General features: G+C 49.8%; 42 protein-coding genes (2 of these 42 only partly in view). 7 read left to right on the forward strand and 35 right to left on the reverse strand.

The genetic code is table 11. The annotated features are described in order from the left end of the window. Together IC230_RS20025 and IC230_RS20030 are read left to right on the forward strand one after the other, a co-directional pair. Positions 1-1,042 carry the 3' portion of a hybrid sensor histidine kinase/response regulator transcription factor gene (locus IC230_RS20025; protein WP_191040814.1) on the forward strand. It extends 2,072 nt beyond the left edge of the window, so the window shows 1,042 of its 3,114 coding nt (coding positions 2,073-3,114); its start codon lies beyond the left edge, outside the window; it ends in the stop codon at positions 1,040-1,042. Between the two features lie 149 nt (positions 1,043-1,191). Further along, positions 1,192-1,860 carry an arginine-tRNA-protein transferase gene (locus tag IC230_RS20030; protein WP_191040878.1) on the forward strand — a complete coding sequence of 223 codons (669 nt, stop codon included), beginning with the start codon at positions 1,192-1,194 and terminating at the stop codon, positions 1,858-1,860. A 10-nt stretch (positions 1,861-1,870) separates the two neighbouring features. Here IC230_RS20030 and IC230_RS20035 read toward each other — a convergent pair whose 3' ends face one another. The 10 genes from IC230_RS20035 to IC230_RS20080 all read right to left on the reverse strand — a co-directional run bounded on the left by IC230_RS20035 (position 1,871) and on the right by IC230_RS20080 (position 21,233). Beyond that, positions 1,871-2,854 carry an NADPH:quinone oxidoreductase family protein gene (locus IC230_RS20035; RefSeq protein ID WP_191040815.1) on the reverse strand — a complete coding sequence of 328 codons (984 nt, stop codon included), beginning with the start codon at positions 2,852-2,854 and terminating at the stop codon, positions 1,871-1,873. A gap of 26 nt (positions 2,855-2,880) precedes the next feature. After that, complete coding sequence (locus IC230_RS20040; RefSeq protein ID WP_191040816.1) at positions 2,881-5,490, reverse strand: ABC transporter permease; 2,610 nt, start codon at positions 5,488-5,490, stop codon at positions 2,881-2,883. Between the two features lie 92 nt (positions 5,491-5,582). Continuing rightward, complete coding sequence (locus IC230_RS20045) at positions 5,583-8,246, reverse strand: ABC transporter permease (protein WP_191040817.1); 2,664 nt, start codon at positions 8,244-8,246, stop codon at positions 5,583-5,585. Then, positions 8,243-8,569 carry a PadR family transcriptional regulator gene (locus IC230_RS20050; RefSeq protein WP_191040818.1) on the reverse strand — a complete coding sequence of 109 codons (327 nt, stop codon included), beginning with the start codon at positions 8,567-8,569 and terminating at the stop codon, positions 8,243-8,245. Before IC230_RS20050 ends, IC230_RS20045 begins: the two co-directional genes overlap by 4 nt. Before the next feature lie 511 nt (positions 8,570-9,080). Next, positions 9,081-11,756, reverse strand: coding sequence for an ABC transporter permease (locus tag IC230_RS20055; protein WP_191040819.1), 2,676 nt, complete (start codon positions 11,754-11,756; stop codon positions 9,081-9,083). 90 nt (positions 11,757-11,846) lie between these two features. Further along, positions 11,847-14,516 carry an FtsX-like permease family protein gene (locus IC230_RS20060; protein WP_223860727.1) on the reverse strand — a complete coding sequence of 890 codons (2,670 nt, stop codon included), beginning with the start codon at positions 14,514-14,516 and terminating at the stop codon, positions 11,847-11,849. An 80-nt stretch (positions 14,517-14,596) separates the two neighbouring features. Beyond that, complete coding sequence (locus IC230_RS20065; protein WP_191040820.1) at positions 14,597-14,932, reverse strand: PadR family transcriptional regulator; 336 nt, start codon at positions 14,930-14,932, stop codon at positions 14,597-14,599. Between the two features lie 281 nt (positions 14,933-15,213). Beyond that, complete coding sequence (locus IC230_RS20070; protein WP_191040821.1) at positions 15,214-18,465, reverse strand: efflux RND transporter permease subunit; 3,252 nt, start codon at positions 18,463-18,465, stop codon at positions 15,214-15,216. Between the two features lie 115 nt (positions 18,466-18,580). Further along, positions 18,581-19,750 (reverse strand): efflux RND transporter periplasmic adaptor subunit, encoded by a 1,170-nt coding sequence (locus IC230_RS20075; RefSeq protein WP_191040822.1) that lies wholly within the window; start codon positions 19,748-19,750, stop codon positions 18,581-18,583. Positions 19,751-19,892: 142 nt separating this feature from the next. Next, positions 19,893-21,233 carry a TolC family protein gene (locus IC230_RS20080; RefSeq protein ID WP_191040823.1) on the reverse strand — a complete coding sequence of 447 codons (1,341 nt, stop codon included), beginning with the start codon at positions 21,231-21,233 and terminating at the stop codon, positions 19,893-19,895. 309 nt (positions 21,234-21,542) lie between these two features. Between IC230_RS20080 and IC230_RS20085 the strand changes: the two genes are divergently transcribed. The 3 genes from IC230_RS20085 to IC230_RS20090 are packed head-to-tail and all read left to right on the forward strand — an operon-like array spanning position 21,543 to position 23,843. Further along, positions 21,543-23,285: a glutamine--tRNA ligase/YqeY domain fusion protein gene (locus tag IC230_RS20085; RefSeq protein WP_223860728.1), complete on the forward strand. Its 1,743-nt coding sequence runs from the start codon at positions 21,543-21,545 to the stop codon at positions 23,283-23,285. After that, positions 23,285-23,623, forward strand: a complete 339-nt coding sequence (locus tag IC230_RS34805; protein WP_394355497.1) for a DUF6883 domain-containing protein — start codon at positions 23,285-23,287, stop codon at positions 23,621-23,623. Before IC230_RS20085 ends, IC230_RS34805 begins: the two co-directional genes overlap by 1 nt. Positions 23,624-23,627: 4 nt before the next feature. Next, positions 23,628-23,843, forward strand: a complete 216-nt coding sequence (locus tag IC230_RS20090) for a DUF4926 domain-containing protein (protein WP_191040824.1) — start codon at positions 23,628-23,630, stop codon at positions 23,841-23,843. Between the two features lie 579 nt (positions 23,844-24,422). On the opposite strand, the gene IC230_RS20095 is transcribed toward IC230_RS20090, so the two are convergent. From IC230_RS20095 to IC230_RS20105, 3 genes are all read right to left on the reverse strand, one after another. After that, on the reverse strand, positions 24,423-24,926 hold the full coding sequence (locus IC230_RS20095) for a YybH family protein (RefSeq protein WP_191040825.1): 504 nt from the start codon (positions 24,924-24,926) through the stop codon (positions 24,423-24,425). Positions 24,927-24,928: 2 nt separating this feature from the next. Further along, complete coding sequence (locus tag IC230_RS20100) at positions 24,929-26,644, reverse strand: M14 family zinc carboxypeptidase (protein WP_223860729.1); 1,716 nt, start codon at positions 26,642-26,644, stop codon at positions 24,929-24,931. A 212-nt stretch (positions 26,645-26,856) separates the two neighbouring features. Continuing rightward, positions 26,857-27,207, reverse strand: coding sequence for a nuclear transport factor 2 family protein (locus tag IC230_RS20105; RefSeq protein ID WP_191040827.1), 351 nt, complete (start codon positions 27,205-27,207; stop codon positions 26,857-26,859). Between the two features lie 543 nt (positions 27,208-27,750). Between IC230_RS20105 and IC230_RS20110 the strand changes: the two genes are divergently transcribed. Further along, the gene (locus IC230_RS20110; protein WP_191040828.1) at positions 27,751-29,343 is read left to right on the forward strand and encodes a serine hydrolase domain-containing protein; all 1,593 of its coding nucleotides are present in this window, start codon (positions 27,751-27,753) and stop codon (positions 29,341-29,343) included. 76 nt (positions 29,344-29,419) lie between these two features. On the opposite strand, the gene IC230_RS20115 is transcribed toward IC230_RS20110, so the two are convergent. The 10 genes from IC230_RS20115 to rhaM all read right to left on the reverse strand — a co-directional run bounded on the left by IC230_RS20115 (position 29,420) and on the right by rhaM (position 45,934). Continuing rightward, positions 29,420-31,660: a xanthine dehydrogenase family protein molybdopterin-binding subunit gene (locus tag IC230_RS20115; RefSeq protein ID WP_191040829.1), complete on the reverse strand. Its 2,241-nt coding sequence runs from the start codon at positions 31,658-31,660 to the stop codon at positions 29,420-29,422. Further along, positions 31,657-32,682, reverse strand: coding sequence for an FAD binding domain-containing protein (locus IC230_RS20120; protein WP_191040830.1), 1,026 nt, complete (start codon positions 32,680-32,682; stop codon positions 31,657-31,659). The genes IC230_RS20115 and IC230_RS20120 overlap by 4 nt, the downstream gene beginning before the upstream one ends. Next, entirely contained in the window at positions 32,679-33,206 is a 528-nt protein-coding gene (locus tag IC230_RS20125; protein WP_191040831.1) for a (2Fe-2S)-binding protein, read from the reverse strand. The genes IC230_RS20120 and IC230_RS20125 overlap by 4 nt, the downstream gene beginning before the upstream one ends. A gap of 99 nt (positions 33,207-33,305) precedes the next feature. After that, on the reverse strand, positions 33,306-33,521 hold the full coding sequence (locus tag IC230_RS20130; protein ID WP_191040832.1) for a hypothetical protein: 216 nt from the start codon (positions 33,519-33,521) through the stop codon (positions 33,306-33,308). A 24-nt stretch (positions 33,522-33,545) separates the two neighbouring features. Next, on the reverse strand, positions 33,546-34,793 hold the full coding sequence (locus IC230_RS20135; RefSeq protein ID WP_394355498.1) for an efflux RND transporter periplasmic adaptor subunit: 1,248 nt from the start codon (positions 34,791-34,793) through the stop codon (positions 33,546-33,548). 12 nt (positions 34,794-34,805) lie between these two features. Beyond that, on the reverse strand, positions 34,806-39,242 hold the full coding sequence (locus IC230_RS20140) for a CusA/CzcA family heavy metal efflux RND transporter (RefSeq protein ID WP_191040833.1): 4,437 nt from the start codon (positions 39,240-39,242) through the stop codon (positions 34,806-34,808). Between the two features lie 244 nt (positions 39,243-39,486). Next, positions 39,487-39,873 carry a hypothetical protein gene (locus IC230_RS20145; RefSeq protein WP_191040834.1) on the reverse strand — a complete coding sequence of 129 codons (387 nt, stop codon included), beginning with the start codon at positions 39,871-39,873 and terminating at the stop codon, positions 39,487-39,489. 263 nt (positions 39,874-40,136) lie between these two features. Continuing rightward, positions 40,137-41,648: a T9SS type A sorting domain-containing protein gene (locus tag IC230_RS20150; RefSeq protein WP_191040835.1), complete on the reverse strand. Its 1,512-nt coding sequence runs from the start codon at positions 41,646-41,648 to the stop codon at positions 40,137-40,139. Then, entirely contained in the window at positions 41,608-44,973 is a 3,366-nt protein-coding gene (locus IC230_RS20155; protein ID WP_191040836.1) for a putative Ig domain-containing protein, read from the reverse strand. The genes IC230_RS20150 and IC230_RS20155 overlap by 41 nt, the downstream gene beginning before the upstream one ends. A gap of 646 nt (positions 44,974-45,619) precedes the next feature. Beyond that, the gene (gene rhaM / locus IC230_RS20160) at positions 45,620-45,934 is read right to left on the reverse strand and encodes an L-rhamnose mutarotase (RefSeq protein WP_191040837.1); all 315 of its coding nucleotides are present in this window, start codon (positions 45,932-45,934) and stop codon (positions 45,620-45,622) included. A 219-nt stretch (positions 45,935-46,153) separates the two neighbouring features. Between rhaM and rhaT the strand changes: the two genes are divergently transcribed. Beyond that, on the forward strand, positions 46,154-47,191 hold the full coding sequence (rhaT, locus tag IC230_RS20165) for an L-rhamnose/proton symporter RhaT (RefSeq protein WP_191040838.1): 1,038 nt from the start codon (positions 46,154-46,156) through the stop codon (positions 47,189-47,191). Positions 47,192-47,271: 80 nt separating this feature from the next. On the opposite strand, the gene metF is transcribed toward rhaT, so the two are convergent. From metF to hisD, 12 genes are all read right to left on the reverse strand, one after another. Then, positions 47,272-48,231, reverse strand: a complete 960-nt coding sequence (metF, locus tag IC230_RS20170; RefSeq protein ID WP_191040839.1) for a methylenetetrahydrofolate reductase [NAD(P)H] — start codon at positions 48,229-48,231, stop codon at positions 47,272-47,274. A 51-nt stretch (positions 48,232-48,282) separates the two neighbouring features. Then, on the reverse strand, positions 48,283-49,137 hold the full coding sequence (locus IC230_RS20175; protein ID WP_191040840.1) for a phosphatase PAP2 family protein: 855 nt from the start codon (positions 49,135-49,137) through the stop codon (positions 48,283-48,285). A gap of 19 nt (positions 49,138-49,156) precedes the next feature. Further along, positions 49,157-52,486 (reverse strand): UvrD-helicase domain-containing protein, encoded by a 3,330-nt coding sequence (locus IC230_RS20180; RefSeq protein ID WP_191040841.1) that lies wholly within the window; start codon positions 52,484-52,486, stop codon positions 49,157-49,159. 97 nt (positions 52,487-52,583) lie between these two features. Next, positions 52,584-53,114: a hypothetical protein gene (locus IC230_RS20185; RefSeq protein ID WP_191040842.1), complete on the reverse strand. Its 531-nt coding sequence runs from the start codon at positions 53,112-53,114 to the stop codon at positions 52,584-52,586. A gap of 10 nt (positions 53,115-53,124) precedes the next feature. After that, positions 53,125-54,252, reverse strand: a complete 1,128-nt coding sequence (hisC, locus tag IC230_RS20190) for a histidinol-phosphate transaminase (RefSeq protein ID WP_191040843.1) — start codon at positions 54,250-54,252, stop codon at positions 53,125-53,127. 3 nt (positions 54,253-54,255) lie between these two features. After that, the gene (locus tag IC230_RS20195; RefSeq protein ID WP_191040844.1) at positions 54,256-54,711 is read right to left on the reverse strand and encodes an RES family NAD+ phosphorylase; all 456 of its coding nucleotides are present in this window, start codon (positions 54,709-54,711) and stop codon (positions 54,256-54,258) included. Then, a complete protein-coding gene (locus tag IC230_RS20200) occupies positions 54,711-55,139 on the reverse strand; it encodes an antitoxin Xre/MbcA/ParS toxin-binding domain-containing protein (RefSeq protein WP_191040845.1) in 429 nt (142 codons plus the stop codon). Before IC230_RS20200 ends, IC230_RS20195 begins: the two co-directional genes overlap by 1 nt. Positions 55,140-55,202: 63 nt before the next feature. Next, positions 55,203-55,700, reverse strand: a complete 498-nt coding sequence (locus tag IC230_RS20205) for a peptide deformylase (RefSeq protein WP_191040846.1) — start codon at positions 55,698-55,700, stop codon at positions 55,203-55,205. Continuing rightward, positions 55,697-56,881 (reverse strand): aminotransferase class V-fold PLP-dependent enzyme, encoded by a 1,185-nt coding sequence (locus IC230_RS20210; protein ID WP_191040847.1) that lies wholly within the window; start codon positions 56,879-56,881, stop codon positions 55,697-55,699. Before IC230_RS20210 ends, IC230_RS20205 begins: the two co-directional genes overlap by 4 nt. Positions 56,882-56,895: 14 nt before the next feature. Beyond that, positions 56,896-57,270 (reverse strand): type II toxin-antitoxin system VapC family toxin, encoded by a 375-nt coding sequence (locus IC230_RS20215; RefSeq protein WP_191040848.1) that lies wholly within the window; start codon positions 57,268-57,270, stop codon positions 56,896-56,898. Then, positions 57,267-57,509 carry a hypothetical protein gene (locus tag IC230_RS20220; RefSeq protein ID WP_191040849.1) on the reverse strand — a complete coding sequence of 81 codons (243 nt, stop codon included), beginning with the start codon at positions 57,507-57,509 and terminating at the stop codon, positions 57,267-57,269. Before IC230_RS20220 ends, IC230_RS20215 begins: the two co-directional genes overlap by 4 nt. A 31-nt stretch (positions 57,510-57,540) precedes the next feature. After that, on the reverse strand, positions 57,541-57,671 hold the final stretch of the coding sequence (gene hisD / locus IC230_RS20225; protein WP_191040850.1) for a histidinol dehydrogenase. 1,159 nt of this gene lie beyond the right edge of the window; 131 of the gene's 1,290 nt are visible here — the last part of the coding sequence; its start codon lies off the right edge, out of view; it ends in the stop codon at positions 57,541-57,543.

Genomic DNA, 57,671 nt, shown 5'->3' on the forward strand with positions numbered 1-57,671 from the left:
CCTGACGCGAGCTTACTCGGGTACGGGCATCGGGCTGGCCTTAGTGAAAGAGTTGACGGACTGGCTGGGCGGTACGGTCCATGTGGAAAGCACCGTAGGGGAGGGAAGCACCTTTACAGTTTCGGTGCCGTTGACGCCCCACACAACAGTCGCCCGGGTTGAGTCAATTCATCCACTGCCAGAACCGGTGCGACAAAGCACAGAACGGGTCGGCACCGCGCTCATCGTAAAATCGCTTATTCAAGCAAATGGCCGACCGATTTCGAAGCCATCCAGAGAAAAGAACCAACCCCTCTTGTTGTTGGTGGAAGACAATGAGGAACTCCGCTCTTATCTCAGCAGTCATCTCGCTACGTCCTACCGCGTCATGACAGCAGAGAACGGCCGACTGGGGCTTGAACAGGCGCTGGCCGACATACCCGACCTGATCATCAGCGACGTCATGATGCCCGAACTGGATGGCTATGAACTGGTTGAACGCCTGAAAGCCGACGATCGCACCAGCCACATCCCCATTGTACTGCTAACAGCCAAATCCTCTTACGAAAGTCGCATGAAAGGGCTGGGCGCCGGGGCTGACGATTACATGGGTAAGCCGTTCAGTGTAGAGGAATTGAACCTGCGGATCAGCAATGTCCTGCGTACCCGCCAGAACTGGCAGCGACGACTGACAACGGGTCAGGCACCGCACGATTCCAGGCCACCTTCCGATCTGCGTCTGGACAAGGAAGAGAGGTTTCTGGCGCGTTTACGGAGTCTTATCCTCGACCACCTAACCGACGAAGCCGTTGACGTCGATTGGCTGACTACGCAGGCCGGTATGAGTCGCACCCAGCTTCACCGCAAACTGATTGCTCTGACGAACCAGAGTGCGACTCACTTCATACACAGCGTCCGCCTGGAGAAAGCTGTTACGTTGCTTCAAACCGGCGAACTCAACGTAGCACAGGTTGCTCAGGCTGTTGGCTATAGTTCGCAGTCGTATTTCTCTAAGGTGTTTCAGGAGCAGTTTGGCTATCCACCCATGGCGATAAAAGTGTAACCAGCCGACAGCCGTACCGGAATGGGTGCTGTTCAACCGCTACGGCGATTATAATTTAATAACCTTTTTTGACTTTTAGTAACCCATTTTACGTTTACTTCACGTTTAGTTAATGCGCGCAAGTAGTCGCCCATTTAGATGACCAAATGATGAGAGGGAGCAAACTGGATTTATGTCTGAGCATGGGTTATTTTCGAATGCAGCAAGACATTTTTACGTGCCAATTTGTCCCTTTTGAGAATAGGCTTTGTCCTGTATACTGGTTACGTATTGCCCTCAACGACGTTGCATACGGCCCCAAGCAGCTCAGGTTGTTACGGAGCAATGAAAAATTCTCGGTATCGGTAACGCCGTTTGCCCTTTCGGATGAGCTGGAAACTCTTTACGCCCAGTATAAAGATTCTATCAACTTCGAAGCACCCGAATCGGTCGAAGCCTGCCTACTGGAGAGCAGTTCGACGTACAATGCCTTTGATACGTATGTTGTTGAAGTGCGGGATGCGAATCGCCTGATTGCTGCCGGCGTCTTTGACAATGGGCTACAAAGCATTGCAGGCATCATGAATTTTTACCATCCCGACTATCGGAAGTATAGCTTAGGAAAATACCTGATGCTACAGAAAATTAACTACGCCCGACGTCAGCGAAAAGTGTACTATTATCCGGGCTATATTGCCTACAATTACTCAAAGTTCGACTACAAAACATTCCCCTGTGAAGCCGCTACCGAATTGCTACACGTAACCAGCGGCCTATGGATTCCGTTTACGTGGGATACACTAAAGATCCTTTCGGTCAACAACATAAGTGAGTATTAAATGGCCTGAGTTATTCGTTTGACAAAACCACAACCGCTTTGCCAATAACCCGGCGCTCCATCATATTCGTAAGCGCCTGTGGGGCTTCAGCCAGTGAGTATTGCTTCGAAATATAAGGGGCTAGTTTACCCTGCAGGACCCAGTCAGCAAGCTGTTGCATGTTTTGGCGGCTCAGGGCAGCTTCTTTCTGGGTGAACATTCCCCAGAACACCCCCACCAGCGAACTGCCTTTCAATAGAGCCAGATTAAGCGGAATTTTCGGAATCTCGCCCCCGGCAAACCCCACTACCAGATACCGACCCCGCCAGGCCAGCGACCGGATTGCGGGTTCTGCCCATCGATCTCCGACGGGATCGTAAACAACATCGACGCCGCTTCCCTGCGTGATTTCTTTGATCCGTTCGCGTAGATCATCGGTCGTATAATTGATCAGATACGTAGCGCCTTTTTTCTGGCAAACCGCCAGTTTCTCGTCGGTCGATGCAGCCGCGATAACCGTAGCGCCCATCAATTTGCCCAACTCAACGGCAGCCAGACCAACTCCTCCGGCCGCTCCCAGAACCAATAAGGTTTCGCCCGGCATAAGCTGAGCGCGGTCCTTCAGGGCGTGATACGACGTACCAAATGCATACAGCGTAGAGGCTCCGGTTACGAAATCCATACCGTCGGGAATCGGAATCGTTGCGCGGGCGTCGGCGATACGTTCCTCAGCCAGGCCCCCGTGGGTGCCATACGTAAAAACGCGGTCGCCGGGTTTGACGTGCGATACGTTCTCGCCTACTGCTTTCACAACGCCCGACGCTTCGCTCCCCGGCGAAAACGGCAGCGGAGGTTTAAACTGATACATATTCCGGATCGTAAGCGTATCCGGAAAATTCAGACTGCACGCTTTCACCTGAATCAGTACCTCACCAGGACCGGGTGTCGGCGACGGTACGTCTTCGAGGGTAAGCGTATCCGGTAACCCATAGGCATGGCAAAGAATCGCTTTCATAGTCGATAATTCCAGAAAAGCGCAAGTTACTCACTTCGCAGACTTTTCACGGGATTCATCAAAGCGGCTTTAATACTTTGATAGCTGATTGTCAACAATGTAACGAATAGAGCCCCCGCTCCCGCAGCGGCAAAAATCCACCACGACAGTTCGGTTCGATACGGATAATTCTGGAGCCAGTCCGATAAGACGTAATAGGCAATGGGTGTAGCCAGACAAAACGCGATGACAATCAGCATCACAAACTCTTTTGAGAGCAGTTGCCATACGTTGAACACCGACGCACCCAGCACTTTCCGAATGCCGATTTCTTTGGTCCGTTGTTCGGCCATGAACGAGGCTAGCCCGAACAGACCCAGGCAGCTAATGAGAATGGCCAGGATAGCAAACCCACCTGCTAATCGACCGATACGTTCTTCTACCCCAAATTTTTGAGCGTACTGGTCGTCGACGAATTTGTAATCGAAGGGCGAATCGGGACTATAGCTTTTGACTACCTGTTCTATTTTCTCCAGTGCTTCGTGGGCCGATAGCTGCGGAGCCAAACGCAGGTTAATGGTATTGACATTCCCATAGTTGATGGCAAAAAAAGCCGGATTGACTGGCTTGAACGGATCTTCTTTCACCATGTCTTTGATGACGCCAATGACCTGGTACTCACGACTTGGTGAACCCCGCCGAACCATTTCACCGATTGGGTTTTTGAATCCCATCAGCCTGACAGCCGCTTCGTTCAGGATGACCGAAGCCGTGTCGGTTGAATAAGTTCTGGAAAAATCCCGTCCTTCTTTAAGCTGCCAGCCCACCGTTTTTCCGTAATCATGCGATACGTAATTGGTCATCACCAGCGGCTTGGAGCCCGATTTTTTGCCTTTCCACGAAATATCCGTCGTGCCGCCGTATTGTACCGTTACCGAATTCGACGATTCCGACATCCCGGAGACGGCTCCAGTCCGGAGCAGATCATTTCGCAGGGCATCGTAGTGTCCAGCCAGCTCTGGGGTCATTATTCCGATTTCAACCAACCCACTGCGACTATAACCCACCGGACGATCTTTGGCGTGTTCGACCTGCCGGAAAACGATGATGGTGCCGATGATGAGCGTTACCGAAACCGTAAATTGAAAACCGACCAGTACCCGACGGGGAATCGTAGCCGATCGACTGGTTCGCCTAATGCCCTTGAGTACTTTGATGGGCTGGAACGAGGACAGGTACAACGCCGGATAACTACCCGCAATCAAACCGGTTAACAGACTAAAGCCAATACCGGCTATCCAGAACCAGGGATTCGACCACAAAACGATCATCTTTTTTTCGGCCACCTGATTAAAAAATGGCAGCGTAAGTTGTACGAATACCATCGCCAGTATAAACGCCAGCAACGCCATTAACAACGATTCACTGAAAAACTGCGCAATCAACTGGCTACGTAGCGACCCTATCGCTTTACGAATGCCCACTTCTTTAGCTCGTTTCTCGCTTCGGGCGGTACTCAAATTCATAAAATTGATGCAGGCCAGCAGCAGCACAATAACCCCAATGCTACCAAACAGCCAGACAAACGTAATGAGTCCGCCCGTATTGACACCGTCTTTAAAATCGGCAAACAAATGCCATTTGGTCATCGGGTGCAGGAAAAATTCGGGTTTATAGCCTGGTGGATTATCATGCTTCATCCGAATATCCTTGATTTTCGCCGATACCTGATCAAAATCAGCACCCGGTTTAAGTTGAGCATAAATCTGGTACGAATTAGAATCCCATTCGTTTTGGTCCAGTTTAGCTCCTGCATCGTTGGCCGCGAAGAATTGCCAGGGAATCAGAAACGTTACGTCATTGAACGTGCTGTTGGCCGGGAAATCCTTGTAGACACCCGCTACCTTCACCGTCTGCTTATTGTCCAGTTTGATCAACTTGTTAACTGGGTTTTCGGCCCCGAACAGGACGTTGGCGAGCGATGCCGACAACAGGATCGCATTCATGTCGTTAGCGCCAAACGGTGCACCGGCCACGACATTCAATGACACCATGCTAATAAAATCAGGCTCGACGTAATTGCCGGTTTTCAGCAGTTTTCGTTCGCCAGTTGCCAGAATGACACTGCGCGTTACGGAAAGACCAACCGACTCGAAATCAGGGTATTTGCTACGCAACTCCTGGGCCAGCGGAATAGGCATCACATCGTAGGAGGCTTTTTCTACATCGAATTTCACAAACTGCCAGAGCTTAGCCAGCCGATTATATTGTTTAAACTGCCTGTCGAACGACAGCTCATCATAAAGCCAGAGTCCAATCAGCATCGCCACGGTCATGCCCGATGCGAGGCCAAAAATGTTGATGAACGAATACACCCGGTTCTTGGCCAGATTCCGAAAAGCAACTTTCAGGTAATTACGTAACATGGTTGTCATTGCCGGTTTGGGATAGGTTTTGGTATCTTCTCGTTTGATCAGGGAAGGACGTAATACACTCACGACATCCCGCACGTAGCGCCAGCGAGCTTTGCGTAACCCTACTTGCCGGATACGCTGCTGAAATAGTTCATCCAGGTCGCCTTCCAGTTCCTCTACCCGATGCGGAGCCAGGAACCAGTGTAGCAGACGAGTTGCGAAGCGGGGTGGGTGACGTAGCATAGGGGTAAGGGCTTTGGGCAGAGGGCGAAGGGCTTGGGGCAGAAGGTTATCAGCATTCACTATACCCTTTGCCCTTACCCCTGCGCCCTCTGCTATTCAGAACGTAGTGACTTTACCGGATTAACTAAAGCGGCTTTTACCGCCTGGAAACTGACCGTTAACAACGTAATAACCAGCGCACCAACACCCGATACGGCAAAAATCCACCACGACAGTTCCGTGCGATACTCGTATTGCTGGAGCCAGTTGTGCAGAACGTAATAGGCAATGAGCCCAGCGAGACCAAAGGCGATAATGACCAAAAAGACGAAGTCTTTGGAAAGCAGAAGCCACAGGTTTACCACCGATGCACCCAGCACTTTCCGAACCCCAATTTCTTTCGTACGTTGCTCAGCCATAAATGAGGCCAGGCCAAACAGACCCAGGCAACTGATGAAAATGGCCAGACCAGCAAAGAGGCTGGCGAGTAGCCCGATACGTTCTTCGCTGCGAAACTTCTGGTCGTACTGTTCATCGACAAACGTGTAGTTAAACGGGACTTCGGGCAGGTGTTCCTTCAATACGTCATCAATAGTAGCCAGAGCCGCCTGTAGATTTCGCGCGGGGTTGAGCCGTATGGTCAGGAATTTACCAGGCCGCGGACCGATAAAAAAGACAGAAGGCTTTGCTGGCTCATAAGGCGAATCCATCACCACATCCTGAATCACGCCAATAACGTGAAAACGGGCATCAAATCCATTGCCTTGCCAGGTGATGGGTTGACCAAGTACATCCCGAAGGCCCATAAACGCTACCGCCGATTCGTTCAGAACCACACCCAGTGAGTCGGAGGCCAGTTGCCGGGAGAAATCGTGCCCCTGTTTAAACTGCCAGCCGACGGTTTTCCCGAATTCATGCGATATGCCAATCGTGGCAAAATTGACCTGTAACGTCGGCGGTTTACCCGCCCAGTTGAAACCGCCATTGGTCGACTGAACCTCGGTCAGCGGACTGGCCGATTCACCCACTTCGAGTACAGCACCCGACTTGATCAACTCGTTCCGAACCGTCTCCCGATGCAGTTCGTAATGCGGTACGTTTATCAGCAGCGAAATCAATCCGGCCCGATTATAGCCAATGGGGCGGTTCCTGGCATATTGAATTTGCTGATAAACGACCAACGTACCGATAATGAGCGCTATCGAAACCGTGAATTGAACAACGACCAGTACCCGACGGGGCGTAGCAATACGATTGCCTGTATAGAAACTGCCCTTTAATACGGTAACGGGTCGGAACGACGACAGGTAAAGCGCCGGATAGCCACCAGCTATAAACCCCGTCAATAAAACAAAACCCAGCCCCACACCCCAGAACATCGGACTAGTAAAGGGGAGAGCTATACGTTTGTCGGCCACCTGATTGAAGAACGGTACCGCCAGATACACCAGCCCGATAGACACGGCATACGCGAGCGCAACGACCAGTAGTGATTCGCCAAAAAACTGAACAATCAACTCCTGTCGCCGGGAGCCAATGGCTTTGCGGATACCCACTTCTTTGGCCCGGTTGACCGAGCGGGCGGTACTCAGGTTCATGAAGTTGATACAGGCCAAAAACAGGACGAACACCCCGATAATACCAAATAGCCAGACAAACTGAATCCGACCGCCTTCATTGACGCCGTTTTTCCAGTCTGAGTACAAATGCCAGCGAGACATGGGATATAGCACCACTTCAGGTTTCTGAGCAGGGTCTACCTGGGCATTGTTAACGAGCAGGTTTCTGACCGTTGCCGATACGTCGGCCATGGCAACCGACGGAGCCAGCGTTACGAAAATTTCAAACGAGGTATTGGTCCAGTCATCCTTCGCTTCATTGATCCAGCCGGTCGAAGCGGCATACAACGCCCACGGCGCAATGAACTGAACGTCGGCAAAGCTGCTTCCGGTGGGTAGATCCTGGTAGACACCAGTGACGTTGACAGTCATGGTGTTGTCGATTGCCAGGGACTTGTTGATCGGGTTTGTCTCACCGAATAAGGTTTTGGCCAATGATTCCGACAACAGAATGGAAGCTGGCTTTTTCAAGCCGTCCCGACTGCCTTTCAGCATTGTTAACGACAGCATCTCGGGCGCTTCAGGAGTCATGAATTTGCCGCTTTTGGAAAATACCTGGTTCGACAGGGTGATGGTGTGCCAGCTCGTCCACCAGGCCAGGACGACATGGGTAAACAGTCCTGCCTTATCAGCCGGCCCGTGGTGATTACCGCCGTAGGTAGCTTGCAGGGTTTGCGCCAGTGGAATCGGCAGACCCGCTTTGGTGTCAATCTCTCCATTAACCGTTCGGTTTCGCATGACCTGGGCAATCCGGTCGTAGTTCTGAAAAGACTTGTTGACCGATAGTTCATCGTAAAGCCAAAGCCCAATCAGCATCGCCACAGCCATCCCGACGGCCAGTCCACCAATGTTAATAGCGGAATACCCCCTGTGTCTAGTAAGGTTTCGGAAGGCAATTTTGAGATAATTCTGAAACATATCGGTAAAGGCAGGATTTGAATAGTCACGTTGTATAGTTTGTCTTTTCATTAGGGAAGGTCGTAATACACTCACTACGTCCCGAACGTAGCGCCAGCGGGCCTGTCGAAGACCCATCTGTCTGACGCGTTGCTGAAACAGCTCATCCAGATCGCCCGCTAGTTCTTCAACCCGATGAGGAGCACAGAATAGATGCAACAGGTATGTTGCCCATTGAGGTGGTTTGGCTTGCCGTTTCATGTCCAGGCCGTGTTTGGAATGGCTCCCCACATCTGATTGCGCAATTGGCGAATTTCTTCCAATGCCCGGCGACCATAGGCAGTTACGGTATAAAGTCGCTTCCGGCGTCCTCCTCGCTCGGCTGTCATACCACCCATCTCCGAATTAACCAGCCCTTTCTCCTGAAGTCGGTTCAGCGCCGAGTGGACTGCGCCTAGATTTACTGAGCGACCCATCTGTTGTTCAATCTCATTGACGACAGCCGCTCCATAGGCATCGCCAGTTCGAATGGCTACGGCCAGTAAAACCACTTCTTCAAACTCACCTAAATAAGTCCCTTTCATAAACAGCCATTACTTATGTATATGTATAACAAATGCCTTGCCAATATCGAAAATGGGCTGTACTGATACGTAGCGGTCTATTCTGCGAAATGCCCGTGTCCATAAACGGACACTTTCTGTACGCTCGTGGACACGGGATAACTTATTCATAGAAGGCTGACAAACAACGAAAAACTGAAAAACTATTGAATAATTTTTCAGGACCTAAAACAATTCGTGCCAAGTGGCGTTATATATACGTAAGTCGCTGATAGACGAGGATGCTGTAAAAAGCACCTGTTTTTTTACTACTAATCGTTCTATTAAGCGAATCAAAAGCCAGGTGACTTTTCGTCGTCTGGCTTTCTTTTTTTAGCGTTAGTGCAGGGAAACGTAATGTGCTGCTTAGTGTAGGGTAAATGGTTGTTAGCTGGTCAATCGTCCTAAAACGTTCAGGATATCTCCTGGCTGGACGTTTACAATTTATATCAATCTGGGTAGCCCTATTTCTGGTTGACGTACCTATCCTACATTATTCACTACGTAATGATTTTACCGGATTGACCAAAGCGGCCTTGATAGCCTGGTAACTAACAGTCAGTAAGGCGATTGCAATGGCTGAAGCGCCTGAAAGAACGAAAACCCACCAGTCGACAGAAATATGGTAAGCAAATTCATTTAACCACTTATTAGTCGCCCACCAGGCTAGTGGAAAGGCAATGCCATTGGCAATCAGCACCAGCTTAAGGAAATCTTTCGACAGCAAAACGGTAAGATTGACGACGCTGGCCCCCAATACTTTACGGACGCCTATTTCTTTGATACGTTGTTCCGCAGCGTACGTGGCTAATCCGAAAAGCCCCAGACAGGCAATGAAAATGGTGGCCAGAGCTACCCAGATTAGCAGGGTTTCACGGCGCTGGTCTTCGGCGTAGAAACGAGCCAGCTGTTCATCCAGAAAGTGGTACTCCAGCAGATGCGTCTGATCGATTTTGGTAAGCACGTCGCTCATTTTGGCCAACGTTGCCGGAATATCCCGGCCCTCGATTCTTGACGTGAAGTAATCAATAGTATGAACCGGATTCTTCTGGTAGGCCAGTACCATCGGCGCAATTTTTTCCCGTAACGACTGAAAATGAAAATCCTTCACAATACCGATAACCCTGGCATGAAAGGTCTGTCGGCTGGGAAGCGGGCTGTAACTTCCGCCCATTGCGCGTTCGGGAATTTCCACCAGTTGTCCGGAGGCTTCGGAAACACCAAGAAGTTTCGCAGCTGTTTCATTAAGGAGGATCGACGACGAATCACTCATCCCGCCAAAATTCCGACCATTCAGCAGCTTCATGTCAAACGTTTGGGCAAAGTTTTCGTCGGCACCGATCAGATAAGCGATGCTGTGTTCATTGGTATTGCCTTCGGGTCTGATTTTAACCGTTGGAATAGACTTCCACTCGCCCGGCACTCTCGACGTAACGGATACACTTTTTACAGTCGGAATTTTGCTGAATTCGGTTCTGATCGTTTCGGCTCCACTACGTACTTTGGCGCTATTGATATCCACCACAACCATCAGCTCTTTATTGAAACCCAGATCTTTGCTGTTGGCATACCGTACCTGTTGAAACAACACGATGGTCGCAATCATCATAACGACCGAAATCGTGAACTGAAAAACGACCAGTCCCTGCCGCAGCGATAAACTGCCTTTGTTCTGGATTTTAAGATTCTTCAGTAACGCAAGCGGACTAAACTTCGACAACAAAAAAGAAGGGTAACTGCCCGACACTACCCCCGTGACTGCCAGTGCGAGAAGTGTGTATAGCCAAATCCGGTAATCGGTGTGAAAACCGAGCGAGAGTTCTTTGTTGGTGAATGCATTGAAGGCAGGAAGCAGAATATTGACCAGCACGATGGCCAACACAAACGAGATAGCGGTTACGATCAGCGATTCGGTCAGGAACTGATGAATAAGATGGCTCTGAAACGCCCCACTGGCTTTGCGAACACCTATTTCCTTCGACCGATTGGAAGCCCGGGCGGTGGCCAGGTTCATGTAATTGATACAGGCAATGAGCAGGACAAACAGGGCGATAATGGCGAAGATTTTGATATAAAGAATCGCTCCCCGACTCATCGCTTCTACGTTCGAATTCCGGGCGCCGTCGACGATATCCTCCGAAAAAAGGTGAATGTCGGCCAGCGGTTGAAGGTTGTACTGTATAGACGTACCAACGGCCAGTTTAGCGTTTCGATTCAGTAGCTGGGTAATTTTGGCAGCCGCTACGTCTGGATTGGCGTTTTCTTTCAGTAGAAAGAACGTCATGAAATTTTGAGAATCCCAGTCTGATATCCATGCTGCAAATTCATCATCACCGCTGATCGTCGCTTCCGAAACGATGGCCTTGAAATCGAAACTTGAGTTACGGGGATGGTTTTTCAGGACAGCCGTTATCTTCAGCGGTCTATCTAGCTCAAAATCGACGGTTTTACCAACGACCTGCGTACTATTAAACAGTCTCTTCGCCAATTCTTCGACAATAATAATGGAGTTTGGCTCGTTCAGGCTCGACTTACGATCACCATCAATAACTTCAAAATCAAAAAGTTGAAGCAGACCTGGATTCCCGAACGTGATTGTCTCCTGAAATGCGTTCTTGTTCCTGGGGTTTGATAGGTAGGCCCGTCCGGTTCGGACAATCCGGGCTGAGTTTTCGATTTCGCCGATATTTTTCTTTGACTCTTCACCAATTTTATAGCTCGAAGCCGCAATCGTCAGGTCTTCCGTAGGCGTTTTCTTATGCTGGATAGCCCGGTAGATCCGGCTCGATCGACTGTGCTGCTGATCGAACGTCAGTTCATCGAACAGATACAATCCAATCAGTAAAAAGCACGTAACACCAAATGTAAGACCCGCTACGTTCAGCGTCGTGTAGAGCTTGTTCCGGGTAAGGGTTCGGAACGTGATTTTAAGATAATTCCGTAGCATGTCAGTGTTGGTTGGTTGCGAGTATTCAGAAGGTTTTCGTCGTATAATCGAAGGCCGTACGTAAGCTAACACGTCAAGCCAGTAACGTCGTTGGGCTTTGGTCACCCCTAGCCGTGCTACCCGTAATACGTAACGTTCGTGCAGATCGCCCAGCACTTCTTCCCGCAGATGCGGTGCACAGAAAAGCCGGAGCAGGCGGTCAGCGAAGCGAGGTGGGATCATGGCAGAGGGATAATGGCTCAGGGCAGGGGATGAAAGGCCTGGGGGCTGGAGCAGCTAGTTTTACCCTCTGCCCGCGCCCCAGGCCCGATGCTATTCACTACGTAACGATGTGACCGGATTCATCAGAGCGGCTCTGATTGCCTGATAGCTGATCGTAAGCAGGGTAATCGCTACAACCGAAACGCCAGCCAACGCAAAAATCCACCACGACACGGTAATTCGATAGGCAAAACCCTGTAGCCAACGGTTCATGGCAAACCAGGCTAATGGACTGGCGATAAAAAAGGCAATCAGAATCAGTCTAAAGAAATTCCCGGAAAGCAGCGTAACGATTTGGCGTTCAGACGATCCGAGCACTTTCCGAATACCAATTTCTTTGGTACGTTGCTCGATGGAAAACATAATGAGCCCTAATAAGCCAAGACAGGAAATGACAATAGCCAGCGCAGCAAATACATTGGAAAGTTTAGCCAATACCTGCTCGCTCCGATAAAGCTGTTCGTATTCCTGATCGAGAAACTGATAGCTGAACGGGTAATTAGGATTGAGTTCTTTATACACGCTTTCCAAACTGGCCAGGGCTTCTCGGGTCTGACCAGCCACCGTACGAACGAGGATAACACCAAAATATTCGTATTCCTTTACGTCGACAATCAAGGGCTTTATCGGCTCGTGAAAGGAGTTGGTGTGGTAATCTTTGAGGATACCAATAATGTGTCCTTTCTTTTGCCAGGCTGACACCCACTTCCCAATTGGATTTTTCAGGCCCATTTGCTTCACGGCTTCTTCATTAACGAGAAAGGCATCGGTAGAATCGGTGGCGTTAGCTCTTGAAAAATCACGCCCTTCAGCCAGTTTCAGGTTCATTAACTTAACAAAATCCAGCCCAACAGAGGTAGGGTGAAAAGCAACAGACTGCCCTTTTTCTTTACCCTCCCAACTGATAGCATCCTCCTTGCGGCCTTCTTCCCCATCAATCACGAATCCCATCGAATGGGGGGCTTCACTGCTGCGATCAACCATCGCAATGCCCGGCATTTTTGATAGCTGATCCTTAAAGAACAGATAGTTGTTTTTGCTCATTAACGCGCCTTCGATACGGATATAGAGCAAGTTTTCCCGGTCGTATCCCAAATGGGCATTTCGCACGTAGCTCGTCTGTCGGGAGATGACCAGCGTAGCCACGAGGAGTGTAATGGAAAGCACAAATTGAAAAACAGTCAATCCCTGTTGAAACCAAACCGCGCTTCGCGTGAACTGAATAACCCCTTTCAGAATACGAACGGGTTTAAGCGAAGACAGAAAAAGCGCCGGATAACTACCCGACAGAAGGCCTGTAAAGACCATCAGACCCGTTGCATACCCCCAGAACGAAGCCTGCGTAACGGGCGATTCAATTTGTTTCCCCGTAAACTGATTAAAGGCAGGCAGTAAAAGCTGCATCAACAGCAGCGATAGCACAATGGCTACGAACGAAAGCAGTAACGATTCCCCCAGAAATTGCCCAATGAGATCTAAACGTGATGAACCGACTACTTTACGAACACCGATTTCTTTGGCCCGCTTTACGGAACGGGCGGTGGCCAGATTCATGAAGTTGACACAGGCAATGAGCAGGAGGAAAATAGCAACTCCGCTGAACAACCGGACATATTCGATACGTCCATCCTCAGGTTTTCCATTTACAAAATGGCCGTGCAGGTATTGATCCCCGTAGCGTTGAAGACCTATGCGTATGGAGCGGTCGTTTTTATCCAGTTGGGGTTGCAGGAAACGATTGATCTTCGTTTCCACGGTAGTGACGTCCGCATTATCAGCGAGTTGAACATACGTCCGAAAATCATTGGAGGCCCATTCCAGCTTTTTCTGTTGCGCTTCCCAGTTGATCAGAAAATCGAATTTCAGCGAGTTCTGGGCTGGCAGGTTTTCAAAAACGGCGGTTACCACAAAATCCAGTTTGTTTTCGTAGCGTAAGGATTTACCGATGGCTTTTTGTGGGCTTCCGAAAAATAGGTCGGCCATTTTTCGGGAGATAGCCAGGCTGCTTATGTCATTTAGGGCGGTTGCTGCATTACCGACAAGGATTGGATAGCTAAACATGCGAAAGAAATCGCTGCTGGCCCGTGAACCTTCCAGCTTAAACTTCTTTTCTCCCGTCTGAAACGTTTCGGGGTGTCCCCACGGAAGTTCATAACCTGTGGCATAAAAAGCCTGGTATTTAATGTCGGGAATGGCGGCTTTCATATTCCCTACCAAAAACACAGGCCCATCTTTATACCGAACTGGGGTCGAGTAATTTCCGCTTACTTTCCCATTAGCCGTAATGGTTTGATAAAGACTATACAGTGTTTTTTCGTTGGCGTGAAACTTATCGACACGCTCTTCATCCAGTACCCACAGGAGAATGAACAGGCAGCAACTTATACCCAGGGTCAGCCCAAGAATATTGATAGCGTTGAACGATTTGTTTTTCAACAAGTTTCTCAGAGCAATTTTGACATAATTACGTAGCATATCAGGGCTTAGAAAAAAGAGTGATCCGGCATGTCGGAATGGAAATTCTTCAGGCTGTCGTCGTATAATCGATAGTCGTACGTAAGCTAATACGTCAAGCCAGTATCGTTGTCGGGCTTTGGTTTCGCCCCACCGTTGCACCCTCAGGACGTAACGTTCGTGCAGATCGCCCAGCACTTCTTCCCGCAGGTGTGGTGCGCAAAGCCAGGTCAGCAAACGGTCAGCTAAGCAGGGTGGAGTTTTCATGACATATGGGTAAGGATAAGGGCAGAGGGTTGGAGTTGGTTTTACCCACTGCCCTACGCCCCATGCCCTATACTATTTATTTAGCTCCACTCCAACCGAATATTCGGCAGGATACGGTCCCACAATCGGTTCCGCACGGCACGCACCTCCTGCAAAACCCGGCCCCCTAATGCTGTAACGGTGAACAGCCGTTTACGTCGTCCTCCCCGCTCGGCTGTGGCTTCACCCAATTGAGAAGTCAGATAGCCTTTTTGCTCCAGTCGTTGCAGGGCTGCATGAACGGCTCCTGTGCTGACTGAATTGCCCGTTTCCTGTTCAAGTTCTTCGGCAATAACGACCGAATATGCTTTGGGAGAAAGGGCAGCAACAGCCAGCAAAACCACTTCTTCAAATTCGCCTAAATCACTACGTCGCATGAGTCGGAAATTGAATCGTTACTGTTGATAGTATATTTCATCTATTTCCGTATATCAAATACTTTGCCAAAGTATAAGGAGGGTTCATTCAGGTCCGAAAATGGGTTATTACTTCCTTGCTACGTCTCCTATTTGTCCGTTCGTGGACAGCCCATGTACGCATCTGGACACGGACAACGGCAAACGAAGAGAAACTTTGATCACAGAAACTGGCTGGATTTAGGGCAATAAAAAACCCGGTAACATTTAGTACGTTACCGGGTTCTTCGGATATTGTCAAACTAGGCTTTGACTTGCGCGCCACGCCCGTCGCCGTTCTGACCATTGGCCGGAACAGGTTGCGGTGATCCATTAGCCTGATCCGTTGGTTTGTCTTCTTCTTTCTTCTCCGCGTTCTTCTTTAGTTCTTCCAGCCCTTTCTTGCCGTAGGCCAGTCGCGTAATACCTACGTAGAGCACCGGAACGACGAAAATCGCCAGGGACGTAGCGGCCAGCATACCACCCAGCACCGTACGACCGATGGTAGCACGAGCAACACCCCCTGCCCCCGTAGCAATAGCCAGCGGAAACACCCCCAGAATAAACGCCAGCGATGTCATCAGAATCGGACGCAGACGCAGCCGAACCGCTTCGAGGGTCGATTCAAGCAGATCTTCGCCTTTATCGACGCGTTCCTTCGCAAACTCGACAATCAGAATAGCATTCTTTGCTGCCAGACCAATCAGCGTGATCAAACCAATCTGGGCGTAAACATTATTGGTCAGATACGGGAAAATAATCAGCGCAATGATAGCGCCCAAGGCACCAATGGGTACGGACAATAAGACCGAGAACGGCACCGACCAGCTTTCATACAAAGCCGCCAGAAATAGAAATACGAAACCGATGGACAGCGCGAAAATGTAAATGGACGTACTACCCGCATTGATTTCTTCCCGGCTTAGGCCCGAGAAATCATAGGAGTAACCAGCCGGTAGTACTTTGGCGGCCACCTCACGTAATGCATCGTTGGCCTGACTGCTGCTGTATCCCGGCTTCGCGCCACCATTCAGCTCAACAGACCGGAACAGGTTAAAGTGAGAAATCAACGGAGCGTTTTCAATAACACTGGTTTTGATCAACGTACTGATCGGCACTAACTGACCGCCCTGATTACGAACGTAATACTGATTCAACGCCTTCAAATCCGCCCGGTACATTGTGTCGGCCTGTGCCACTACCCGGAATTTACGACCGTAGATAATGAAGTCGTTAACGTATTGGCTACCCAGATACGTTTGCATCGTTCGGTAAACGTTGCTGACCGAGATACCCAGCTTCTTGCACTTATCCCGATCGACATCAACACGGTAGGCGGGCGTTTTAGCCGTGAAATACGAGAATGCCCGACCAATTTCGGGTCGTTTGTTGGCTTCGGCCAGAAAATTCTGTACGACGTCGTCGAATGCCCGAACGTCGTCATTTGTTTCACGCTGCTGAATTTCAAACGTAAAACCCGATGACTGCCCAAGCCCCGGAATAGCCGGTGGCTGAATAACCTGAGGCCGCGCGTCGTTCAGACTCGATAAGGCTCGTTGCAGTTTTACCACCAGCGAATCGGCCTGCATACCGCTTTCCGTTCGTTCCTCCCAGGGTTTAAGCTGAATAAAGACTGTACCACTATTGGACTTGGAAGCAAACGTAACGGCGTTCAGACCACCCAGCGCCGAAAAGTGAGCAACGTAAGGTTGTTGCTTAAGAATGCCCATGATCTTGTTGAGCACCACTAAACTCCGTGAGGTTGAGGCCGCTTCCGGAATTTCGTACGTTACGATCAGTCGGCCTTCATCTTCTGTCGGAATAAAGCCCGTTGGTTTGGCCCGGAACAATAGCCCTGTACCTATATAAAGCACAACCAGTCCAACGATCACCAGCGGAGTGGCTTTGATCAGTCGCTTAACCCCGTTTGTATAGGAATTCGAAACCCGCTCAAACCACTGATTGAACTTGTAAAAAAACTTATTTAAGCCGGTTGCCTTCTCATCGATGTGCATCGGACGTAACAGAAGCGTACACAGCGCAGGTGTCAGCGACAACGCTACGAATGCAGAAATCAACACCGACACGGCAATGGTAATGGCAAACTGTTGATAGAGCCGCCCAACGATTCCCGGAATAAAACCGACCGGCACGAACACCGCAGCCAGAATCAGCGCAATGGCAATAACCGGCGCCGAAATCTCGCGCATAGCTTCCCGGGTCGCGTCTTTCGGCGACATGCCTTTGTCGATATTTACCTGCACGGCCTCTACCACGACAATCGCGTCATCGACCACAATCCCGATGGCCAGTACAAACGCAAAGAGTGTTAACGTATTGATGGTAAATCCGAGGGGCACAAAAAGAGCGAATGTACCGACAATCGATACCGGAATAGCCAGTAACGTAATGAGGGTGGCCCGCCAGCTTTGCAGGAATAAAAACACAACCAGGACTACCAGCCCTAAAGCTTCCAGCAGCGTTTTTACCACTTCCTCGATTGACACCTGAATAACGGATACCGACTCAAACGGCACGACGTAATTAATATCCTTCGGGAAAGTCTTTTTCAGATTATCCATCGCGGCATACACGCCTTTGGCTGTCTCCAGCGCGTTACTGCCCGGTAATTGATAGACCAGCAAATAAGCCGCCCGGTTGCCATCGACAAAGGAGTTGCTGGCGTAGGAGAACTTACCCAATTGCACCCGTGCTACGTCTTCCAGATACACCAATGACCCTCGGGCCGGATCGGCACGAACCACAATTTTCTTAAACTCGTCTTCTTTGCTGAGTCGGCTATTCGTAAAAACGGTGTACTCAAACGCCTGCGAAGTGGGTTGGGGTGATGCGCCTACGGAACCACCGGCTACCTGTAAATTCTGTTCCTGGAGGGCGGCTACTACGTCGTCGGAGGTCAGGCCAAGTTGCGCGAGTCGATCGGGTTTGAGCCAGATCCGCATACTGAAATCGTCGGCCCGGCTGAAAATATCGCCCACACCCGGCACCCGCAACAGGGCATCCCGGATGTAGATGTTCGCGTAATTGTCCAGAAACGATACGTTGTGGGTTTTGTTGGGCGAGAAAATGGCCACCAGCATGAACAGCGATGGATTCCGCTTCCGAACAACAACCCCCAGTCGGGTAACTTCTTCGGGTAACTGCGGCTGCGCAATACCGACCCGGTTTTGCACGTCCAGAGCCGCAATGTTTACGTCGGTCCCAACTTTGAACGTAACGTTCATGGTCATCCGACCGTCGTTCGTCGCATTGGTCTGCACGTAATCCATACCGGGTGTACCGTTCACCTGAGTTTCGATGGGCGTCGCGACCGTCTGCTCCACCGTCTGCGCATCGGCACCCGTATACGTACCGGTCACCTGCACAACGGGGGGCGTAATGTCAGGGTACTGACTGACGGGTAAGCTCAATAAGGCCAACACCCCCAGCGCCACAATGACAATGGACGCGACAATTGCCGTAACAGGCCTGTTGATGAATATTTCTGCGAACATAGTTTTTAAGGAGAAAAGGGAGGAGAAAGAAGAAAAGGCGGAAGGCTTAAAGAGAAATTTTACTAGATATTTCCCTCGTCCCCTTCTCCCCTCTCCTTCCTATTCTCCCTCTTTTTTATTTTGCTGCTGTCTGTCGGTTGCTGGAATCCAATTTGGGTCCGCCCGGCTGTCCAGGCTGGCTCACTTTTACCTTGGCTCCTTCGCGAATTTTCTGCGTGCCCTCCGTGACGACCAATTCGCCTTCGTTCAGGCCGTTTTTCACGATGACTTTATCATTGATGCGTGCACCCAGCGTCACTTTTTTCTGATTCACTTTACTGCTATCACCCACGACGAAGACAAAGTACTCGCTCATCTGCTCCGTTACCGCCTGATACGGAATCAGGAGTTGCGGCTGACCGGTATTATTTTTCACGCGAACATTGCCGTTTAGGCCGGGCTTGAGTTGCTTATCCGGATTGGGGAAAGCCACCCGCACACGTAACGTCCCCGTTTGTGGATCAACGGCCCGGTCGACGATACGTACCGAACCAGGGTATTTGTAAGGTTGTCCGCTCGGTAATAACAGAACAAAGGTTGAATCCTGCAGGACATTTCGTTGGTTCTGCAACTTCAGAAAGCGCGGAATCTGTGACTCGTCGATCTGAAGGTCGGCGGCAATGGGGTTATCCGACGAGATGGTGTTCAGGGGTGTTGAACCCGGTGCAACAGCCGCTCCGAGCCGTACCTGCGAAATACCGATGGTTCCGTCGAGCGGGGCATGAATCGTCGTGTATTTAAGATTCGTTGCTACTTGTTCAATGCTCGCTTGCGAAGCGGCCACCTGCATTTTTGCGGCTTCTAACGTAGCGTTGGCATTATCGACCAATTGTTTGGCGACGGCATCCTGCTCAGCCAATACGTTATAGCGATTGGCATCTTTCTGAGCCCGGTTAAGATTAGCTTTCTGTACGTTCAAATTCGCTACCGCCTGATCATAAGTCGCCCGGTATTGTTGAGGATCAATGGTATAGAGTTTTTGTCCTTTGCTTACACGCTGCCCATCCTGAAAAAAGATGCCGGTGATGTTACCCGCTACCTGTGGCTGAATCTCTACCTCCAGCAATGGCGTTACGGTTGCCGGGAATTCATCGTAATACGTAGCACTGCCCTTTTCAGCCTTCACGGCCGTAACAGCGGTGGGTGGCGGAGGAGCCTGTTGCTGTTCGTCTTTCTTGCCACCGCAGGCGGTAACGACTATAACTAATACTGTAACGGCTACTGCTAGATTTATAGACTGCTTCATTATCTAAAGTCACGTTTGTCATGCTGACGAAGGAAGCATCTTCGGTGGCTGGAATAATGGCTGTTAGCGAAGATGCTTCCTTCGTCAGCATGACAAACTACAGGTGGTCTGGGTAATCAAACCCGTCACTACCTATATCCGTTTAAAATTGAATAATCCCCAATGACCGTTGCACGTCCAGCTTACTGATCAGCACCTGATACAGCGCATTGAATACATTGAGTCGGGCGTTACGTAAATCGGCCTCTGCAATCGTTACGTCCAGATAGGTTCGTATGCCCGATCGGTATTGCAGGTTAATGACCCGATACACTTCCTGCGCCAAGTCCTGGTTTTCCCGTAAGGCTATATAATTCGTGAGATTACCTTTATACGTTGCCAGGGCCTGCGCATATTCAGCATCGACTGCGCTGGTCAGTGATGCTAAATCCCACTGTAAGCGCTTAACCTGTAACTCCGCAATTTTCGTCTGCTGAATACGTCGTCCACCCTGAAAAATGGGCAAGGCTACTGATAAACCAATCAGTGAATTGGGAAAAGACTGACTATACAACTGCCCAAAGGCATTATTCTGATAAAGCAGATTGTAATTGGCAATGGCGTTCACCGTTGGCAGATACGCCCACCGATTGTAGCGAACGTTGGCATCCAGCAATCGTCCCTGTGTTTGCAAAAGCTGGTATTCAATACGACTCTGCGGATTCGCCAGCTGAAATGTGTCCAGAGTTATCTCATTCGTCAATTGTAACGAATCGTAGGCTACAGCCAACTGACTGGTCGGCGGATAGCCCATCTGCTGTTTGAGCACCTGATACTTAGACCCGATCAGATCATACAGTTGCTTCCGCTGAGCCAGGGAGTTGTTTAGCGCAATTTTTGCGCGTTGCGGGTCCGTTTTATCGACAAGACCACCCTGGTACTGATTCGTAGCATCCTGTAGACTGCGCTGCAACCGAGTAATGTCTTCGCTCAGAACATCAAACTGACGTTGCGTTACAATTAGGTCGTAAAACGCTTTGCTCACATTGACCACGACGTCAATCTTATTTCTAACGGTGTATTGATTCGCTTGCACCCGGTACGCATCTGCCGTTCGACTAGCTAGCAACACATCACGGTTGAATATATTCTGCGCCAGTGAAAACGAAGCGGTAGATGTGTTCTGAGCGCCCAGAGCAACGGGGCGACGCTCGCCGGTAACAGCATCCGGTATCAACGTAACGGGCAGCTTAAGGTAATGCAACACGTTGTACGAAGCCGCAATTTGTGGATACCAGGCCGCCAGAGCACTTTGAATAGTACGTTCTGCAATCTCCTGATCGATAATCGACTGCCGGACAATGGGTTGATGACCCAAAGCATAGCTAATGCAATCGGGCAGAAAGGCTTGTTTTACTAAAGAATCAGAGGTTTTTTGCGCGAAAACAGGCCTTGCCAGTACAATGATCAGGCCTAAAAGAATTGCGAGCCAACTAGTTTTCATAGGGTAGTGAGGAGCAACAACACACAGGGATCATAAAAGTCAACCGGGTGTACTATCTACAACTCGTTCAGCTAACCTTTTTGTTCGCTCATTAACAAGAAATTAACAAACGGCCTGCCTATACTTAAGTAGTTTTGCGACCATCGATCTGCATAATATAACCGTTTCATTGCTTGCGCAATAAGCGTCGATTTGGCCAAAATGATAAACGTAAAACTTGTCGTCCGGTTTGAGAACCCTTCCCTTTTCGTTTGCCAAACCCGGCCAAAGACCGTAATTTCGGGACTTTATCAGTAGTGAATAAGCGACATGGCCGACCTAACGAAAGTACCTGACGAATCGATTCCCGAATCAACCAACACAGGTGATCGGAGCAATGCAGGAAGTTCTCTCAATTTTATCGAACAAATTGTTGAAGAAGATATAGCCTCCGGCAAAAACGGTGGGCGTGTGCATACGCGGTTTCCACCCGAACCCAACGGCTACCTGCATATTGGTCACGCCAAATCCATTTGCCTGAATTTTGGTCTGGCTGATGAATACGGTGGTCAAACCAATCTCCGGTTCGACGATACCAATCCCGTGACTGAAGACACCGAATACGTTGATTCGATCAAGAACGACGTACGCTGGCTTGGCTTTAACTGGGATAATGAATTCTACGCATCAGATTATTTCGATCAGCTTTATGAATTCGCCGAAACGCTGATTCAAAAAGGCTTAGCTTACGTAGACGACTCGACCTCGGAGGAGATTGCCGCTCAGAAAGGTACGCCCACCGAACCGGGCCGATTGAGTCAGTATCGTGACCGTAGCGTCGACGAAAACCTCGATCTGTTCCGACGCATGAAAGCCGGTGAATACCCCGACGGGGCCAAGGTGCTACGTGCTAAAGTCGATATGGCATCGCCGAATATGCAGTTGCGTGACCCGATCATTTACCGAATCAAACACGCGCATCATCACCGCACGGGCGATACGTGGTGCATTTACCCGATGTACGATTTTGCGCATGGCCAATCGGACTCCATCGAGCACATTACGCATTCGCTCTGTACGCTGGAGTTTGAAGTACACCGGCCCTTGTATGAGTGGTTCATCGACAAACTCGCGATTTTCCCATCCCGACAAATTGAGTTTGCCCGGCTCAATCTGACCTATACGGTTATGAGTAAACGAAAACTCAAGAAGCTGGTAGAAGAGGGTCACGTCAGTAATTGGGACGATCCGCGCATGCCAACCATCGCGGGTATGCGCCGACGCGGCTATACGCCCGCCAGCATCCGCGAGTTTGCCGACCGCATCGGTATTGCCAAACGCGATAATCTTATTGACGTTGGCTTGCTGGAGTTCTGCATTCGCGAGGAGCTAAACAAAACAACCCATCGTGTAATGGCTGTGCTAGACGAAAAGCCGCTGAAGCTCGTCATCAAAAACTATGAGGTGGGCCGCGAGGAGATCATGTCCATCGAAAACAATCCGGAAGATCCGGCATCGGGCGAACGGAACGTACCGTTCAGTCGGGAGGTGTACATCGAGCGTGACGATTTCATGGAAAATCCGCCGAAGAAATTCTTCCGGCTGTTTCCGGGCGGCATGGTACGACTGAAAGGCGCGTACATCATCAAGTGCGACGAAGTTGTGAAAGACAACGCGGGCGAGATTATCGAACTGCGTTGCTCCTACATTCCCGAAAGCCGGAGTGGTTCCGATACATCGGGGATCAACGTAAAAGGTACGATTCACTGGGTATCCGTACCGCATGCGGTAGAGGCCGAAGTACGTCTTTACGACCGACTCTTTTCCGTCGAGAATCCAGCCGCCGACGAACGAGAGTTCCGCGAGTTATTAAATCCAAATTCGCTGGACATAGTACGCGCCTTTGTCGAACCGGCGCTGGTGGAAGCGGCCCGTTCCGGCTCGCAAACCAACTTCCAGTTCATGCGCAAAGGTTACTTCACCCTCGACTCCGATTCAACCCCCGACAAACCCGTTTTCAACCGCACCGTTACGTTGAAAGACAGCTGGTCGAAGGAAGTGAAGAAGGGGTGATGATATTACCATTCGCTGAACGTGCTCAAGCAGATGACTCAAAATTTTTGGGTTACTGCTTGAACACCGATCATCCCTATGGTAAGCACAAGGCCCGTGTTTTCCGTTCGGCATTAGGTTTAACGAGTGTAAATTGGCAAATTTTACGAGATGCCGTTTTATCTGCGGTACTTGTAAATTCAGCCAGTCATGAAGGGCGAAATAGTTATGGGGAACTATATGTAGTTGATTTCTCGATGGTTTATGAAGATAAGTCAGCCATAATACGTACGAGTTGGATTATTCACGACGAGGAAAACTTTCCGCGTCTAACAAGTTGTTACGTACTCAAACAATAAAGTCATGGACGAGCTTCATCTGCACGACTTAGTAGCCCTAACATCTCCGTTACCTGGCCATAAGCTGCGTCGAGGTGAAATTGGCGTCATTGTTGATGTTGGACCCAACGGTGATTGTCTGCTTGAATTTAGTGGTAAAGATGGCGTTCCTTATGCTACGCCCACTGTTCCAGCCAACCGATTGATGAAAGTGTATTTACACGTTGATATGGCTGACTAAATTTAATTCATTTTCAACCGGGCTGTTGCCTTCAAAGATTCTTGGGTGGAAGAAAAGATGAGATCAAGAAATGGATATAGATTCTATTAATTCTGCAAAAAAAGAGCGCGTAAAAAAACAGAAAAATCACAATTATATAACTGGATATCTGTCTACTTGGCAACCGTAGGGTAGTTGAGTCTAGAAAAATATTTCATTTGTCGTGTGTAAGTTTTAACTGTTACTAGTGATCCTGTTTTTTTCGGAGATGGGTGATAGAAGGCTTTTTTGGCTCCCTTTACTATCAACTAATTCTCCATGCCCACCATCCGCAAATCCAGCAACTCCGACAATACATACGTTTATGACAAGAAATACTGGTGGGCTAAAACGCCATAGGAACGACTGGCGGCTGCACTAAAACTTATTCGACGGGCTAAAGCCATTTACTATGCAAATCCCGTAAACCCACCCCTGGGTAATGGAGGACAAGTACTTAAATCTGACAAGCCGATTGATCATCCCAAGTTGCCTTTCATCAATCTGCAAAACTTGCTCGATCTGGGAAACCTACCAAGTCAACCAGAATAAAGTAGTCTGTCACTTCCCGCAAGCTGCACTTCCCTTGCAAGCCAAACTGACGAATAGTTCGGAGCGGATTCTCCAGCCCGCATCGGTTTTGCGCCACATCGCCAGATACGTACCGGTTATAGTTTGAACGCCATCTGAACGTTGGAAACGGCCTGTCCAGCGTCCATGCTCAGCCGCCAGTGGACTCGTTGTACTGATCTCAATGCGATCCGTGTTGCGGACGTAACCCAGAAACGCAGAGTCTTTGAACTGTACGGATACCGATGCCAGCACAGAATCCCGGCTTGATACGTGCGAACCGCTTCCCCGCGTTACTTCAATCTCCGGCAGCATGCTTTGGCCAAATGCCGTAAGATCACGAGCCCGAATGGCGTGATTAGACTGCGAACGTAACGTCTGAATGGCTGTTACGTCTGGTGTTTTGGATGTGCTCTTTTCCGGTTTAGACTGAGCCAGCAGCGAATATGGCGTCAGCATCAGACTCAATAGCAGTGAGCAAAGTAGGAACAGCATACTTAGTTGAGTCGGTAAACGGGGTAACGGTTGTGTGTTTTTTCGTAATATGTCGTTTGCCGATAGATGAAATCCAGTTGGGCGTTGGCGCTTTCGGCAAATGCTTTATCGGTAGCCCGCTTTTCGTCCAGCTGCTTCCGTAAGGCCGGATCTTTCTTCAACAATTCAGCCGCCGTATCTTCAAAAATATAGCCTGAAAAATATTCTTTCTGATCGAGAATGCTGTCGAAAAAATTCCACGCGAAGAACGAATCAACACCCTGCGGTTCAAGCGTTTCGACAATATACCGATTCGTTGGCTGGTTTGGCTGAATCAGGTAATCGCCTTTGTAGAATTGAATTGGCTGCGATTCCGTACGCACGTTCACACCTGTATGAATAAAGTGGCCTTCATAGGGTCGCTGCGGACTTTTGTAATCTGTAATGTAATATGTCGACACGGTAATCAGCGTATCATTCGACAGCGTCTGTACCGTTACGCCGTTACGCTTCAGCTGACGAATCACCTCCGGCCAGGCTTGCGGAATAATGTAGTATCGGGGCTTATCAACCTGCGTGTCAACGACAAAATTATTCAGATACGGAACGCGCTTTTTGTACGGCTTCGAATGGTCGTAATAGAGCCGTTTCAGGCCCGATACGTCGCTCGGTTTATAAGCAGCCGCGTAACCCAGGAACGTAACGGAGTCAACTTTATTCCGGTCCAGTTTATAACTCAAGGGAAAGGTTATCTGCGTCTTAATAGCTTCATTTGCCCGCTTTTGGTTCGTCAGAATCGTTTGAGCCTCGCTTTCGCACAAGCGCATCACAGCTTCATCAAACACATACGACGCTCTGACTCGGGGCGGATAAGGTTTCCACATGTGCGTCTCCAGCGTAAAACCGAAACAGTTGAACAACGCGGCATACCCGGTTGTGTAACGAGGTGAGTCATTGTAGCCAATCAACCCGTTTTCGGGCGTATCGCCCGGATGATTTACGTAGGGCGCGGATGGAAAACCTTTCACCGTCAACATCTTATCCAACTCCGGCTGAAACGTTTTCGTCATGTAACCCGATACGGCCGGATGAAGTTTGTCTTTCTGCGTAGCGAAATACGTCAGTACGTGCTGGTAATCAGCGCCGTCGCTGGTATGGTTATCAATGAATACCTGTGGTTTCAGCGACTGATACATCGCCTGAAATGCCTGCGTGTTTTGAGCTTCGGCTTTGATAAAATCGCGGTTTAGGTTCAGGTTGCGTGCATTACCCCGAAAGCCGTAGGACTCTGGTCCGTTCTGATTTACGCGGGAAACACCCCGGTTCAGGCAGCCCCCTACGTTGAATACGGGCACAATGGCTACTAGTACATTTTTGGGTAATTTATTTACCTTCAACAAATCGCGGGCCAGCATCATGCAGGCATCAATTCCTTCAGGTTCGCCGGGATGAATTCCGTTGTTGATCAGTAACGTAACGCGATCCGGTCGACTGGTAAACTGCTTATCCGCAGCCAGTAGAAACAAGTGCAGCGGCTTTCCAACATCGGTTTTACCGATTTCAATCAACTTCGCCTGATCGTATTTCCGATCTAGCTGCTGGTACCAGTCAATGATCTGTGCATACGTAGCGGTCTGATTCGTATCTCGCTCATACGGCGTCAAGTCAGCTCGTTTAGTTTGAGCAAATGCTGCTGCTGATATTAATTGACCAATGCACAAGATAAGGACAACAAGCAAAAAAGAAGAGATTTTTATCATGAATCACTAGAACTGGTAGCTGTGACAAAAGTAGTTGAGTAGGTTACTCGAACCGGTTAAACTGTCGCTAACTGCAACGGCAAATCCGCTCGTCATTGGAAACGACTCACTACGGCTAAATTATAGTTTGTGAGTCTGTAAGCATAAAAATCTTATCTGCCGACTGACAAACCAGGAAAGCAATAGGCACGTTAATTGGTTTTTATTGGAAACAGCTTCTCATCTACCTCCGTGCCCTGACCGGCTACACGGCACCAGCCGGTGGGCATCTTGTGATAAACTTCTAGGCGCCTTACCTTGATGGCTACATCATGACCGTCTACCACCAGTTGGACATCAGCCAGAAAATTAACTACGGCCATGTTGCCTTCGTAGATGCGGATAAATTCATGGCCCGGTAACGCCCGTACTGATTTAAAAACCAGTTTCTCCTTAGCCTGCGCCCCTTGCCATTGTTGGTGGGAAAAGGAAATATCGCCTTTGGGACCAACAGCGATAAAATCAGGGCAGTCAATGGGTACGTCTGGTTTGCGATGCCGCAATAGTTGCCTGATTTCCTGCCTCTCTTTAGGGTAGCCGTTGTGTCTACTTGTGAAAAGGCACTATAACTGCTTAGTAGAAAAGCAAAAAGGGCGATTGTTTTTTTCATAGCTACGTACCGTACGGAGACATTAAGTTGAATAGTTCTTCAAACTGAAGCTGTTTTAATAGCTTCACCACCCAAATAAGCACTTATAGTATAGACTACTGCTCGATACTTTATTATACGGAAATATTAATTCAAGCGGCTGCTGACATGAATCTCATCCACCTCACTACTTGATCCAAGAAAGGCTTAAGGAGCATCTGCAACTAAAACTAGGCGTCTTTGCCAATTAATTGACACACAAATAGAAAAAATGCAATCTTCTGTTGCTTTTGGTACATTTTGCCAATACCCGCCAGGTAACCAACCGTTTATGAATACATCTATATTATTTCCATGTAGGAAACTAGTAATTACATCAGTGCTTTCGCTTTAGATTTTACCCCGTCAGATCGTCTAGCTGAACTGGTCTTTTTGTCATAAGTTCTTACCCAAACTCATGAACCTAAATCGTAGAGATTTCCTTCAGCAACTAGGCTTCGGTGCCCTTGGTCTGAGTATTGCGACTACCCTTCCTACAACCGGTTGGGCATTACCCACTAAAACAAGTAAGCTGCCCCGTAGTCTGCCCGAAGCGCAGGGTGTTGCCCCCGGTGGTCTGCTGGATTTTGTGAATACCATCGAATCCAAAAAGCTGAATGTTCATAGTCTGATGGTGCTACGTCACGGACAGGTTGTGGCCGAAGGCTGGTGGGCGCCGTATGCCCCTCAACTCAAACACACGCTCTACTCGCTCAGCAAAAGCTTTACGTCGACAGCTGTGGGCATGGCCGTAGCCGAGAAGCGATTAACGGTCAACGACAAAGTTGTTTCGTTTTTCCCCGACGATGTCCCTTCAACCATCAGCCCGAATCTGGCGGCCATGCGCGTAAAAGACCTGTTGACCATGTCGACCGGACATGACAAAGACACAACGCCCAAACTGCGGGAAGGAGCGAATCCAAACTGGGTCAAATCGTTTCTGGCACAGCCGGTTGATCACGAACCGGGTACGTTCTTCGTCTATAATAGCGGTGCTACGTATATGCTCTCAGCCATTGTTCAGAAACTCACCAAGCAACCCATACTGGAGTATTTAAAACCACGGCTGTTCGGTCCCCTAGGCACTGAAGGCGAAGACTGGGAAGTATCGCCACAGGGTATTAACACAGGCGGTTGGGGCCTTCGGGTACGTACTGAAGATATTGCTAAGTTCGGTCAGCTCTATCTACAAAAAGGAATGTGGAACGGGAAGCGGTTAATTACAGAGGAATGGATTACCGACGCCACCCGCGCTGAAGTAGAATCGAAGGGTGGCAAAGGCGATAAACGGGTTAATGATTGGATTCAGGGGTATGGCTATCAGTTCTGGCGGTGCCGCAACGATGCGTACCGGGGCGATGGCGCTTTCGGGCAGTATTGCATCGTATTGCCCAAAGAAGATGCCGTCATAGCCATTACGTCCGAAACAGGTGATATGCAGGCTGTTCTTGATGCCGCCTGGGATCACATTTTGCCCGCGCTCAAGCGAGTTGGATTGCCATCCTATAAAGCGGAACAGACGGCTCTTACAAAGAAACTGTCAAGTCTAACGCTACTACCAGAAGCAACAAATACAACAACAACGGCAGCTAGTCAGATCAGCGGAAAGTCATACGCTATTGCCGACAACACGCTGCACGTGAAAGACGTATCACTCACCTTTGGTAAGGACGGTTGTATTTTTAAGTTACAGGATGACAAAGGCGATCACCAGGTTTTGTGCGGCATTAACCGTTGGCGGGATAGTACCACAACGTTTGCCGTAGCTCCGCTTATGCTAACGCCAACGCCTGTGCCGGGTGGAGAGACGCGAAAGGTGGCCGCTACCGGCAGTTGGCAGGATGCCAATACGTTCGTGATGACCTGGCGATTCATCGAAACGGCGCATTACGATCAGGTCACCTGTCGATTCGGCTCCGAAGGCGTTCAGGTTGAGTTTCAGAGCAGCCTGAGTATTCTGAGTAAAACGAAAGACAAACGCCCCGTACTGGAAGGGAAAGTGGCGGCTTAAACCCCAGAATCCCCTGAAGGGAACTTTGTCTGCGAGTGAGCAAAGTCCCCTTCAGGAGATTTAGGGGTAGTATTTACTACAACAATTTGTCCAGCGTAATGGGCAAGTCTCTTACGCGCTTTCCGGTTGCATGGAAGATGGCGTTGGCAACGGCGGCTGGCATCCCGACGATTCCAATTTCACCCAATCCTTTTACCCCCAGCTTATTGACAACATCATCGTGTTCCTCCACAAAAATAACGTCAAGGTCATGAATATCAGCGTTGACCGATACGTGGTATTCGGCCAGGCTATGGTTCATAAACCGTCCGAAAGTATGATCCAGAGCGCTTTCTTCGTGAAGTGCTTTACTGATGCCCCAAACCATGCCGCCCAGAATCTGACTACGTGCCGTTTTTGGGTTTAAGATCCGCCCGCCCGCAATGGCGCTTACCGCCCGAGTTACCTTCACCGTACCCAGTTCTTCATCGACCATCACTTCGACAAAAGCAGCCGCGTGTGCACTCCGGGTGAAGTTCTTCTGTTTCATCACATCAGCAAACACGCCCGATGTTTCACGTACAGCTTTTCCGCCGTTTAGATTAACAAGTGTCATCAACGAGACAGCAGCAGACGGGTCTTTCTTCAACCGCAGATGTTTATCGACAAACTCAATATCTTCCCATTTGGCGCTCTTAAAGGGGGAGCCGGGCATTTTCTTCGCGAGCTTGAGCAACGATTTCCCAACTTCTTCGCAAACCGCCTGCACAGCTGAACCGACTGTAGCCGCCGTCCAGGAACCGCCCGAAATAGGGGCAATTGGAAAATCCGTATCCCCAAGTTTGAACAGTACGTCCTCGATTGGCATCCCGAGGGTATCGGCGGCAATCTGGGTCATGATGGTGTACGTACCGGTACCAATCTCGGCGGTGGCGCTACTGACCCACAGTTTCCCGTTGACCAGCAGAGCAGCTTCGGCGCGGGCACCCAGCATGTTGGAATCCCAGATACCGGTAGCCATTCCCCAGCCAATCAGGTTGTGGTCTTTCTTCATCGAACGCGGCTCAAATGACCGTTTCGACCAGCCAAAGCGCTCAGCTCCCTGCCGGAAACACTCCCGAAGTTCTTTGCTCGAATACGGACGTTTTTCGTTGTTATCCAGGTCAGAGTAGTTTTTCAGACGTAGTTCAAGCGGGTCCATGCCCAGTTCGTAAGCCAGTTCATCCATGGCCACTTCCAGGGCAGCCATTCCCGTTACGCCCCCCGGTGCCCGCATATCCAGCGGACTATAGACGTCCAGCGGCACCAGCTTGTAATCCATCGTTACGTTCTCGGGTGGGTACAACATCCCGCCCCAGTTTACGACAACTTCGGTATAATCCTCAAACTGCGAGGTTTCACCGTACGCGTCATGATAAAGCGCGTTCATCGTACCGTCGGGCAAGGCACCGAGTGCTACGTTCTGCACAGTAGCCGGGCGGTGACCGAACGTAAACATCTGTTGCCGGGTAAGCGTAACGCGTACCGATCGTTTCAGCTCCAGAGCGGCCATCGTTGCCATGAACAACTGGTACTGTGGTCGTAATCCCGCCCCAAATCCACCACCCATGTAGGGCGATACAACCCGTAGGTTTTTGAACGGAATATTGAATACCTGCGAAACATACAGGATGCTATTCGTTACGCCCTGGGTTTTATCATAGATCGTTAGCTTCGGCTTCTTTTTACTATCTGTTTCGTACACGACCGTACTGGCAAACAACTCCATCGGGTTATGATGTTCAGCCGCGTGAACGTAACGTCCGTTTGTTTTAGCGGAAGCGTCCTGATAAGCCGTCTCAAAATCACCACGCGGTTTGGGTGGTGGTGGTTTCAGCAAGCTGGCAATACCTGATTTGGGTTCGCGAGCACGATGCAGATTCGCTTCTAAATCAGTCTCATGTGTATCTTCCTTGTACTCAATCCGAACCAGAGAGGCTGCGTATCGGGCAACTTCAAAGGTTTCGGCGACGACCAAGGCAATGGGCTGTCCACTGTATTTGATGGTTTCATCCTGTAACGGCCGAAACGGCGAACCCGGTGGGGCATCCTGGTCTTTGTAGCTGATATCGAACCAGGCTAACTTAGGGCGATTTTTGTACGTAAAAACCTTTAAAACGCCATCCAGGCTAAGCGCATCACTGGCGTCAATATTCGTGATCTTGCCTTTCGCAATCGCACTCGACACGACGTATCCGTACGTCAGATCAGGTACATTAAATTCGGCGGCATACTTCGCTTTGCCGGTTACTTTTTCGTTGCCGTCGACGCGGCTAATGGGTTTTCCAATGGCGGTCATGCGGTTGGTTCGAGTTTAGCGGCCTGTCCTAATGCCCGTACAATAGCACGCTTAGCCAGTTCAATTTTAAATGTATTGTGTCCATAGCCCTGAGCGCCTGCGAGTAAGGCTTCTGCTGCGGCCTGGAAGTTTTCTTTTGTGGCTGGTTTACCAACCAATAGCGCTTCGGCTTCGGGTTTACGCCAGGGTTTATGGGCTACGCCACCAAGCGCAATTCGGGCGTCAGTTATGTTCCCGTTCTCCAGTTCCAGCGCAGCCGCCACAGATACCAGCGCGAAAGCGTAGGAGGCCCGGTCACGGAGTTTCAGATACATAAAGTTGTCCGGGAATCCTTTGGCCGGCAGGTCGATCGCCGTAATGATTTCGTCGGATTCGAGCGTGTTGTCAATGTGGGGCGTATCGCCGGGGAGTTTGTGAAATTCCGCGAACGGAATGCTACGTTCCCCGTTTTTTCCCGTCACGCGCACCACCGCTTCGAGTGCCGCCAGGGCCACACACATATCCGATGGGTGCGTAGCGATGCAGTTCGGTTCGGCCAATTGCCCATCGGAACCCTGCGTTCTCGTCCCCAGAATGGCATGAATCCGGTTAAATCCATTTAGGGCTGAACAACCCGACCCCGGTTCGCGCTTGTTGCAGGGCGTAGCTAGATCGTAGAAATAATAGCAGCGCGTTCGTTGCATCAGGTTCCCGCCGTCGGTGGCCATGTTACGTAGCTGGGGCGATGCACCGGCCAGAATCGTTTGCGACAGCAGCGGGTATCGCTGGATGATCCGTTCGTCGTAGGCCGTATCGGCATTCGTTACCAGCGCGCCCAATCGCAATCCCCCTTCCAGGGTTTCGGAGATGGTTGCCATCGGCAGGCGCGTAATGTCGATTAGCCGCGTGGGACGCTCTACGTTCTCCTTCATCAAATCGATGAGGTTGGTGCCGCCCGCAATAAATTTGGCCGTTAGGTCTGATGCCCGTTCGTCAACGGCCGTGTCGACGGCATCGGCTTGTGTGTAGGTGAAGCTGTTCATGCGGTTTGCTTGTTTATAACTTCCTCGATCGCATCAACAATATTCGTGTAGGCGCCACACCGGCAAATATTTCCGCTCATCAACTCGCGAATGTCAGCGGTCGTTTTCACACGGCCTTCGTTCATCATACCAACCGCCGAGCAAATCTGACCCGGTGTGCAGTACCCACACTGAAAAGCGTCATGATCAATAAAGGCTTGTTGCAACGGGTGCAGCTCATCAGGGGTTGGTGCCAATCCTTCAATGGTGGTGATTTGCTTCCCTTCCTGCATAATGGCTAATGTCATACAGGAATTGATGCGTTTGCCGTCAAGCAACACCGTACAGGCCCCGCACTGTCCATGGTCACAGCCTTTTTTGGTACCCGTCAGGTCCATGTACTCGCGTAATGCATCGAGTAAACTGGTCCAGGGAGAGAGCTTTAACTGAGTTTCTTTGCCATTAACGGTCAGGGTAACCGTATGCAAAGGCGGCAGCGAAGGCGCCCGCTTATCCAGCGGTGGCGACATTGCAGTAAGAGTCATATCGTTCAAGGTTAGTAGAATATCTATTACCTGAACCCCCCATGAAGAAGGTTGTTCAAAATAGTAATGAAACGGCCCCCGTTGGCTTAGAACGCCCTTTTATGGCCTCAGCAGATTGTATTTTTTCTTCTCCCGGTACGATGCATACCACTCCTGGCCGTCGTTCCCGTTGCTTGTTCGCTTGTCCCACAAAATGTAGCCGCCCTTCGGACCAACGCGATAGCCCAGATGGGCGGGAATCCTGATGTTTTTGTTTTGCTGACTAGATGCCTGCTCGAATGGCTCGCCGATGCTTAAATGTCGGTAGGATGTCATAGTGTAAAAAGGTTAGAGGATTCCTTATTCTTCTTCGCTATTGTTGAGTTTAGCCAGTAAGCTATACGCGCCCTGAACGACAACTGGCGTTTTTGCCGGGTCAATCGTATTCGGGATCGTAACCACTACGTAGCCGTTTTCCCGAATGCCTGTCTTTACCCCGACCTGCTGAAATTGATACGTTACCGGGCTGGTTTGCTTCCGCTCCAGTACGTAGATGTAGGCGTTACCACCGTAGCTAACCAAGGCGGCTTCGGGTAACGTACTGAGCGGCTGCGTGTTGACGGCTACCTGCGCCGATACGTAACTGCCGGGAATGTAGTCGCTGGCATAGCCCTCCGGATGTGCCAGTACGGGAATCGTACGGTCGGAGGCAATCGATTTACCGATCAGAAAAATCTCACCCCTGTGAGGGAATTGCGAATCGGCAGCCGCGGCATCCCCTCCTACCGCAAAACGGACCGTCTGCCCCCGCTGGATGCGGCTGATGTCTTTCTCGAAAACACTTAGCCGAACGTGCATGTGGCTGATATCGGTCAGTTGCACCAGCACATCCGAAGGATTAACAAACCGCCCGTTGTTGACCGGTACGTCCGTCACAAAACCCGATACCGGCGACGGGATAGTAACCGTACGGGTCAGTCGTTCCGGCGTAAGCGTAGCCGGATTGATACGAAGCATGGCCAGCCGCTGACTCAGACCAGCCAGTTGGGCCTGCAAACTTTGCCGGTTGGCTCGGGTTTGCTGGAAAATCTTGAGTGCGCTGACATTGTCGCGACTCAGTTCCTGCTGGCGGGCAAACTCCAGGTCGGCGTATTCCAGCTTAGCTTTGGTGTCCAGAAAATCCTGTTGAAGCTGGATGTACTCTGGATTTTCGAGAACCACCAGCGTCTGTCCTTTGCGAATACGCATACCTGGCTCCAACCCGATCTGGCGAATGTAGCCCCCAATGGGTACGGACACGGACACCTGATTCTGAGCGGGCACGTCCAGGGTGCCATTGACCTTGAGCGTCGTATGCATGATGCGCGACGTAGGCTGCCCGAGCTTAATTTCCGCCATATCGTACTGCGCCTGGGTCAGCGATACACGTACCGGCCCCGCCGGACGTTCAGGCGTTGAATCGGCGGGAGCGGTCTGATTTGATGTACCGGTTTCGGTACTGGATTGCTCTCCAGACTGACAGGCCATCAACCCAAAAAGACTTGCGAACAACCAGAAGACAATTCGCTGAAAATGATGAAAATAGGGGTATGTATGTATGCCGTTCATGATGAGGATGCTTTACAGATTTCCGGCTAAATAGTTGATGTAGAGGACCGACTGATTGTACTGATGCAGCAAATCGAGATAGTTCATTCGGATGGTCAGCGCCTGTTGCAGCGCCAGCGAGAACTCAACGTAGCCAATGTCTCCGCCACTGAAAGCCCGGCGGGCCTGCGACTGGATCACCTGAGCCTGCGCCAGTCCGTTCTGCTCATAGTACGTCAGAGCGTCGCGGTATTGGTTGTATTGTGCTACCGCCTGATTGACCTGCTGATTCAGGGCGAACTGTTGCGTCTGCAATTCCGTCTGCGCCAGTTGCTCGCCAATACGTGCCGCTTCAACCCGCGCTCGTTGGGCTCCACCCAGCAGGGGAAACGTCAACCCGATCTGCCCACCCTGGAAGCGACGACCCGGTCCGAAATACAGCTCCTGCCCATCGATCAGTTGACTGCCCACCAACGTCTGGGAGAAAAGACCAATCAGAAAATCAGGTTTCTGCCGGGCCTGCTCGACCAGCCGGGTTTGCTGACTCACCCGGATTTGCTGTTGTAATTGCCGAACCAGTGGATTTTGCGCCAGTAACGTACTGTCGACGGGAATCTGTAGCGATAGTTTCGGCAATGTTGACTCGGATAGCGTTACCGAAGCGGTGCGGTAGAGCAGCGTTTGCAATCGCGTTTGTGCGGCTGTCTGGCTGGCCCGGGTTTGCGCCAGGCGAACGCGCAGATCAGCTAACTGACTTTCGGCCGTAGCTTTCTCCAGCGTACCCGTTTCCCCTACCCGAAGACGTAACGTTGCGGCTTTCACGAACTCAGCTAATACGGTATCCTGCTGCTGAAATAACTGCGTTTTCTGGACCAGATAAACCAGTTCATAATACGACGACTTCACCTCATACCGCACCTCATTTCGGGCGACTTGTGCTGCTGCCTGCCGCCCCGCAACCGTCTGGTCGTTCAGATCAGCCAGACGACGCATCAGAGTGGGGTTCGGAATCGTTTGCGTAACGGTCAGGTTGTTATCGAACTGGCGACTGTTATATTGTCCCAGCATCACTACCGCTGACAATCGTCCGGCATCGTAAGCCGTTCGACGTAACGCCTGCTGCTGATTTACGCCCAGATTCGCCAGTTGCAGTTGTGCATTCTGGTTCGTCGCCTGTTGCAACGCCTGATCCAACGTAATGGCCTGTATACCCGGCGTCTGCGCCCAACTGGCGGTTGACAGGAGCAGTACTAGCCCAATGCTGGTTATTACCGTTTTGGAACTTTGCTTTTGGGCCGTTTTGATTTCCCGCTCAATGGATTTTTTCTCGAAGAGCGAATACAGAATGGGCAGAATAAGTAGCGTCAGTAACGTAGCGGTCAGTAAACCGCCAATGACGACCGTAGCCAGAGGCTTCTGTACTTCGGCCCCCGCTGAATTGGACAACGCCATCGGAATGAAGCCGAACGAAGCGACTAACGCCGTCATGATCACCGGCCGTAAGCGAACTTCAGCCCCCCGCCGGATAATTTCGGTCAGATCCGTTAGTCCTTCTTCGTGACGTAACCGGTTGAACTCTGCGATCAGTACGATACCGTTCAGTACCGACACGCCAAACAGCGCGATGAATCCAACGCCCGCCGAAATACTGAAGGGCATTCCCCGTAGCAACAAGGCAAATACCCCACCAATGGCCGCCATCGGAATGGCCATGAAAATGAGTAAACTCTGCCGGACGGAGTTGAACGTAAAAAACAATAGGGCAAAAATCAGCCCGAGAGCGATCGGCACGGCAATACTAAGCCGCTTCTTGGCATCGATCAGATTCTCAAATTGTCCCCCATACGTTACGTAGTAGCCGGGCGGAAACTTGATTTTCTGATTTACGTTCTGCTGTAACTCAGCAACAATACTCTCAACGTCGCGCCCTCGTACGTTGAAACCCAGCGTAATCCGTCGGTGGGTGTTATCGCGCTGAATCTGATTCGGAGCTTGTTCAATGCTTACCTGAGCGATCTGCGACAAGGGAATCTGCTGATCCGGACTGGCGGGTCCCCGACTGGAGGTCCCCGGACTGGAACTCGCCCCTGTCGGAACAGCTACGTAGAGATTTTGTACGTCTTCTATACTTTGCCGTTTGTCGGAAGCAAGACGAACAACCAGATCAAACCGCTTTTCGCCTTCAAACACCAGTCCCGCCGACTGTCCAGCAAAGGCCGTATTGATGGTTCGGTTAACGTCGGCTACGTTCAGCCCAAACCGGGCAATTTGCGCCCGGTCGAGTTTGATCAGAATCTGCGACAGTCCTGCAACCTGTTCAATGTACAGATCTTTTGCCCCATCGATGCCCCGAATCAGACCACCGACCTGACGAGCCAGCTTTTCCAGTTGGTTCAGATCATCACCGTAAATCTTCAGGGCCACATCCTGTCGGGCTCCCGTCATCAGCTCATTGAACCGCATTTGTACGGGTTGCTGAAAGCCAAACGTAACACCCGGCACCACCGACAGCGCTTCAGCCATTTTATTGGCTAGTTCATCGCGGGTTTTGGCGGATGTCCACTGGTCTTTGGGCTTTAGAATCACCATCAGATCAGACGCTTCAATCGGCATCGGGTCCGTCGGAATTTCGCCGGAACCCACTTTCGCCACGACCTGTTCCACCTCCGGAAACTGCTTCAGCAGAATCCGTTCCGCTTTCAACGTAGCATCGACCGTTTCGGAAAGTGAGCTTCCCGTCAGCGTGCGCGTATCGACCGCAAAATCGCCTTCATCGAGCTGCGGAATGAACTCGCCCCCCATACGCGTAAATAAAAAACCGGCCACTATAAGGAGTCCTAACGCACTGAGCAGAATGGGCAGTCGATGACGTAACGACCACAGCAACACCGGTTCGTAAAGACGTTGCAACCGGGTCATCAGCTTATGGGAAAACGTTTCTTTGTGAACGACCTTTTTATCGAGCAGCAACGACGAAATCATGGGCACGTAGGTTAGCGACAGAATGAATGCCCCCAGAATGGCAAACGCTACGGTCAGGGCCATTGGTCGAAACATCTTGCCCTCTACACCCGACAGCGCCAGAATTGGCAGGTAAACAATCAGAATAATGATCTCCCCGAAAGCCGCCGACGACCGAATTCGGCTGGCTGCCCCGAACACCTCATCGTCCATTTGCGCCTGCGTCAACGTTCGGTCTTTGTTACGTAGCATGATGTGGTGCAGCGTTGCTTCAACGATGATGACAGCTCCATCCACAATCAGTCCGAAATCAATAGCGCCCAGGCTCATCAGGTTGCCCGATACACCAAAGAGGTTCATCATGGCAATGGCGAACAGAAGCGCCAATGGAATGACAGAAGCCACGACAACGCCCGCCCGCCAGTTACCCAGCAGCAGAACGAGTACGAAGATGACGATGAGCGCCCCTTCCAGCAGGTTTTTTTCGACGGTACCGATGGCGCTGTTCACCATTTTGGTACGGTCCAGAAAGGGAACGATCTGAACACCTTCGGGCAGCGTTCGCTGAATCTCAGCGATCTTAGCCTTTACCTGCTTGATGACCTCCGACGAGTTGCCACCCTTAATCATCATCACCACGGCTCCAGCCGTTTCACCCTGCCCGTTCCGCGTAACAGCGCCGTAGCGAACGGCCGAACCGATACGTATCTGCGCTACATCGCGCACCCGCACAGGGATATCATTGCTTAGCCGTATAACGATATTCGCGATGTCGTCCGTTGATCCGATCAGTCCACTTGAGCGAATGAAATAGGCATTCGGTTTTTTGTCGATATACGCCCCACCCGTATTCTGGTTGTTTTGCTGAAGCGCCGTAAACAAATCCGTAACCGTAATGCCCATTGCCCGGAGCCGTTCGGGGTCAACCGCGATCTCGTATTGTTTCAGCAGCCCCCCGAAGCTGCTCACATCGGCTACACCAGGCGTCCCCAGCAACCCGCGCCGGATGGTCCAATCCTGAATGGTACGCAGGTCGGTGAGTGAGTACCGATTTTCGTAGCCTTTTTTGGGCACAACGGTATACTGAAAAATTTCACCTAAACCCGTCGTAACAGGTGCCATTGTCGGCGTACCTATCCCCGGCGGAATCTGACCCGTTACGTTCTGTAGTCGCTCAGCGATCTGTTGACGAGCCCAGTACACGTCGGTCGCGTCGGTAAAGACGACGGTTACGATCGACAGGCCGAAACGGGAAAACGAACGAATCTCGATCAGACCGGGAATATTGGCCAGGCTCACCTCAATTGGGAACGTAACGAGTCGTTCGATATCCTCAGCCGCCAGTGAGGGACTGCTGGTGATAACCTGTACCTGGTTGTTGGTAATGTCGGGAACCGCGTCGATGGGCAGTTGTGTGGCCGACCAACTGCCCCAGAGTATCAGAGCCAGTGTAAACAGTCCGATAATCAGTTTATTATGAATCGAAAAATGGATGATGGCGTTCAGCATCGCGACTATAGATAGTTAGTCAGCACGTAATAAGTCAGAAAATAGATCAATGGATTCCGGCAGATAGGCCGTTAAACTGCGAATGGCAGCCGGTAGACAGTACCTAAGCGAACAGCGTTAGTCGTTGATTATGCAACGAGCCATTCCTACCCCTAGCAAGTCTAAAAGCAGAAAGAAAACTAGACGAATGCAGTAGCGCCTATCAATACGTTGGGGCGCACTTCGGCCTTCGGTTACGCAGAAACTAGCGTCGAGGTGGATTAATCATTGAGAACACCGCCAGAAACGAGTACAGATTGCTGTAGCGCGAAAAGACGGTTTGTTTCAGAAAAATGACAGGCTGACTGGATGCACTGACCAGCCGTACAGCGCTGGGCGTAAAGACGGGGGCCGCATGCCCTGCCGAAGGTAGATTCTGATGGCTGTGATTGGGATGTTTGTGATGCTCGGAATTTTCGCCGTAATGCATCGCCATGAAGTCCGTAAAGCTCAGATCTGGGTCCGTTTTCCGGTGCTGCTGATAATGCTGAATCAGTTCGACCAGCTTGGCCGACTGATCAACGCCAAACCCCGGAAGTAAACTACTTCCCAGAATCAGACCTGCCAGCAAAAACGCAACCAATGACTTCATGAATCTACCGTTAGTACCTGCTTAACGTAAGGATTCTGAGAAAGTTTGCCCTGGCTTCGAAACAAAGCTAATTTAGAAATGGACTAGCTGAACATTAGTTTTTCGAGAAAAAGAAGTCCCCTAAAAAAGTGGGAATCTACGTGCGATATAAAAAGCAAGCCTTCATATCACATAATCAGCCCTGAACGTAACGGAACCAGTGGATTCGCTGGTTCCGTTACGTTCAGGGCTGATTATGTGTACACCTATACGCTACTCCACTCTTACAGCTTGATTAACCGAACGGCTTTAGCCTGCCGGGCTGTCATTACGTGCAAAATAAGTACACCAGCCTGCTGCCGACTTACATCGAACCTTACCCGTTCGATTTCCTCAGCTTGTCGTATCGATTGCATAGTTACAAGTCGGCCCACCTGATCAAACAACCGGATTGTCAGGAATTGCCCGACGGCGCCACGTATCTCCACGACGGCTTCGTTTTTCACTGGATTACCCAATACCCGAAGTTGTAGGTCTTCTAAAGGCTCTGTTGCGTCTTCGACACCCTGACGAGCGGTACTTCCACAAAAAGCCCGGAAGTTGAAAACATAATTAGCCAATACCCCACCCTGCCGGGCTAATAAATTTAGCTGTTGACTGTTGCGGTCATTACGGATGCCAGCTGGTACGGTAAAATTGGGGTTCTTCGACCAGCTCCGTACGCCCGGAATACTGTACTCCATAAGGGTGCCGTTCCCGCCACTGGTCTTCATCGTCAGCTTTCCACTTGTGCAGTTGTATACTGGCGCTACGACGGTAAACGTACCTATTCGGCAGAACTCCCGGAAGTCGAAGAGGGCGCTCACTTCTACTCCATTTTGCCGGGCAAACAAGACCAGCGGCTGACTGGCAGGATTGTTCCGTATGGCCGCCGATATGGTAAAAATAGGATTTGTGGAATAGCCCCTTACTCCGGGAAGCATGTATTCAATCTTACTACCAATACCGGCTGTCGTGTATACGGTGAGTCGCCCGGTCTGACAAATGTAGTTTGGAGCTAACATCTGAAACTGGTCCGGCATACAGAATTCCCGAAAATCGAACACGGCGCTGACGATATCCCCACTTTGGCGGACAAACAAAAGTAGCGGCTGGGTATTGGGATCATTGCGGATGCCAGCCGGTACGGTAAAGTTGGGATTCTTCGACCAGCTCCGCACTCCCGGAATACTGTACTCCATAAGTCCCCCATTTCCGCCACTAACATGAACCGTAAGCCCCCCTGTGATACAAATATAATCCGGTTCGAGGAGTGTCAGTGAGTTAGACGTAGTGGTTCCCGTACAAAAATCCTGAAGCTCGAATACGTAACTGGACGTAACGCCACTTTGGCGAGCCAGTAGCAGCAGATCACGGTTTGCCCGAAATCGTACGGGAACCGTCACAATAGATTTTTTCGACCAGCTCGTCACACCCGAGATCATGTACTCGATAGTCGATGAACCATTGCCACCGTTGATATTAAAGGTAAGTGCCCCACTTACGCAGTTGTACGTTGGGGTCAGCAGGCTCAGTAACGCTGGCTCTTCGGGGCAGAAACTTCGACTATCAAATACATAACTAACAATAACCCCACTTTGCCGGGCAAACAGAATTAACGGATCATTGTTTGCATCCGTACGAATCCAGAGTGGCACAGTAAAATTAGGGTTGGTCGACCAGCTTTTTATGCCCGGAATACTGTACTCAATCCGGCTACCATTCCCCCCCCTGAACATTAATAGCCAGTGTGCCATTGAGGCAGTTATACGTCGGCGCGACTACTTCCAGCAAAGGAGCTGGGCTACAGAAATCGCGAAAGTCGAAATCAACACTGGTAATTATACCACTTTGACGCACCGATAGCGTCAATAAAACCGCACTTCTGCGAGCGGATGCAGGTACGATAAAGTTAGGATTGCTGGACCAGCCCGTTACGCCCGAGATCATATACTCGATTGGGGTACTGTTGCCTCCCCGGGTATTGAAGGCAAGTGCTCCTGTGCTACAGGTATATGCAGGCGCGATTAAGTTAAGCTCGCCCGGAACAGCAGGGCACTCTTCCTGGATAGTAAATTCGTATGTATCTTCTTTGCCACTCTGCCTAGCCTTCAGTTGCAACGGCACACCAGTCAAATCGGTACGTATCCACAGTGGCACAACCGCGGTACGATTAAGATTAAAACTCACTACGCCCGGAATCTGATACTCAATTGGTAAGTCTGTACCACCACTGGTATTAAAGATAAGTAGTCCGCTATCGCAATTGTAGGTCGGCTTTAACGTCCTGAACTTACAAGACTCCTGTAGATCGAACAGGAAACTGACCACTACCCCACTTTGCCGGGCCATCAGCGTCAGTGGACTTACGTTTGGATCAGTACGAAGCGCCAGCGGTATCACTATCGTACTGTTAGCTGTCCAGTCAGGAGCGGGCGATACACCCATAATCATATATTCAATGGGTGAGCCATCGCCTTCATCCGTGTTAAAGGTGAGTTCTCCGGTTTGACAGTCATACGTTGGTGCGATCAGGACTAGCAAGGAAAGTGGATTCACGGTGAACGTAAACTGAGTGCTTACGGCCAGACTCCCCGGATCAATGGCTGTTACGGTTACCGTTGAGGTACCCGACACGCTGGGCGTACCACTGACGATCCCATTGGCAAAGGACAGTCCGGTCGGCAACCCCATCACAGTCAGCGTTAGAGTATTGGGCGTTTCGGCGTCGGTGAAGGTGCTGGCTAACAGGGTGTAACTAAAGGGCTCGTTCACCATACCCGTTTGATTGTCAATCGTGCTAATCACCGTTGGAGGAGTATTGGTCGGCGCACTAGTCACGGTAAACATAAACGCCGTACTCGCGAACAAGCCCCCCGGGTCAGTAGCTGTTACGGTTACGGTTGAAATACCTGTTGCACTAGGCGTACCGCTGATAATTCCATTGGTAAAGGCCAGTCCAGTCGGCAACCCCGTCACAGTCAGGGTCAGCGCGTTGGGCGTTTCGGTATCTGTAAACGTGCTGGCTGATACAGTATAACTAAACGGTTGGTTCACCGTACTCGTCTGGTTATTGATGCCATTGACCAGCACTGGAGGGGTGTTGACCGGCGCGCCCAATGTAACAAGATCAGAGCGAAATTTCTTGAAAGTACTCTGCGACAAATCTTTCGCACTGGTACCGTCGTTATAGTACGTAGCGTCTCCGTTATCGACCAACACTTGCAGTTGACTGGCATTATTCAGCGCGTTTGGCACTTCCAGAATGGACTCAAAAGAACCGTTCGCATTCAGGGTCGTCAGATTAGCCGTTCGTTCTACAGGTTTGTCGGCAGCATTACCGGTCCAGGTGTAAAGCCGGAAATTGAACGGTGCGATACCTGTTGCATCACCGGCAGGACCGGCAATGATAACGTACTCATTCGCCGTATTCTTTCGAATCTCCCGGATTCCACGCCCACCCAAATCCAGCTCAATGGGCATACCGAACGTAGCTGAACCCAATGGCTGACTGTTCACTAAATTTGTCAGGTTAGTCACCGGGATAATCAGCGCTTTTTGACGATTAGCGGGTAGCACCTGCGGGGCCCGTAAACCAATATACGCCGTTGTGCCGTCGGGAGCCAGTTCGGCTCCTTCAATATTATAGCCGGTCGGATCTTTAGAGTTCACCGTAGCAGCCGCGCTGGCCTGCAACCCATAATGGTTAGCTCCTTTGCCATGAACGTTGTTTATATCCCAGTTAATAATGTCTTCCCGCAAGTGATCATACCGCCCCACATAAGTAAGTGTCGTATTGACACCATTCGGCGTCATATCCGTGGCAAAAACGCGGTTGCGGTTGGGCCTGGACTCTCCATCATCATTGTTGCTTTCCGAACCAATCCAGAAGATCCGGTTATTCTGTCGAATGGAAGCTTCCATATCGACCTCGCGTGGGACGCCACTGTTATTCGTATCGGTTAGGCCCAAAAACGACGTAACGTCAAAACCAGTAACCGGCAAACCGGAGCCAGCGCGGTCATACAGTCGAAGTAACTGGCTCTCATCGTCAGCAACAACCATATAATTGCCATCTACCGAAATTGCTGTCGACGCATCACTGCTGCCCGTGTGAAAGCGCGTGCGGCTTGTATTCTGGGTCGCCGAAGCTGCCGACGCAGCGTAGCTAATGGTGTAATTCGTGGTGTTAACCCCGTCCGTTGCTGATACGGTAATCGCTACGTAACCTACAGCTATGGGTGTGATTTTCAGATTGCGGGTAGCGCCCGTTCCAGTCAGATTTAACGTAACGTTCCCATTACTGCTATTGGCTATAACCGCCAGGCTATTCACATCCGTATCGGGATCAGTCAGGATAAAGTCGACACCGAACGTACTGGCCGGATCAGTTGGGTCGCCGATAACGCCACTGACTTCGCCGGGGCTATCCGTTGGCAGGCTGATGAAGCTGGTTGTTGTATTGGCTACTCTAATAGTGGGGGCATTCGGCGATGGTGGTGATCCGATATAGCGCCCTGGATTACCAATGTCACCCGTCGTAGCCATAGACGAATTTTGCGCATCGCCAACCGATGACAAAACCCAACTGGCAATCATATTCGTACCTAAATTTCCGGGCGTTGCCCAGCCACTTCTGAATTGAGTTCGAATACTCCCCGGTATGCCCTGATCATTATAAGTCAGGCGATCAACCAACGTATTCGACCCATTAAAAATATTTAATTCATCGCTTCGGGCAAGATTCTGGTTATTACCCCCTAGTACTTTCACGGAATTGGGCAAAGACCAGAACGCACGGAATACCGATGCTGTAGCATCAGTAATAATAACGGACTCACTAGGCTGAACGACTCCAAAACTACTGATCGGGAACGAACCGGGTGCTCGATCGCTGTCATCGAAACTCCAGCCCGTCAGATTAATAGCTGTATTACCTACATTGGTCAGTTCGACAAATTCACCGGGTCCGGTGCCGCTCGTATTGTTGGATGAATACATGTATTCTGTAATACGCATCTGTGCGAACAGCGGCAGCGTACAGCCCAAAAGCAGCATTGCGAGTAAAAATTTCTTGTTCATGACGGATAGATTTAGGGAGTAAACAATTCATGATAACAGCGACTCGGTTGAGCCGGAAACAGGCAACCTGAGCCGAATTGATTAGGCCAGCTATTCTGCTGGTAACTTTCTACGGCAGAGATCCAGGAAAGAATATTTCTGGAGGGTAAGACGGTAGCAACTAAATGGCCACACCAGTCATAACACCAGACTAGTGAGGGTTTGGAGTGTAAACCTTAAAATGGCGATAGGACTATTAGTTAATCCGCGGTTATAGTAAAGTACGAGTAAACATTTCCCGTACGTCCTGTCCCAGCAAATCAGCATAGTAGCTATTTCTGAGACGTAGTGTAGCAAAATGGTTAATTAAACAGACCGCAACTGAAATCAAGCAAATACGGTTTTTGTTGCCGTAGGCGAGCGTTGAAGTTATTCTCTGAGTAGGAACAACGGAAGCCGGAAAAACGGCCAAGGTGAAAAGCAACCTTCATTTTTGAGTGCCTAAATATATAATATATTATTCAAATAATTCAAAATCAGAATAGCGTATTTATTAATCGGCGCTTTGTGAGGTAGTGAGAATGTGGAAAGCATATAATAATGGCTTAATTCCACACTGTCTTCTACTTTATAGATCAGGCTAAGCACAATAGAACTGAAAACACGTTTACTCCATATGAAATACCCGTTCCAGCGGCACAGCCACGGGTGAGTTGTCTGGATTGGTCTCCATCAGGTCGGCCATATACGCCCACCACTTTTTCATAAGGGAGAGAGTAGGTAACGTATCGGCGGTATGATCAGCCAGGCGCTTCTGAACAGCAAACAATATGCCCGTCGAACGATCCAGGTAGATTGAGTAGTCTCGAATACCAGCTTCCGTTAAAGCAGTCGACAGTTCCGGCCATATTTCATCATGTCGGCGTCGATATTCTGCCTCGACGCCGGGCTTGAGTTTCATTGTAAACGCAATTTCGACCATCTCTTACAGTTGAGTTTGCAGACTTTTTAGATAAGTAGAATTAAGGTTACTCTACCTTGTTTAGGCAAAGTCGATCTGGCTTGTTTTCTCCTGCTTCGATTATCTACTACTATTACTCTGCTACGTATCATCTTATTTTCATCGAATGGTGGCTAGTACAGGAAAGAGTAGGAAAGTAGTAAACAAAGACAAGATAAATTTGCAAAAAACAACGAAAAAGTGGCTGTAATCTGGGGTGTAGTCTTGCATGCGCTGGGAGGATTTGCTTCTGGCAGTTTCTATTTACCATACAAAAAAGTTCGTGGATGGGCGTGGGAAAGTTACTGGTTTATCGGTGGCTTGTTCTCCTGGGTGGCAGCTCCACTCATCATGGGGTCCGTTACCGTTCATGATCTGTTTGACGTATTACGCCAGTCCTCTTCCTCAACCTTATGGTGGACATACTTCTGGGGTGTATTATGGGGATTCGGCGGTCTGACGTTCGGCCTGGCGATGCGCTATCTGGGCCTCTCGTTGGGTATGGCCGTTACGTTAGGGCTCTGCGCCGTTTTCGGTACGCTGGTCCCTCCTATCTGGCAGGGCGAATTTTATAAATTAATCAGCACTACGTCTGGCCGGGTCATTGTTCTGGGACTGCTCGTCTGCGTGGTCGGTATTTCTATTTGCGGAATCGCCGGTATGATGAAAGAAAGATCCCTATCGGATGCCCAGAAAAAAGCTGTGATTACTGAATTCGATCTTCGGAAAGGTTTGTTTGTGGCGGTTTTCTCCGGTGTCATGAGCGCCTGTATGTCCTTCGGTCTCACCGCCGGGCAACCCATCGCCGAATTAGCGGTCCAGCACGGAACGGATTCATTGTACATGAACAACGCTCCGCTGGTCATTATCCTGCTCGGCGGCCTGACAACCAACGCGATCTGGACCATCTACCTGAATATTCAGAATCGTACGTACACCGATTATACCAACGTATCGACACCGATTCTGGCGAATGTTATTTTCTGTGCCCTGGCGGGCTTTACGTGGTATTTCCAGTTCTTCTTCTACGGCATGGGCGATAGCAAAATGGGGGAATACCGCTTTTCGGGCTGGACCCTCCACATGGCGTTTATCATCGCCTTCAGCAGTTTCTGGGGCCTTTATTTACACGAATGGAAAGGCGCCAATCAACCGACCATGCGCACCATTACGCTGGGTATCTCGATGGTTGTACTCTCGACGGTTATTGTAGGCATCGGCAATTATCTGGCAGCGTAGCAGAGGGCAGAGGGGTTGGGGCAGAGAGCAAAATACTTTCATTACGTCTACCCTATGCCCCAATCCCGCTGCCCTCTGCCTCAAAACACTTCCTGGGCAATCTTCATGACGTTATCGGCTTTGCCCATTGTGTAGAAATGCATCACTGGCGCACCAGCGGCAATCAGCTCGCGGCACTGTTGAATACTCCACTCTACGCCTACCTGCCGGGCCTGCTGATCATTTTCGCAGGCTTCAACCGCTTTTGTCAGATCGTCAGGCATTTCCAGATGGAACAGTTTGGGCAGAATCTGAAGTTGCTTACGGGTAGCTAGCGGTTTCAATCCGGGAATAATCGGCACCGTAATACCGGCCTGTCGACAGCGCTCCACAAAATCCAGGTATTTCGTATTATCAAAAAACATCTGCGTAACGATGTAGTCCGCGCCTTTGTCGATTTTCTGTTTCAGATAGTGAAAATCAATATCATGGTCCATAGCCTCGAAGTGTTTTTCGGGATAGGCAGCTACACCAATACAGAAATTACTGGATGCCAGCGCGGTATCTTCTTCGTGCAGGTAAATACCCCGGTTCATATTGGCTACCTGTTCAACCAATTCGCTGGCGTAGGAATAGCCATTATCTTTTGCTTGAAACGTTGAGAAGGGCTTGGCCGGATCGCCACGTAGCACCAGCGCATTGTCGATGCCGAGGTAATGCAGGTCAATCAGGAAATCTTCGGTCTCCTCACGGGTGAAGCCTCCGCAGAGTACGTGCGGAACCGGATCGACGCCAAACTTATGCATGATGGCGGCACAAATACCAACCGTACCCGGACGTTTGCGTGTGACGATCTTCTGAATCGTACCGTCAGGCAGAAGCCGTTCAATGTATTCTTCGCGATGATACGTAACGTCAATAAACGGTGGCTTGAATTCCATCAGCGGCTCGATGTTGTCGAGCAGATTCTTTAGATTGTCACCTTTGATCGGCGGAATGACTTCAATCGAAAAAATTGGTTTGCCGTTCGCGGCCTTAATGTGATCGGTAATTTTGGTCATCGGAAAGAAACAGGCCCGTCGAACCAATCGATCAGGCAATAAAACCCAAAGCTAGCGTGAAAACACAGCTAGTCGTACGTAAATTCCATTGGCGTAACCGCTACTCCACGGTTGTATATCGAGCCGACAGCCAATAGTGCCACTATTTTTAACTTCGTGCAGTTTCGGAATCCCCCAGCCCACTAACGATCCAAACGCAGCCCCGGCAATCAGGTCAGTTGGATAATGCTTGCCGCCTTCATAACGTAGCACGGCGGTGGCTGTCGCCAGGCCAAGCGAACCCACCCAAACAACTGGCTTCAGTCGTGAATGCGGAAAGTAATGCCGGAATACTTCACTGGCGAACACCGCCGATGCAAACGCATTCGTAGCATGACCCGAGAAAAATGACTGGCGAGCATCCCGATCGAGTTTTTCATCCAACGGCACAGCTGGATTATAAACAAATGGACGGGTGCGCTGTGTAATCCCTTTGACAGTACGTTCGATTCCGTTGCCTAGCAGCATCGTCTCTACATACATAACGGCAACGGTCTTTAAATCCTGTCGTATCGGTTTGGTGCCTATAGCCAGCCCACCCGCCAACGCAATCGTGCCCGCCAGCGTAGCGTGGCTCAATTTGGCGGCCGTTGGCGACCAGTGCTCTGTAGCCGACTGATCAAACGAATTGACATCGGCCCGATTCAACGTAGCAATCTCTACCGACGTTAGCGGATCAATTGTGCGACTAAGCACTACCGACGCCCCCAGCGACACAGCGCCTACTCCAAGCAATGTAACTTCCCTGCCAGTATGGAGTTGGTAAGGCGCCTGACCGAATGAGGAATGATAAATGAAGAATGCTACGATGACGACACGACTCTTCCTAAAAAAGATTTTTGGAGGGATTCCACCTAACACACGCATAATTCATTGTTTAGCATTTTCAATTTACTTGCACAACTTCCGGCTCGTCAGCCAGATAAACCAGCTTTCCTTCGACTTCTGGATAACCCATATCCCGGTACAGATTGGTAAAATAACGTAACGCATCGATCGGCGAATAGCCTTCGGAAGATTCTGCTATTGATACAGACTCGTATTGAACCAGCACAATACTACCATCGGGATGATGGACCACGCGATGCGGAGCACCATGCATCCGTCGGCGACTCAAAATGCTTCGATCTGTATCGATACGTAACGTCGGATCAAATAGAGATATCAACGCGGGATGCAAAATGATTGCCAGTAAGCTTTGTTTCAGTTCGTCATATTCGGCGTTACGTACCAGGCCCTCACTGACGAGCTGGCGAAGCGCCTTATCGACACTTTCAGGTCCTATAATCAAACTGAGTGCCGCGCAAAGTTTCCGGTCCCGTTCTCGGGTTCGCTCGAAGGTCGCTACGTCAAATACGCGGTCGGCTTGTCTGCGTAGCTGCAAATCCTGACTTCGATGCCCACTAACCACCTCCTCCAGAACAATTTCATCGAGCCGATCATCGGCTTTCTGATGCGAAAATGAATCGGTACACAAGCTGATCGGGTATCGATATTGGCCCTCCTGCCAGCTGCACCCGCAAGTACGCGCTACGTCACTATCGCGCAGAAAGGCGTGGAGCCAATGACTGATTGTGTTTTGCGCGCCTTTCCCGAACTCTTTGACTTCACTGATTACGTAGAGTCGATCGGTTGGGCGCGTAAACGCTACGTACAACAGGTTCATATTCTCCAGAAACGTACGCGTCAGTTCCTCTTCATACTGAGCCGCAATGGGTCCGGGCGTACCACGCAGTTTGCTGGTCGTATTAGCGGGAGCCGATAGCAACTGGGCCAACTGGTCCGAACCATTTTCATGACTTAGTTTATCGGTCCGAACGCTGGTTAGATCAAGCCAGATTGTACTGTCGTTGATCGGTTCAACTTTCCAGTTGGCAAACGGGATAATGACAACCGGATATTCCAGCCCTTTCGCTTTGTGAACCGTCTGAATACTGACAGCATTACGGGCGTTTCCCTCTACCGAAACCTTCTGCCGAACCCCTTCCCAATACACTAAAAAATCGCTCAGATGGCCGCTACGTTTCTGATTGAATGCCAGCACCTCATCCAGAAAGCGAAACAGAAATGGGTTATGTTCTGCCTGTCGAAACAGGCCAAACTGAGCGGTCAGGCGCTCAGCCAGTTCATACGGATTCAGTTGCCCCAACGCATACGGATCGAGTGGATAACCTTCTGTCGTTAAATAAGCATACACAGCCGTGGCGCCACTTTCTGCTACGTCATGTAATCGTCCGGTCAGATCATCGTCCGGAAAAATCCCCTGTACTACCCGATTAAACAAATACAGCAGTTCGTACCGTAGCATCTTATGATCGGGGCGCTGGAGCACCTGCATGACCGTAACAATCCACTTAACCGGGTCCGAAAACTCCAGCGACAACGAATCAGCGGAAACCAGCGGAATCTGGCGGGCGTTCAACTCATTGGCCAGGGCTTTGGCATGGGATTTCTTGCGGCAAAGAATCGCAATATCCCCGTACTGATACCCATCGGCCAGCGACTTTTCCAGATGCTCAATCGTCATATCGAGCATTGCTTTTGTCAGATCTTTCCCCTCCTCCTCCGCTTTTTCGACAAAATCAATCTGTACGTGTCCCTCTTGTCGGGCATTTGGCTGGGATTTCTGATGAAACTGCTGCTCCGCATCGAACACGTCAGCTAGTTTCGGATGCTGGTACTCGAACTTACGGGCCGTAAATTCAAAAAAATCATTGTTGAATCGAACAATCGGTTCGGCACTACGCCAGTTGGTGTCCAGTTGCTCACCAGTCAAATGCCCACCGAGTGCATTGATACGTTCCGACGTCCAGGAATCAGGATTATGTGCCATTTTCAGGCTTTCCAGATCTTTCCGGTGCAGAGCGACAATCTGATCCATATCCCCACCCCGGAATCGGTAAATAGCCTGCTTGCCATCCCCCACCGCCAGATTAAAATGATCGGCACCAAGGGCATTCTCGATAAGAGGCAACAGATTGGCGAATTGCAGCCGCGATGTATCCTGAAATTCGTCGATCAGTACGTGATTATATTTTGTACCCAGTCGTTCATACAGAAAGGGAACGGGCTCCGTAGCGACAATGCTCAGGATTTTCTTGTTAAATTCCGAGATATGTACCCGTCCATCTTTACGCAGTAACTCATCGAATTCAACCCGCATCTGTTTTAGTAAGGCCAGTTTCTGCAAGTGCGGTAACAGGCAATCGAACAAGGCTACCTGCCGACCCGATTCATCCCGTATCGTAAGAATTTGCCGAATACAGTCGCACAGTTCGTCAGCCATGGCATCAATGATCCCCTGAACAGGCATGGGCGTTTTCTTGCCGTACCATTCGCCTTTTTCAAGCGCATTATTGACACGGGTGCCTGCCTCTTTACTCGCGCTTCCTTCGGCAATGGCTCGCAGAAAACCGCCTACTCCAGCAGCGCCATACGTGAAATCCGTTTCGTCTAAACCGGCTCCTGTAATACGTTTCCAGGCTCGTTGACCGTGGCTAATAATGTCGGTTTCAACCTGTTGATTATGTTCCAGCAGTTGGTTACGTATCGCCCGGATGGCAATTGGTGATAACTCCTGAGCGGCATTGACCGCTTCGTAAAATTGATCGGATGTCAGATTTCGCCCGAACTCTTTGAGTAATTCGGGGAGTTGGTTCCAGCTTTTGCCTTCGCTGGCAGTATTGGTATAATATTCACTGAGGATGGTCGTAATCTCTTCCATCTCCTCCGTTCCTGCCTTTTCAATCAGGTTATCGATCGCCAGCTCAAGGACTTCATCCGTTTCCAGCTCAACTTCGAACGAGTAAGGCAGGCCTAACTCGTCGGTAAAGGCCATGACGATGCGCTGCGTGAAGGAATCAATGGTTGTTACACTAAAATCAGCGTAGCGGTGCAGAATGGTTCTGAAAACGGAAGCCGCTTTAGTACGTAACTCGTTTTTGGCAATGGCGAATGGTTCAGTGCCCGGCCAAACACCGTACAATTCAGTGACCAGGTCATTCAGCAAAGTCGATTCTTCTGTACCAGCAATGTCAGCCAGATTTTTGAGAATCCGGTTCTTCATTTCATTGGCTGCTGCGTTCGTAAACGTAACGGCCAGAATATGCCGGAAGTAATCGTCTTTCGCATCCGGACGTAACGCTAGCTTCAAATACTCTTTCGTGAGCGTGTACGTCTTTCCCGACCCGGCCGAAGAACTGTAGATTTTGAACATGGGGAGGAAGGGGAAGGAGGAGAAGGATAAAAGGGAAGAAAGGGATAATGTAGTTATTGTTTTCCCCTTTTTCCCTCTCCTCCTTCCCCTTCCCGTTTTAAAAATTATACCGCGCTCCGATACCTGAGTTCAGGCCTAGAAAAAAGGGTGCCTGAAGGAGTTCGACATAAAGACCGGTTTCCAGAAAAATTGAGTACGGTTTCCCTGCCGGAAAAAATTCCAGGCCGCCAATACCTGACCCTCCGAGTGATAACGCATTTTCGTAGTCGCCATTGAGCCGGGGCGGATAATATTTTCGATTATTGATCTGTCCGCCAAAGCCGTAATAGGCCCGGATGCTTTCACTTTTTGTCAGCGCGGTATGCCACAGAAAATGCCCCTGAATGGTTAGACCAACGCTTTTGTAATCACCCGATCGGTAACTACGGTTTGTCCCATACAAACCACCATACGTACCGATATTTAGATCGAACGCATGGTTGTTTCCGAAATATTTGCGAACATTTACGCCGGATGGTTCGCCAATTCGCGCTCCTATCGACCAGTTGTTATACTGTGCAGAAGCTGTGTTTACTGTCATTAACCAACCCAGCAGCAACAGGGTCACAACTAAAAGCGATTTTCTCATAGATGTATTATCAAGCATTCGATACTAATTCTGGTCGGGTGGCCTCTTCTCCTGAACCCAGCGGCAAATCATCAGATACAGGTGTGTTGTTCATTTGCCGAAGTACGTCCAGTAGCCGTTCATTTTCAGGCTCAGTGCCAACCGAAATCCGAAGACAACCATCGCACAGCTTAACCTTAGACCGATCGCGAACAATGACCTGGCGTTCAATCAAGTGTTCGAACACATTTTTTGCATCATCGAACTGCACAAGCAGAAAGTTAGCATCAGACGGATGAACAACCTGGACTGAAGGCAAAGAACGCAGATTTTGAGCCAATTTCTGACGATCAGCTAAAATTTTAGTAACCATTTCGTCCTTTTCAGCTTCATGCGTGAGTGCTTCAAGTGCGAGCATCTGCGTAGGTGCTGAAATGTTATAGGGTGGTTTAATCTTGTTCAGTATCTGAATTAACTCTTCCGACGCGAAGCACATGCCCAGACGTAACGCAGCCAGTCCCCAGGCTTTCGAGAACGTTTGTAGTACGACCAGATTCGGATAATTGTCTAATTCTGTTGTCCAGGAAGGCGTGTCGGCAAAGTCGATATAGGCTTCGTCAACGATCACTAAGGAATGATCAGCCGCTTCGAGAATTGTGCGAATGGCATCCGTATGTAATAGATTTCCCGACGGGTTGTTCGGCGAACACAACCAGATCAGTTTCGTCTGCTCGGTGATAGCCGCTAAAACTGCGTCCACATCAACCTGGAAGTCAGGCGTTAGCGGCACCTTGATGATTTCGACATCATTCACAGCAGCCGAGACTTCATACATGCCGTAGGTTGGCGGCATGATCAATATATTATCTTTGCCTGGTGTACAGGTGGCCCGCACCAGCAAATCTATAGGCTCATCGGAGCCATTGCCCAGAAAAATCTGCTCTGTTCGAACACCTTTAATCGGGGCTAGTTTTTGCTTGATCGCCAATTGGTGCGGATCTGGATACCGGTTATAGTCGCCAGCGTTTGTTGTGGAGCCAAGCGGATTTTCGTTCGCATCCAGAAATACACCCACTTTTCCCGTATACTCATCACGGGCCGACGAATACGGCGTCAACGAAAGAATGTGCGGGCGAAGGAGATTATTGAGAGTAAACATAGATCATTTGTTAAAAAGACGCCCATCGAACGTAAATGGCTCAATATCGACAAGCTTAAGCCGGGAAAATAATTCGTGCTGTGGATTAACGACGTAGTTATATTCAGCTTTGACAATAACAGACGGGACACGTAGCAAAAGTGAAGCCTTATTTTTTAGCCATTCATCCCCGAATTGACGCGTGTATTTCTGATCATTACGCCAATTGCTCTTTAGCTGCTGAATGTCAACCGTCTGTACAAACGTACTGTCAGGAAGATATAGAACAGCGATTTTATATTCATCTTCAGGTGGAAGATTTGATAAATAAACCAGCGATTCAACCATTGCCAGAGAGCGGCTTTGGGCTGTATATAGAGCAAACTGTCCGGTCGAGTTCCAGCGTCCACCACGTTCGTAAGCACCCTTGCCACTCAAATCAGCAACGTATTTACTCCGTGTAATCCGAAACAATTCCATTACGCGAAGATACCATGTTCAATACGACCAAGAATGTCGTCAACCGTATTGATTCCCACTTCATTATGTAGAATATCAATGGGTTTTTTACTGGTAAGTCCCAGGTTGGGCCGATATAACCAGGCCCGAAAATAATCGGCTCCTAGAGCATCAGCTCCGTGTGCGAACAAATCAGCCAGCATAAACAAACGACCCGTTACAACTTCACTTAATCGGTCATTTTCAGCGTATCGATGTAGATTTCGGGCAGTTACTGGTAACAATCGGATTATTTCGCGAATATCTATTCCATACGTATCGGCCAGATGCTTGATCGTTGCTTTAGGAATACCTTCGGCTACAACATCAACCAAATCGATCTCATTCTTAAATGGACGACCAATTAGCGATGGACCTCCTAATTTTTCATAAGCCAGAGAAGCGTTCATATATATTGGAAATATTTCAACAAATATAATGACATTTTTCCAAATTCACTCCTCATCATTAAGTTAATACTGCGTTGGCCGCCACCGAAATGACTGTTCGTTAATGGCACGCATTGTGCAAAGAACACCATTTAGATGATCGTACTCATGCTGAATCAACTCCGATATAGACCAGTCCGTTACGTTCCAGGTCTGTAGTTGCCAATGTTCATCGCGATACGTTAAGGTCAAATTGCGATGTCGTCGGACACGTACCAGTAAATTCGGGAAACTCATGCAATCGTCCCAAAGTTCGTCGGTTTCGTCACTAACTGACACCAGTTCAGGGTTGATAATGACTTGTGGACGATCAACATTCAGGTAAATCAGTCGCTTCATAATGCCGAGTTGCGGAGCGGCAATTCCTCGTCCGAACTGATATTTTGCTCGAATCTCTTCCATTACGTTGTGCAGGTCAGCCACCCAGTCCGGCACCAGTGGCAACTCCGATTCCAAGACAAGTTCGCAAGTTTCGTATAGGCGCGAGTCACCCAGAAGCAGGAGATCGGCGAGGTGTTTCATGCGAGCGCGTTCTTCAGGGTTTCGACCAACGTATTGATCTCATCCTCCGTATTGAAATAATGGGGCGAAATTCGCAGGGCAGCCGTTTTCATTCCTTTTCGATCAAAATCCAAAATAGCAGCTCCGTGCCCACTGATCGACGTATTGATGTGCTCTGCCTGTAACGCAGCTTTCAATTCATACGCCGATTTTCGATCGCTAACAAACGTAATGATGCTGGATAACTGCTTGCCTTCATCCAGCAACCGCACGCCCGGTAACTCAACTAATTGACGTCGCAGACTCGCGCATAGGTCGGCGTTACGTCTGGCAATAGTATCAAGACCAATGTTCAGCGCGTACCGATTGGCTTCAGCGGCTCCCAGAATAAGAGCGTAGGGGAATTCCCAATTCTCAAAACGACGGGCCGTTTCTATCAGTTGATACGTATCGGCTGATTCCCAGGTAGCGCCATGCAAGTCGATAAATAAGGGAGCGAGATTGGCGGCCAAAGCCTTGTCGGAGACGTACAGAAACCCCGTTCCACGCGGACCGCGCAGAAATTTCCGGCCAGTAGCCGTCAGGAAATCACACTGAATCTGCGTTACGTTTACCGGCAATTGTCCTACCGACTGGCAGGCATCAACCAGATAGAGGACATCATTTTCCCGGCAAAGCTGACCAATCGCTTCAACGGGCTGAACCAGACCTGAGTTCGTCGGCACGTGCGTAACGGCAACCAGTTTTGGACGTAGCGCCTTGATCTTCTGCGCCATGTCATCGACCGAAACGCCATTTTCCGGTTCATCAGCCGCCCGAACAATCTCAATGCCAAACCGCTTTTGTAAAGATATAAACGCGATCTGATTGGAAACGTAATCGTTGATCGTCGTCAGAATTACATCACCCCGTTCAAAAGGAATTGACGACAGCGCCTGTGCATAAGCGTCTGTTGCGCTGGCCATGGCGGCAATGTTTTCTGCGTTTGTATTGAGCAGTTCAGCTGTAGACGTGTAGAAATTCGTTATGACCTCTTCTCGAGCCTGAGCGGCTTCGTACCCACCAATACTCGCTTCGAGTTCGATATGATTTGTGATGGCGTCGATAACCGGTTTCGGCATCAGCGAAGCCCCTGCGTTATTGAAATGAACAACATGCTGAACGCCGGGTGTGTCGGCTCGGAGAGAAAGAAAATCAAGCATACATGAATTATAAACTACAGAACAGAGGCCATTGAGATGACTTCTAATCCAGAGATACCGTCAAAATCACTCGTATTATGAGTAAGAATTGGCTGATTGTAAAGGAGAGCAGTGGCTGCAATGATCGAATCGCCTAAAGATCGTTTGCGTTGCTGACGTAAGCGAATAGCCTCATTAATAATATTATTTGTAATAGGCAGCAGGGAAACAATATCCAGTAATTGCTCTAGCTCAGACTTGTGCACAGGCTTAAGTTTATGGAAACCTAATACCTCAAGTTTGGTAATTAGCGAAATATAAAGTGGTTCTTTTTGCTCAGCCAGATAGGCTCGTAACGTATCATAGTTAGGCTCAACGAAGTAAATGAGGATGTTACTATCTAAAATCATTCTTCACGGCCATCAAGTACCCGATCCCAGCTACGAATTTCACGCTGCCATTCAGCCGGATCGCCAAATGAGTCTCCAACACCTCCATGAGCGGCTATTCGCCTGGCAGCGTCAATAAAAGCTGCATTTTTCTGTTGAACACTTTGTTGATCAACCACCCGAGAATTTAATCTTGGCAATAAAGCCAGCAGGAGCTCTTTATCTTCAGGCGTATCCACCTCAATCAATATCTTTTCCATAGCTTTCCCGTTTTTTAGCAAGATAACAAAATCAGGCCGGATTTGCTTCGGCTAGACTCGCCAGTCGCAGACTCACAGCCCGCTTGTGTGCATCGAGTGATTCCGCTTCGGCCATCGCTTCTACGACTGGTCCAACGTTCTGTAAACCTCCGGGCGTAATGT

Origin of the sequence: Spirosoma validum, from assembly GCF_014699035.1 — a bacterium.
In the GTDB taxonomy this organism is placed as follows: domain Bacteria; phylum Bacteroidota; class Bacteroidia; order Cytophagales; family Spirosomataceae; genus Spirosoma; species Spirosoma validum.

Excerpts from the sequence above, each read along its gene's own strand:
- IC230_RS20195 (WP_191040844.1), bottom strand. The coding sequence starts at position 54,711 with ATGGAATTGTTTCGGATTACACGGAGTAAATACGTTGCTGATTTGAGT.
- IC230_RS34805 (WP_394355497.1), top strand. The coding sequence starts at position 23,285 with ATGATATTACCATTCGCTGAACGTGCTCAAGCAGATGACTCAAAATTT.
- IC230_RS20180 (WP_191040841.1), bottom strand. The coding sequence starts at position 52,486 with ATGTTCAAAATCTACAGTTCTTCGGCCGGGTCGGGAAAGACGTACACG.
- IC230_RS20200 (WP_191040845.1), bottom strand. The coding sequence starts at position 55,139 with ATGAACGCTTCTCTGGCTTATGAAAAATTAGGAGGTCCATCGCTAATT.
- IC230_RS20155 (WP_191040836.1), bottom strand. The coding sequence starts at position 44,973 with ATGAACAAGAAATTTTTACTCGCAATGCTGCTTTTGGGCTGTACGCTG.
- IC230_RS20070 (WP_191040821.1), bottom strand. The coding sequence starts at position 18,465 with ATGTTCGCAGAAATATTCATCAACAGGCCTGTTACGGCAATTGTCGCG.
- IC230_RS20045 (WP_191040817.1), bottom strand. The coding sequence starts at position 8,246 with ATGAAACGGCAAGCCAAACCACCTCAATGGGCAACATACCTGTTGCAT.
- IC230_RS20065 (WP_191040820.1), bottom strand. The coding sequence starts at position 14,932 with ATGCGACGTAGTGATTTAGGCGAATTTGAAGAAGTGGTTTTGCTGGCT.
- IC230_RS20120 (WP_191040830.1), bottom strand. The coding sequence starts at position 32,682 with ATGAACAGCTTCACCTACACACAAGCCGATGCCGTCGACACGGCCGTT.
- IC230_RS20110 (WP_191040828.1), top strand. The coding sequence starts at position 27,751 with ATGAACCTAAATCGTAGAGATTTCCTTCAGCAACTAGGCTTCGGTGCC.
- IC230_RS20125 (WP_191040831.1), bottom strand. The coding sequence starts at position 33,206 with ATGACTCTTACTGCAATGTCGCCACCGCTGGATAAGCGGGCGCCTTCG.
- IC230_RS20215 (WP_191040848.1), bottom strand. The coding sequence starts at position 57,270 with ATGATTTTAGATAGTAACATCCTCATTTACTTCGTTGAGCCTAACTAT.
- IC230_RS20140 (WP_191040833.1), bottom strand. The coding sequence starts at position 39,242 with ATGCTGAACGCCATCATCCATTTTTCGATTCATAATAAACTGATTATC.
- IC230_RS20210 (WP_191040847.1), bottom strand. The coding sequence starts at position 56,881 with ATGCTTGATTTTCTTTCTCTCCGAGCCGACACACCCGGCGTTCAGCAT.
- IC230_RS20135 (WP_394355498.1), bottom strand. The coding sequence starts at position 34,793 with ATGAACGGCATACATACATACCCCTATTTTCATCATTTTCAGCGAATT.
- IC230_RS20115 (WP_191040829.1), bottom strand. The coding sequence starts at position 31,660 with ATGACCGCCATTGGAAAACCCATTAGCCGCGTCGACGGCAACGAAAAA.
- IC230_RS20095 (WP_191040825.1), bottom strand. The coding sequence starts at position 24,926 with ATGCTGTTCCTACTTTGCTCACTGCTATTGAGTCTGATGCTGACGCCA.
- IC230_RS20085 (WP_223860728.1), top strand. The coding sequence starts at position 21,543 with ATGGCCGACCTAACGAAAGTACCTGACGAATCGATTCCCGAATCAACC.
- hisC (WP_191040843.1), bottom strand. The coding sequence starts at position 54,252 with ATGTTTACTCTCAATAATCTCCTTCGCCCGCACATTCTTTCGTTGACG.
- IC230_RS20220 (WP_191040849.1), bottom strand. The coding sequence starts at position 57,509 with ATGGAAAAGATATTGATTGAGGTGGATACGCCTGAAGATAAAGAGCTC.
- IC230_RS20145 (WP_191040834.1), bottom strand. The coding sequence starts at position 39,873 with ATGAAGTCATTGGTTGCGTTTTTGCTGGCAGGTCTGATTCTGGGAAGT.
- IC230_RS20130 (WP_191040832.1), bottom strand. The coding sequence starts at position 33,521 with ATGACATCCTACCGACATTTAAGCATCGGCGAGCCATTCGAGCAGGCA.
- IC230_RS20090 (WP_191040824.1), top strand. The coding sequence starts at position 23,628 with ATGGACGAGCTTCATCTGCACGACTTAGTAGCCCTAACATCTCCGTTA.
- metF (WP_191040839.1), bottom strand. The coding sequence starts at position 48,231 with ATGACCAAAATTACCGATCACATTAAGGCCGCGAACGGCAAACCAATT.
- IC230_RS20040 (WP_191040816.1), bottom strand. The coding sequence starts at position 5,490 with ATGCTACGTCACCCACCCCGCTTCGCAACTCGTCTGCTACACTGGTTC.
- IC230_RS20060 (WP_223860727.1), bottom strand. The coding sequence starts at position 14,516 with ATGAAAACTCCACCCTGCTTAGCTGACCGTTTGCTGACCTGGCTTTGC.
- IC230_RS20055 (WP_191040819.1), bottom strand. The coding sequence starts at position 11,756 with ATGATCCCACCTCGCTTCGCTGACCGCCTGCTCCGGCTTTTCTGTGCA.
- IC230_RS20185 (WP_191040842.1), bottom strand. The coding sequence starts at position 53,114 with ATGAGAAAATCGCTTTTAGTTGTGACCCTGTTGCTGCTGGGTTGGTTA.
- IC230_RS20080 (WP_191040823.1), bottom strand. The coding sequence starts at position 21,233 with ATGAAAACTAGTTGGCTCGCAATTCTTTTAGGCCTGATCATTGTACTG.
- rhaM (WP_191040837.1), bottom strand. The coding sequence starts at position 45,934 with ATGGTCGAAATTGCGTTTACAATGAAACTCAAGCCCGGCGTCGAGGCA.
- IC230_RS20035 (WP_191040815.1), bottom strand. The coding sequence starts at position 2,854 with ATGAAAGCGATTCTTTGCCATGCCTATGGGTTACCGGATACGCTTACC.
- IC230_RS20205 (WP_191040846.1), bottom strand. The coding sequence starts at position 55,700 with ATGAAACACCTCGCCGATCTCCTGCTTCTGGGTGACTCGCGCCTATAC.
- IC230_RS20075 (WP_191040822.1), bottom strand. The coding sequence starts at position 19,750 with ATGAAGCAGTCTATAAATCTAGCAGTAGCCGTTACAGTATTAGTTATA.
- IC230_RS20175 (WP_191040840.1), bottom strand. The coding sequence starts at position 49,137 with ATGCGTGTGTTAGGTGGAATCCCTCCAAAAATCTTTTTTAGGAAGAGT.
- IC230_RS20050 (WP_191040818.1), bottom strand. The coding sequence starts at position 8,569 with ATGAAAGGGACTTATTTAGGTGAGTTTGAAGAAGTGGTTTTACTGGCC.
- IC230_RS20150 (WP_191040835.1), bottom strand. The coding sequence starts at position 41,648 with ATGGCACACTGGCTATTAATGTTCAGGGGGGGGAATGGTAGCCGGATT.
- IC230_RS20030 (WP_191040878.1), top strand. The coding sequence starts at position 1,192 with ATGAGAGGGAGCAAACTGGATTTATGTCTGAGCATGGGTTATTTTCGA.